Raw genomic sequence first — 57671 nt, forward strand, 5'->3', positions numbered from 1 at the left:
ACTTGCATGTGTTAAGCACGCCGCCAGCGTTCATCCTGAGCCAGGATCGAACTCTCATGTTCTGATCTCTTGGTCTTTAGATAAGCTCTAGCTTTTTCTTTATCCCATTTACTTTCTGTTTGCCCGATGCTCTCGCATCGGTTCTCTGAAACTTCTTTTTTAAAGAATTTTCAGGGGTTGGAATATACTGTTCAGTTATCAAGGTCCTGTGTCTCGCTGCGTTAGCGACAACTTCTATAGGATATCATAGCCGCCGCTTCCTGTCAACCATTTTTTTCTTTTTCTTCCATCGCTTTTTCGCGGTGGAATTTAAATATACCATATACGCCTATTTTTGTCAATATTTTTCATAAAAAATGACAAAAAAATAATGGCACTGGTTAATGGAAACGGAGCGGAGAAAGAGGGATTTGAACCCTCGCGCCGGTTGCCCGACCTACACCCTTAGCAGGGGCGCCTCTTCGGCCTCTTGAGTATTTCTCCGAACTTATTATTTCCATATGACACGCCATATGACGCATAGCTTAGTATACTAGAGAACCACTTTCTTGTCAATCATTTTTTATAATCTTTTACCGCAGTTTCATACAAATTCTGACCTGTTGAATCAATTACAACTATTGCAGGAAGATTCTTTACAGTAAGCTTCCGGATGGCCTCTGTTCCCAGATCCTCATATGCCAGTATTTCAGAATCGGTTATACATTTGGACAGAAGTGCTCCTGCCCCGCCAACTGCTGCAAAATATACGGCGCCGTTCCTTACTATAGCCTCTTGTACTTCTTTAGATCTCTTTCCTTTTCCGATCATCCCTTTTAATCCCATATCCAGAAGAGTAGGAGTATATTTATCCATACGGCTGGCTGTGGTGGGTCCTGCTGAACCTATGGGAGATCCTGCTTTGGCCGGAGACGGCCCCATATAATAGATTACATTATCTTTCATGGAAAGAGGCAGTTCTTTTCCCTCCAATATGGTCTCATACATTCTTTTGTGAGCAGCATCTCTCGCCGTATAAATTGTACCGGAAATGTAAACATAATCTCCTGATCTCAGTCCTTTTATTTCCTCATTTTTTAAAGGAACACTTATATATCTGTCCATATTTTATTCCTCTCCATTTACATCTTTATTTTATCCCTGCCGATTTATCCGATGATTCTCGTCACATGGCGGTTTACATGACAGCAGATATTAACTGCCACCGGAAGACCGGCAATATGAGTCGCGTAAGTTTCAATATTTACAGCAAGTGCCGTGACTCTTCCTCCAAGCCCGCCCGGCCCTATTCCCAGATTATTTATCTTGTCCAGCAGTTCTTCTTCCATCTCTCTGACATACGGGACAGAAGAATGTTCCAATACGTTTCTTGTAAGAGCTTTTTTTGCCATATACGCACATTTTTCAAAGGTTCCCCCAATGCCGACCCCTACTACCATAGGAGGACAAGCATTCGGGCCAGCCTCTTCTACTGCAGATAATACAGCTGCCTTTACTCCCTCTATGCCGTCTGCCGGCTTCAGCATAAAAATCCGGCTCATATTTTCACTTCCAAATCCTTTTGGTGCTACAGTCATTTCTATTTTATCTCCCGGTATTATTTCATAATGAATAACAGCAGGTGTATTATCCCTTGTGTTCTCTCTTATCAATGGATCCCCCACCACTGATTTTCGAAGAAATCCCTCCACATATCCACGACGTACGCCTTCGTTCACCGCTTCATCCACAGAGATTCCTTCTATATGCACATTTTGTCCTATCTTCATAAATACTACTGCCATTCCCGTATCCTGGCAAATAGGTATTTCTTCTTTTTCCGCAATCTCCAAATTTTCTTTTAACTGTCCCAATACTCTTTTTCCTACAGGAGATTCCTCTTTTTCAGTCAACCTGTCAAAAGTCTCTTTCATATCAGGAGATAACCGCAGGTTTGCTTCAATACACATTTCTTTCAGATTACTTATGATTTCATCTGTATGAATGATCTTCATTTCTATTTCCTCCGCATAACTTAACTTTCCTGTCAAATAAAACAGGCCGCCGCAATTCATCCATGCGGATATCACCACGTCAGCCCTGTTTTATAATTTTATTTATTCTGTTTCTTTTTTCTCTTCCTGCTGCTCAAGAGACATCTGTATTTCCTCTTCTTTGTTTTCATCATCCATATTGTTCGGGTCTTCTCTGACTTTAGCAATGCTGGCCACAGAAATTTCCTCATCATCAATGTTGATAAGTTTTACTCCGGAAGTGATTCTTCCCAATGTGGAGATATCTTCCACATTAATACGTATGATTATTCCTTCTGTGGTAATGATCATAATTTCCTGATCTGCTTTTACCACCTTTGCTCCCACAATGGATCCTGTCTTATTATTGATCTTGTAGCATTTAACGCCTTTCCCGCCACGCAGCTGAGGAGTAAATTCTTCCAAAAGCGTTCGTTTGCCCATTCCGTTTTCAGACACGATCAGAAGAGCCTCTCCCTGGGTATCCATCTGCATACCGATCACTTGATCGTTTTTGCTTAATTTCATGCCTATAACACCCATGGAAGTTCGTCCTGTAGGCCTTACATCCGTTTCATGGAATCTAATACACTGACCTTCTTTAGTCACCAGTATAATGTCTTTTTTATTATTGGTGGACTTTACTTCTATAAGTTCGTCATCTTCCCGCAGATTAATTGCCTGAAGGCCTGACTTTCTGATGTTCTGGTATTCCGTAATAGAAGTCTTTTTGACCATTCCGTTTTTCGTCGCCATGAACAGATAACGGCCCTCTTCATATTCCCTGATGGGAATGATCGCCGTCACTCTTTCTCCAGGAAGCAGCTGAAGCAGGTTTACAATGGCTGTCCCTCTCGCCGTCCTGCTCGCTTCCGGAATTTCATAGGTCTTCAGTCTATATACTTTACCTTTATTCGTAAAGAACATGATATAATGATGGGTCGTGGTCATCATGAGGTCTTCAATATAATCTTCCTCAATGGTCTGCATCCCCTTGATGCCTTTTCCGCCCCTGTGCTGTGCCTTGAAATTGTTCTCTGACATTCTCTTGATATAGCCCAGGTTCGTCATCGCTATTACTGTATTTTCATCAGCGATCAGATCCTCCATGGACATATCAAATTCATCAAAACCAATGGATGTTTTTCTGTCATCTCCATATTTAGCAGAAATAATGAGTATTTCTTCCCTGATAACAGCCAAAAGCTTATTTTCATCCGCCAGGATAGCTTTTAATTCTGCTATACGAATCTCCAGCTCTTTATATTCATTTTCAATCTTCTCCCGTTCCAGTCCTGTCAGCGCGCGCAGACGCATGTCCACGATTGCCTGAGACTGAGCGTCGCTTAAACCAAAGCGTTCAATCAAATTACTTTTTGCTTCCTGTGTATTTTTAGAAGCACGGATTATTTTTATGACCTCATCAATATTATCCAGCGCAATAAGCAGGCCTTCCAGTATATGGGCCCTTTCTTCTGCCTTGTTTAAATCATACTTTGTCCTTCTTGTTACAACCTCTTCCTGATGCATCAAATAAAATCTCAGCATCTCTAAAAGATTCATGACCTTTGGCTCATTGTTCACAAGAGCCAGCATGATCACACCAAAGCTGTCCTGCAGCTGCGTGTGCTTAAATAACTGATTCAGGATGATATTGGGATTTACATCTCTCCGAAGCTCAATGCAGATCCGCATTCCTGTCCTGTCCGACTCATCCCTCAAATCGGTTATCCCATCAATTTTTTTGTCCCGTACAAGCTCCGCAATTTTTTCAATCAGCCGAGCTTTATTCACCATATAGGGAAGCTCTGTCACAATGATGCGGTGCTTTCCATTCTGCATCGGCTCAATATCTGTGACAGCACGTACGCGTATCTTTCCTCGTCCTGTCCTGTACGCGTCTTCAATTCCGGTCCTTCCAAGAATTTGGGCTCCCGTAGGGAAATCAGGTCCTTTTACGATTTCCAGAATCTCTTCCATTCCGGTCTCTCTGTTTTCCAGGATCCGATTATCAATGATCTTTACAACCGCTCCAATAATTTCCCTTAGGTTATGGGGAGGAATATTGGTGGCCATGCCTACTGCTATTCCAGATGTACCGTTTACAAGAAGATTCGGAAATCTGGACGGAAGTACAGCCGGTTCTTTTTCTGTATCATCAAAGTTGGGAATAAAATTAACGGTATCTTTTCCAATATCCGCAAGCATTTCCATGGATATTTTACTGAGCCTTGCTTCCGTATAACGCATAGCGGCTGCTCCGTCGCCGTCAACGGAACCAAAGTTTCCGTGCCCGTCCACAAGCGGATATCTGGTAGACCATTCCTGAGCCATATTCACCAGAGCTCCATAGATGGAGCTGTCTCCATGGGGATGATATTTACCCATGGTATCACCGACAATACGTGCACATTTTCTGTGAGGCTTGTCAGGACCGTTGTTAAGCTCGATCATAGCATAAAGGACTCGCCGCTGTACCGGCTTGAGTCCGTCTCTTACATCAGGAAGGGCACGGGCGGCTATAACGCTCATGGCATAATCGATGTAAGATTTTTCCATGGTCTTCTGCAGGTCGACGTCATGGATTTTATCGAAAATCGTGCTGTCCATTTATTGTTCCTCCATCTCTTTTACACATCAAGTTCTCCATATCTGGCATTCAATTCTATGAATTCACGCCGGGGTTCAACTTTATCTCCCATCAAAGTAGTAAAGGTCAGATCAATTTCGGATGACGCTTCCTCATCCATTGTGACACGAAGTAGAATTCTTCTCTCCGGATCCATGGTGGTCTCCCACAGCTGCTCAGGATCCATCTCTCCTAACCCCTTATAACGCTGAATCTTATTGTTGTTGTCACGTCCAACTTCTTTCAGAATATTATTTAGCTCGTTGTCATCGTAGGCATACCATACCTTTTTGTTTTTTTCCACCTTATAGAGGGGCGGCTGAGCCAAATACACATATCCCTGCTTAATGAGCTCCGGCATAAAACGATATAAAAATGTTAGCAGCAATGTACTGATATGAGCGCCGTCCACATCAGCATCTGTCATAATGATTATCTTGTGATAGCGAAGCTTTGAAATATCAAAATCATCATGGATTCCTGTTCCAAAGGCCGTTATCATAGCCTTTATTTCCGCATTGGCATAAATTTTATCAAGACGTGCTTTTTCCACATTGAGTATTTTTCCTCTAAGAGGAAGGATTGCCTGTGTATTTCTGGAGCGTGCAGTCTTTGCAGATCCTCCTGCAGAGTCTCCTTCTACAATGTATATCTCACAATTTTCCGGATTTTTATCGGAACAGTCCGCCAGCTTTCCAGGCAGAGTAGTACTTTCAAGAGCCGTTTTTCTTCTTGTCAGATCTCTTGCTTTTCTTGCGGCAGCTCTGGCCCTTTGAGCTAAAATAGACTTTTCACAGATTATCTTCGCAATCTGTGGATTCTGCTCCAAATAATAAGTAAGCTGCTCGCTCACTACGCTGTCGACAGCACTCCTGGCTTCACTGTTCCCCAGCTTCTGCTTTGTCTGTCCTTCAAATTGAGGATCTTCCAGTTTCACACTGATGATAGCTGTCATACCCTCTCTTATATCATCACCCGTCAGATTTGCTTCTTTTTCTTTTAATAGGTTATTCTTTCTGGCATAATCATTAAAGGTTTTCGTAAGAGCGTTTCGAAAACCCGCCATATGAGTTCCGCCCTCCGGCGTATTTATGTTATTTACAAAACTATAGGCACTCTCTGTATAAGAATCATTATGCTGAATCGCCACTTCCACGGCTACTCCGTCGATTTTTCCCTCACAGTAGATAATCGTAGGATACAATGCCTCCTTGCTTCTGTTCAAATACTGAACGAATTCTCGGATTCCTCCTTCATAATGAAATTCTCTGTCCTGCTTGCTCTCCTCTCTCTCATCCTTTAAAATGATCTTAAGTCCTTTTGTAAGGAAAGCCATTTCTCTGAGACGCTGTTTCAATATGTCAAAGTCATAGACTGTTTCTTCAAAAATAGAACTGTCCGGCTTAAATGTGACCATGGAACCATGCTTTGATTTTTTGCAGGTGCCAATAATCTCCAGTTTTTTTACCGTTTTGCCTTTCTCATATCTTTGTCTGTAAATATTTCCGTCCCGGTATATAGTAACCTCGAGCCAGTCAGAAAGCGCGTTTACAACGGAAGCGCCTACGCCATGAAGGCCGCCGGACACTTTATACGCTCCTCCGCCAAATTTTCCTCCCGCATGAAGCTGAGTAAAAATGACTTCTACAGCCGGAACTTTCATTTTAGGATGTTCGTCAACAGGCATACCACGTCCGTTATCAATTACTGTAATGGAATCATCCTGATTGATCGTCACTTCAATGGTATCACAAAATCCCGCCAAAGCTTCATCTACAGAATTATCCACAATCTCATATACCAGGTGATGAAGACCCCTGGAAGACGTACTGCCTATATACATTCCCGGCCTTTTTCTTACGGCTTCCAATCCCTCTAAAACCTGGATTTGATCTGCACTATAATCGGAACTCATAAGTATCCTCCTGTCATTGTTTTTCACTGATTACATTGCCATTTACAACTTGATAGATTTGATTCATCGAAAAATGATTATTTACAAAATCATCGAGACCTGTACAAGTGATGATTGTCTGTATATCCTGAATACTCTCCAGAAGATGATTCTGTCTTCTGCTGTCCAGCTCAGAAAGTACATCATCCAAAAGTAAAATAGGTGATTCTCCAGTAGTCTTTTTTATCATCTCTATTTCAGACAGCTTTAAAGACAATGCGGCGCTTCTTTGCTGTCCCTGAGATCCATATTTACGGATATCAATTCCGTTAATAATAAATAATATATCGTCTCTGTGAGGACCACGCATTGTCAATCTATTTTTTAAATCTTTTTCTCTGGATAAAGACAAACTCTCTTCAAAATGCTCCGGTTCTATATCAGGTTCATAGGAAATCCATATTTCTTCTCTGCCGCCCGTCAAGCTTTTATGGATACCGGAAATAAGTCTGTTCAGTTCTTCTACAAATAGATTTCTTCGTTTCATGACCTCGCAGCCAAATTTTACAAGCTGCATGTCCCATATCTGAAGAGTATCCACATAATCCGGATGAAAAGGAACATCTTTCAGCAGCTTATTTCTTTGATTTAAGGCTTTATTATAGCTGACCAGTCCCGATGTATATATTTTATCCAGCTGGCAGAGCTCCATATCAAGGAAACGCCGTCTTTCCGAAGGACCATTTTTTATGATGTTCAGATCCTCCGGTGAAAAAAAGACCACATTAATATTTCCAAAAAGCTCACTCGCTTTCCTTATGGGAATCCCGCCTATTGCAATCCCTTTTGTTTTATTTTTTTTCAGGTGCATATCGATGCGGGTCTCTACTCCCTTTTTATCTACAAAAAGTTTTATATGGGATTCCTCATCGTTGAAATGAATGATTTCCTTGTCCTTGCTTCCACGATGAGATTTAGATGTGGCACATACATATATGGATTCCAGGATATTTGTCTTCCCTTGTGCGTTGTCCCCATAAAGAACATTCGTACCGGAATCAAAATCTATATGCAGTTTTTCATAATTCCGATAGTTCCTGAGCTCCAAGGATTTAACAAACATTCCTGCACCACTTATTTTTCTATTTTGATGGATTTCCCCTCAAATTCCACGACATCACCGTCATAAAGCTTTTTTCCCCGCTGAAGGCATGCTTCTCCGTTTACTTTAACGGCTCCGTCTAAAATGACCATTTTTGCTTCCACGCCGGAGGCCGCAAAATGAACGGCTTTCAAAGCCTGCCCCAACTTGATATATTCTTCCTTCAGTTTTACTTTTTCCATAAATCCCCCTTATATATTTACAGGTAGTATCAAATAAATATATCTTCCTTCTCCATCCCGGATGAAGCAGGGAGCTTTTGAATTTACCATATAGATATCTACTGTTTCATCATCTATGACCCGGAGAGCATCAATCAAAAATTTAGGATTAAATCCTATGGTGATATCCTTGCCTTCCTTATGGATCATGATTTCTTCCTGCAGAGAACCTATGGCAGAACGAATCGCCACTTCCATTCCATTATCGGAAATAGTGATGATGATCGGCTTCTTATCACTTTCTCGTATGAGGAGTACTGCTCTTTCAATGGAATCCAAAAATTCCTGCTTATTTAAAGAGAGCTTTGTTTCATAATCATTGGACAGCATCTGATTTACATTAAAATACTGCCCTTCTATAAGCCGGGAAACCACCATAGTATCATCAAATTCAAAAAGAATATGATTGCTGGTAAAATAAATGAGAACTTCTTTTTCAGTTTCACCTGATAATATTTTGCTTATTTCTGTCAGAGTCTTGCCAGGTACAATCACCTTTTCATCTTCATAATGGTCTTTTAACTGGACATTGCGGATGGAAATTCTATGTCCGTCTAGAGACACTACCTTAAGAAAGTCATCCTTTACTTCAAAAAGCTCACCTGTCATTAGTTTGTTGTTTTCATTGGCCGCAATAGAAAAGATTGTCTGTCGGATAATTTCTTTTAAGGTGAATTGAGAAATACTTATATAGTGATCTCTCTCAATATAAGGCAGATAGGAGAATTCATCTCCCGGCTTTCCGGCAATCTTGAAATTGGATTTTTCACATTTAATAATAACGTTCAGTGATTCATCTGTTTCGATCCATACCTGGCTGTCGGGAAGCTTTCTCACGATTTCAGAAAAAAGCTTGGCATCAATAGCTATTTTACCTTGTTCCAGAATATTGCCTGCCACTTTTGTTTCAATGCCAAGTTCCATATCATTGGCGGTAAGCTTGATTTCATCTTCAGAAGCATCCATAAGAATACACTCCAGGATGGGCATGGTGGTACGTGAAGGGACTGCCTTCATAACAATACTGATAGCACTCAGGAGAGCGGATTTTTCAAAGGAAAGTTTCATAATTGTGTATAACTCCTTTCACATAAAAATACAGATATATAATAAATGATTTAGTAGTAGTAATAGTAGAGGCTGTGGATTTGTTTATAAGTATCCTCAAGGCCCATGAGAAAAGGGTTTAAGACCTTGATAACTATGTGGATAAAGCTGATATTATGTGTGGATAAAAGGTGAGTTTTCCACATGAAGGATATAGTAAAAAATTATCCACAACTTATACACATGATATAAACAATATTATCCACAGAATAAAATCACAAAATGTAGTGTTTCTTCTATATTAATAGTGTACATATAGTCATGCAGACGTATCTTAGGTTGGATTGATCTTTTTTTTCAGCACGTCTATGGTAGTTTTCATGTTTTCATCAGTATCAAGCTGCTTTGTAATCTTTTTAATGCCGTTGATAATCGTGGTATGATCCTTTCCTCCCAGATATTTTCCTATCATTTGAAGGGGGCAGTCTGTCATAGAACGGCATAAGTACATGACTATCTGTCGTGGTATCACGATTTCCTTATTACGTTTAGAGGAAATAAGGTCGGCGGGAGTACATTTATAATGATCTGCAACCACGTTGATGATCGTATCTGGCGTGATTTCCGTATCTTGATTGGGAGAAATAAAATCTTTTAAAGCTTCTTCGGCCAGATCCAGATTTATTTCTTTATTATCCAGCTTTGAGAGGGCGATTACTTTTGTCAGAGCGCCTTCCAGTTCTCGGATATTGGATTTGATATTGTTGGCTATATATTTGATGACTTCATTGTCTATGTTATAGCCATCCATTTCTTCTTTTTTGCGAAGAATAGCCATCCTGGTCTCATAGTCAGGCGATTGGATGTCAACTGTCAGGCCCCACTCAAAACGGGAAACAAGTCTGTCTTCCAATGTTTCAAATTCTTTTGGAGGCCGGTCACTGGATATGATAATCTGTTTCTTTGCCTCGTGCAGTGTATTGAAAGTATGGAATATTTCTTCCTGTGTACTTTCTTTACCTATGATAAACTGTATATCATCTACCAGAAGGACATCATTGTTTCTGTATTTTTCACGAAACTGAGCTGCTGTGGTGAAATTCTTATTCCGGATGGAATCAATAAGCTCATTTGTGAACTTTTCGGAAGTCACGTACATGATCTTCTTAGAAGGATCGTTTTTTAAAATGAAGTTTGCGATAGAATGCATCAAATGAGTCTTCCCCAGTCCAACGCCCCCATATATAAAAAGAGGATTATAAATTTCAGCGGGGGATTCTGCTACGGCCAATGCCGCTGCATGGGCCATTTTATTGTTGGAGCCTACCACAAAAGTATCAAATGTATATTTAGGATTCAGATTCGCGTTCTGCATGATCGTCATCAGAGAAGAATCTTTTACTTCAGGAAGTTCCGGTTCTTTTATGGTATCCGCCTGTCCTTTGGAATAGAAATGGACGGTACATTTAAAACCTGTCACTTCTTCTATCGATATTTGGAGGACGAAGGAATATTTCTTTTTGATAAAATTAAGGCCTATGGTCTCAATTTTTGAGTCCATGATAACGATGTTGACAATATGGTTGTCCTCATCAACAGACTCCACCTGCAGTGGTCTCAGCCATGTTTCATAGCCAACAGGAGAAATATCATATTCATCTCTCATAAGTTGTAAAATTTTATCCCAGTTTTCCCGTATTTTCTGAAGCATGGCAATATCTCCTGAAGTGCAGAATGGTTTGTGGATATTGTGGATTCCGTTGAGAGAGCACAATAACCCATATACTTTTTCTATTCTATAACAATTCTGTAAATATTTCAATCAGAATATTGTGGATAACTTCTATACACAGGAGAAAATCTTATAAAATGGAGATATTTAAGAGTTTTACACATAGAAATAACAAGAAAACCACAGAGTTATCCACATGTTATCCACATATTGTGGATATGTGTGGATAACCTTGTGGATATTATGTGAATTATATGTAGATAAGTATACCTAGGAATATCTTTCAAACAAACTTATCTTTGCAGATCAGAGGGGACAGGAGGCAGTCCACCGCGGCCCGCAGGGCGCCGGCAGAAGGATTCCGGGCCGCTTAAAGGAGAGTGCTGCATCGCCAGCGAACTGAAATTGTGAAGGTCCGGAACTACTGTAGGTGCTTAACTGGAGCTTAATCGGAATTAGCTAAAAATGATTCTTAAAGGTATCGAATTTACAAATACTTCAAATTTAACTTGACGTAATATCCATCATTGCCTATAATGGAAATGATGTTTTATTATCTCTAAATATAAGTAAAGGAGGTGTTTGAATCATGAAAATGACATTTCAGCCTAAAAAGAGATCCCGTGCAAAAGTTCATGGTTTCCGTGCAAGAATGAGTACTAAAGGTGGAAGAAGAGTATTAGCAGCCAGAAGAGCAAAGGGAAGAAAGCAATTATCAGCGTAGGCCGCAGATTTGTGGCCTTTTGTTTTCTCTTCAGATAATTAGGTAAAAATATGGGTAAATTTCATTCGTTGAAAAGGAATCAGGATTTTCAGGCTGTTTATCGGAATGGAAGATCCTTTGCGAATTCATGTCTTGTAATGTATGCAAAGAAAAGAAATGACGAAGAGGAAAACAGAGTCGGTATATCGGTCAGTAAAAAAGTCGGAAACAGTGTAGTGAGACATCGTTTAAAGCGTCTCATCCGCGAAGCTTACCGAATAAACTGCGGACAGGCAGTGCGCGGATATGATTTAGTGGTCATTGCCAGGGAAAAAAGTAAAGAAAAAACATATAAAGAAATAACAGGAGCCCTTTTAAGTCTTTTAAGAAGCCATCGTTTGCTATAGGTGAAAAACCATGGTAAAAAAACTGTTAATCAGATTAATTCGTTTTTACCGGAAATATTTGTCTGGCCTTAAAACAAGGTCCCATTGCATTTATATTCCGACCTGTTCCCAGTATGCCATAGAGGCACTGGAGAAATATGGCGCCTTAAAGGGCTCATTTCTGGCAATTAAAAGGATTTTAAGATGCAATCCTTTTGCGAAGGGCGGGTATGACCCTGTTCCTTAATTTGGAGGTTAGAACATTGGATTTTCTATTGTTGACGAAAAGTACTACGTTTATTATAGGGCCTATTGCCACCGTATTAGGCTATATTATGGAAGGAATCTATAATCTGGGCGTTCATAATATTGCTGCCTGTATTATACTGTTTACGATAATTGTAAACTTGATTTTGCTTCCTCTTACCATAAAACAGCAGAAATTTATGAAATTGAATGCTGTTATGCAGCCTGAGATAGCAGCTATACAGAAAAAGTATAAGGGAAAACAGCAGGATCAGGCTGCTATGCAGAAGCAGAATATGGAAGTGCAGGCAGTTTATCAGAAATATGGGACAACTCCTACTGGCGGATGCCTTCAGACAGTTCTGCAGCTTCCGATCATGTTTGCTTTATATCAGGTAATCTATAGGATACCTGCTTATGTTTCAGGAATCAAGGAAGTATTGATGAATGTTGTAACACCTGTTATGCAGCAGCCTGGTTATATAGATAAGATTGCGGAGCTTGCTACCAGCAATAAGCTGCCGATTGAGAAAATCGATTACAGTGTAGCAGATAAAATGGTGGATTTGTTCGGCAAATTCAATGCGGCTGCATGGAACCAGCTGAAAGAAATTTTTCCCAGCCTGCAGAATGTAATTTCTGAGAATTCGGATAAATTCCTTCATATGAATTCATTGTTCGGCGGGATGAACTTAACAGAAGCGCCAGGCTTTAAGATATCAGTTGCGCTTATCATTCCTATTTTGGCAGGACTTACCCAATGGCTCAGTGTTAAGACTATGAATACTACGCCTACGGATCCGGATGCACCTGGTGCTGGAGCCATGAAGTCCATGAATACTGTAATGCCGATCATGTCCGTGATTTTTTGTATTTCTTTCCCCATTGGTATTGGTATCTACTGGGTGGCCAGCAGTACAGTCCGTATGGTGATGCAGCTTGGTATCAATCAGTATATGAAGAAGATCAATGTTGATGATATGATAAAAACCAACATTGAGAAGAAAAATAAAAAGCGTCAGAAGAAGGGTCTTCCTCCTATAAACGCCAATGCGACCATAAAGAGCGCCAATAAGGCTTCTGAAGTTGCGGCGAAGAAAAAGGAGATGGAAGAAGAGCGTGCAAAGAAAGCCGCTGTAAATTCTACTGACTATTATAAGAATAAAAATGAAAATCTCGGAATAATCGCTTCCAGGGCCCGTATGGTCCAAAATTACAATGAGAAGAAGGGGAAAAAATAAAGGAGGTTGCTGTCATGAGCGAGTATATCGAAATATCAGCCAAAACAGTGGATGATGCGGTCACGAAAGCTTTGATTCAGTTGGAAACGACCAGTGATAAGCTGGAATATGTCGTAGTTGAAAAAGGCAGTACGGGAATCCTCGGAATCTTTAACAGCAAACCTGCTATCATAAAAGCGAGGAAGGTTTTGACCATATCTGATGTTGCTGAAGAATTTCTGCACAAGGTATTTGCATCCATGAATATGGAAGTGAATATCACATCCTCCATGGATGAGGAAGAAAAGTGTCTGAACATTGATCTGAGCGGAGAAGATATGGGGGTCCTCATAGGGAAAAGGGGACAGACGCTCGATTCTCTTCAATATTTGGTAAGTCTGATCATCAATAAGAACAGTGATGAATACCTTCGGGTAAAGCTGGATACAGAGAATTACCGGGAAAGAAGAAAGGCCACATTGGAAAGCCTGGCTAAAAATATAGCAGCCAAGGTAAAAAGGACAAAGCGTTCTGTATCTTTGGAGCCGATGAATCCTTATGAAAGAAGGATTATTCATTCCGCCCTTCAGAATGATAAATATGTGATTACAAGAAGTGATGGCGAAGAACCTTATCGTCATGTCATTGTTTCATTAAAGAGGGATAACCGGAAAGATCGTTATGAAAAATACGACCGTCAGGACAGAGGCCGCCAGGATAGAGAATATCAGGAGAGGCATGTATAAAAACCGGAAATAGATAAAAAGGGGTTGCCGCAATCATTTGTGTCAGCTCCTTTTTTGAAAGAAAGTTTAAAGCAGAGGAATCTAAGTAGATGAACACAGCAAATACCATAGCAGCCATAGCCACGGCCATGAGCAGTTCCGGTATAGGAATTGTGCGGATCAGCGGAGAAGAAGCGCTGGAGATTCTGTCCAGAATATTTTATCCTGCGAAAAAAGATTACAATGTAATGGAACTGAAAAGTCACACTGTGGTATATGGACATATTTATGACGGCGATACTTTGATAGATGAAGTGCTTGTGCTGTATATGAAGAGACCTCACAGTTATACAGCGGAAGACACTGTTGAAATAGACTGCCACGGCGGTGTTTTTGTGGTTAAAAAAGTATTGGAGGCTGTCCTGAAAAATGGTGCAAGGCCGGCGGAAGCCGGAGAATTTACCAAAAGAGCATTTTTAAATGGAAGGATCGATTTGTCTCAGGCAGAAGCAGTCATGGAGTTGATTGATTCTAAAAATGAATATGCTATGAAAAGTTCTCTTAAACAACTTAAGGGCTCTGTATCAGAAAAGATAAGTTCTTTAAGAGAAAGGATTTTATATGAGATAGCGTTTATTGAATCGGCGCTGGATGATCCGGAGAATATCCCATTGGAGGGATATGGAGAACGTCTGAAAGAAGCTGTAGAGGCGATGGAAAAAGAAGTGGACAATCTGATTCAGTCGGCGGACAATGGAAGAATGGTGTCAGAGGGAATCAAAACTGTCATACTGGGAAAACCAAATGCCGGCAAATCTTCTGTACTGAATCTTCTGATTGGAGAAGACAGAGCAATTGTAACAGAAATAGCGGGAACAACCAGAGATACTCTTGAGGAACATATGATGTTGAATGGTATCAGCCTGAATATCATGGATACGGCCGGTATACGCAATACGGAAGATATAGTGGAAAAGATTGGAGTAAAACGTGCCATGGATAATGCAGAGGATGCGGATCTTATTCTATTCGTGGTAGATTCTTCTGAGAACCTGACAGAGGATGATGAACGGATCATGCAGATCATCCAGGATAAACATGCTATTGTACTGCTGAACAAGTCAGATCTGGATCCAATTATATCCAAGGAAGAAATGGAAAGAAAAACAGGAAAACAGGTGATTTCTTTTTCTGCAAAACAGGAGGAGGGACTTGATGAACTTTCTGAAGCGATAACAGATTTATTTTTTTCAGGAAATCTGGATTTTAATGATGAGATTTATATTACCAGCGCCAGACAGAAGAATGCTCTTGTGAAAGCGTCTGAAAGCCTTAAGCAGGTGAATGACAGCATAAAGAATCATATGTCGGAGGATTTTTATTCGATAGATTTAATGGACGCATATGAAGCTCTGGGTACGATTATCGGTGAAGCAGTAGAAGACGATCTGGTCAATGAGATATTCAGTAAATTCTGTATGGGAAAATAGAGATACAGGTAAGAAAAGAATGACAGGATAAAGTTGGCAGAGAGGTTTGGAGGCAGTCATGTCAGGAAAGAATAACGTGCTGAAAGAAGAATATGATGTGATAGTAATAGGAGCAGGACATGCAGGATGTGAAGCAGCGCTGGCTGCCGCCAGGCTTGGTCTTGAAACGATCATGTTCACCGTAAGTGTGGACAGTATTGCTCTGATGCCCTGTAATCCCAATATAGGCGGAAGTTCAAAAGGCCATCTGGTCAGGGAACTGGATGCCTTAGGCGGGGAGATGGGAGTCAATATCGATAAGACTTTCATTCAGTCAAAGATGCTGAATAGATCAAAAGGGCCTGCTGTCCATTCTCTGCGCGCACAGGCGGATAAGCAGGAATATACCAGGCAGATGAGGATAACACTGGAGAATACGGATCATTTGACAATTCGTCAGGCAGAAGTCTCAGAGCTGATCGTGGAAAATAGAGTCCTTAAAGGAGTAAAGACGGTTTCCGGGGCGGAATATTATGGAAAAGCGGCGGTACTGGCGACCGGCGTTTATCTTCGGGCGCGCTGTATCTATGGAAATGTGAGCAATCCAACGGGGCCGAATGGTCTTCAGGCGGCGACTCACCTGACAGATTCTCTTATAAAAAATGGAATTAAGATGTATCGTTTTAAGACGGGGACTCCTGCCAGGGTGGATAAGAGAAGCATCGATTTTTCAAAAATGGAAGAGCAGTTTGGAGATGAAAAGATAATACCTTTTTCTTTTATGACGGATCCAAAATCCATACAAAGGGAGCAGGTTTCCTGCTGGCTCACCTATACAAATGAAGAGACCCATAAAATCATACGTGATAATCTGGACCGTTCTCCTCTTTTCTCGGGATTTATAGAGGGGACAGGTCCGCGCTATTGTCCGTCCATAGAGGATAAGGTAGTAAAATTCCCGGATAAAAACAGGCATCAGGTCTTCATAGAACCGGAGGGTGAATATACAAATGAAATGTATTTAGGCGGGATGTCCAGTTCTCTTCCGGAAGATGTCCAGTATGACATGTACCGGACCGTGCCTGGACTGGAAAAGGTAAATATTGTCAGGAATGCTTATGCCATTGAATATGACTGTATTGATGCTAGACAATTATATCCTACTTTGGAGTTTCGGGAAATAGAGGGTCTTTACAGCGGCGGCCAGTTCAACGGCAGTTCCGGTTATGAAGAAGCGGCGGCTCAGGGGCTGATGGCTGGAATCAATGCGGCGAGAAAGGTTAAAGGGCTTGAAGGTATCGTTTTGGACCGGTCGCAGGCGTATATAGGCGTTTTGATCGATGATCTGGTGACAAAAGAGAGCCATGAGCCGTATCGTATGATGACGTCGAGAGCAGAATACCGTTTGCTGCTTCGTCAGGATAATGCGGATTTGAGGCTGACAGAGATAGGTAACAAAATCGGATTAGTTGGGGAAGAACAATACAAATCTGTACTTAAGAAAAAAGAGGAAATAGAAAAAGAAATATACCGTTTGGAGCATACAACTGTAGGGGGGACGGAAAAAGTCCAGGCATTTTTAGAAAAGCAAAACAGTAGTTTACTAAAAAATGGAATTACAATGGCGGAGCTGATCAAACGGCCGGAGCTCTCTTATGAGATACTTAAAGAGATCGATCCCGGACGTCCGGTATTATCCGACGCGGTAAAAGAACAGGTGGACATCAACCTTAAATATGAAGGATATATCAAACGTCAAAGAAGTCAGGTCAGACAATTCAAAAAACTGGAAGGTAAAAAGCTGCCTTCTGATATGGATTATTATGATATAAAAGGGCTGAGGAAAGAGGCGATGCAGAAGCTTGACCAATTAAAACCTGTCAACATTGGACAGGCATCCCGTATATCAGGTGTATCGCCGGCGGATATTTCTGTATTGCTCGTATATTTGGAACAAATGAGAGAAATCAGGCGTTCTTAAGCCAGAAGGGATGTCATGATGAATAAAGAGAAATTCATAAAAGAACGGTTTGATCAAGAAGGAATAAATCTTACAGATGATCAGGCTTATCAATTTGCAGTTTATTATGAGCTTTTAACAGAGACAAATAAAGTAATGAACCTGACGGCCATAACTCAGTTTGAGGAGGCAGTAGAGAAACATTTTTTAGACAGTGTGATGATTATTAAACATCATGATTTTTCGTCCATTAAAAGTCTTATTGATGTGGGTACAGGCGCAGGGTTCCCAGGCATACCGATTAAGATAATTTATCCACAGATTTACATGACGCTGTTGGATTCTTTGAACAAAAGAATGATTTTTTTACAGAAAATTGTGGATAACTTAAAATTTAACCGTATGAATCTGATACATGGAAGAGCAGAGGATTATGGAAGAGATACATTGTTCCGGGAAAAGTACGACCTATGTGTGTCCAGAGCTGTTGCTAATTTATCCACATTATCGGAATACTGTACCCCATTTGTAAAAGTAGGTGGGTTTTTTGTTTCTTATAAGTCTGGTAATATAGAAGAAGAATTGGAAAGAGCAAAACCTGGTATTAAGCTCTTGGGATGTAGGACAAAAAGGGTTGAAATATTTACGTTAAATTCTCTTGAAACAATGAAAAAAGTGGATGACGGATATAAGAGGAGTCTTATTTTTATAGAACGAGTGAATAATTTAGATAGTAGATATCCGAGGAAGGCAGGTATACCGGCTAAAATGCCATTGGCTTAAACAGGCGGTAAAGTACAAAGGAGGCTGTACATATGAATAAGATGAAAACAGAGACATGGTTTAAAGTGATGATTGGAGTGATGATTCTTGCAGTTTGCTTGGTTCTGATCAATGTGATTTTTTCTATTATATCTGGTCTGATTATTAGAATAGCCGGAGTTGTCATGATGGTGGGAATCGTTGTGATTGTTTATCAGACGGTAAAAAGGGCATTGAAGAGATAGAAGCAATAAAAAGAGCGCCATATTATGTCTTATAAATAGGACATAATATGGCGCTCTTTTTATTTACGTTTATTATTGCAAGTAATAGTAAATTTAAAAATTATTTTTAAATAGTACAAATTATTGTACATCAAGATAATCACAAATAATGGAAGCAGTTGCTTCAGGACGTTCCATTTGGGGAAGATGTGCAGTTTCGTTTATAATCTCATATTCAATAGCCGGATTAACCAAACAGTAGTCTTCGATTGTTTCCTGAATCTGCATTTCCCGTTCTCCGCCTATTATAAAGATACTGTTATTTATATTCTTTAATGAGTGGTTAATACTGAGACATGTATAATTGCTTTTGATACTGGCATATAAAGCTTTTGCAGAAGAATCTCCCAAATGAGCCGATTCATGATAGATGGAAATCGTCTCGGGTTCAATATTGTTTGAATCTGAATAATTGACTGTACTAAATTTGTCCGTTATACTTCTCCTGCTGTTGGCAATATTATAAATTAAAGTACCGATGACAGGCAGATCAATCAAAAATTTATATCCTTTACCATACTTGTTAGGGGTCTGGCCACATCTTAAAACAGTATCAGGATTTATTAAAACGATCTTATCAAATAACTCTGAGTTATTATTGCAGGCAGTAATAACAAAAGCACAAGAGGAACCGGTGGCAATCACATCTGCCCGATGTCCTATTACGGACTTTATAAAATCAGTAAGCAATTGAACATATAAAAAATTTGTATAAGTTAGATTTGGTTTATGGGAACGGCCACAGCCCAGAAGATCAACAGCATATACAGTGTGAGATTTGGAAAGATACTTTAACACTTTATTCCATTCGTAACCAGAAGAAGCAGTTTTAAGATCATGAATCAAAAGAAGTGGTTTCCCATGACCGATTTTTGTATAGAAAATGTCTCCAAAACGCCAGGAATAAATATTACTTTTTTCTTTCTCCAGTAAATTTTTTGCGGTAGATTTTATGAAAATAAATTTATTAATAGCAGCAATAATCCCAGCCGTCGCTGCTGCCAGGAGAACACCTTTTGCAAATTTACTTTTTTTACTCATATTAAGAATTCCTTTTCTAAAAATTAAGGGAAAGTACCAATAGTAAAATTTAATAATACATATTATATGAACAAATAAAGGCTATTATCATTATAATACAATTTAAAAGTATATACAAGAAAAGATTATCTTAAGTTATAAGAATTGAATTATAATAAGAAATAGAGGTTATAAAAACATAATTTAATTCTTTCTATGTTTCACGTGAAACATTTTATAATTGGTTTCTTGATTTATATATAATGGATGCATATAGGCCAACATAATTGATAGAGCTATGTTTCACGTGAAACAAAATTATGAAATTATTAAGAATTAACAGTGGTAATGAATTGTAGATAATGCTATAATAATTCTTGTATAGAAAGGACAGCACAAATGGGAAGAATTATAGCAATTGCAAATCAAAAAGGCGGTGTAGGAAAAACAACTACAGCCATTAATCTTTCTGCATGCCTGGCTGAAGCTGGAAAGAAAATATTGACTATAGACTTGGATCCTCAGGGAAATACGACGAGCGGTCTAGGGGTAAATAAAAATGAGAAGGAGCATACGACTTATGAGCTTCTCATTGGACAATCCACTGTGGAAGAGTGTCTGTTACAAGAAGTTCTTCCTTTATTGGATGTACTGCCCTCTAATGTTAATTTATCTGGTGCGGAGATTGAACTAATCGGCATAAGCAAAAAAGAATTTGTCCTGAAGAGAGAAATCGACAAAATTCGTGATAATTATGACTTTATCATTATAGACTGTCCTCCTTCTTTAAATATGTTGACAGTGAATGCTATGACAACCGCTGATACTGTGCTTGTACCCATTCAATGTGAATACTATGCATTGGAAGGACTGTCACAGCTGATACATACGATAAATCTTGTCAAACAGCGGTTAAATCCTTCTCTTGAACTGGAGGGAGTTGTTTTTACAATGTATGATGCAAGGACAAATCTATCCCTGCAGGTTGTGGAAAATGTAAAAAACAGTCTTAAGAATACCGTTTATAAAACAATTATTCCGCGTAATGTTCGTCTGGCAGAAGCCCCCAGTCATGGAATGCCGATCACATTGTATGATACAAGATCTGCCGGAGCAGAAAGCTATCGATTATTGGCAGAAGAAGTGATACAAAAAAATGAGACAGAAGAATAATAGATTGCGATATGTTTTATATGAAAGACGATATATTATCAGATAATTACTTAATATTATAGAAAAAATGCAAGATAAGTAAATGTTTATATTATTTAAAATTTATCCTAGAAAGGAATAATGACATGGCACGAGCAAAAAGAAGCGGCCTTGGAAAGGGTCTGGATTCTTTAATTCCAATGGGAATGGAGCTGGAGGATATCCAACGTCCAGCCCAGAAGAAGAATGTGCAGATGAGCGCAGGAAGCGAATCAGAGATTTCTACTGATTCCAAAAATGAGAGACCGCAGACTTTTTTAAAGGTCAGTCAGATAGAACCAAACCGTGAACAGCCGAGAAAGCAGTTTGATGAAGAATCTCTGGCAGAGCTGGCAGAGTCCATAAAGCAATATGGTGTTCTTCAGCCCCTTCTTGTACAGAAGAGAGAGGACTATTATGAAATAATAGCAGGGGAACGGCGCTGGCGGGCTGCCAAACTTGCTAAGGTAAAAGAAGTCCCGGTGATCATAAAAGAGTATACCCCCCAGGAAATCATGGAGATTTCACTGATCGAGAATATACAGAGAGAAGATTTAAACCCTATAGAGGAAGCGTCAGCGTACCAAAGGCTGATAGATGAATTTCATCTAAAACATGAAGAGATTGCCGTTCGGGTTTCCAAGAGCAGGACGGCGATAACCAATTCCATGCGTCTTTTGAAGCTGGATAAGAGAGTGCAGCTCATGTTAGTTGAGGGGGAAATATCCGGCGGTCATGCGAGGGCATTACTTTCGTTGGAAGACAAGGAGATACAATATAAAGTAGCGGAGAGAATCATTGAACACAAGCTGAGTGTGAGGGAGACTGAGAAATTAGTAAAATCCCTTCTGAATCCGAAAAACCCTAAAAAAACGGAGGAGACAGATTCCGGACAGGATTTCATTTACAAAGATATAGAGAGTAAGATAAGGGAAATTCTGGGAACGAAGGTAAACATTAATAGAAAAGACGCAAATAGAGGAAGAATAGAGATAGAGTATTATTCCATGGAAGAGCTGGAACGGCTCATGGATTTATTTGGAAATATGAAATAATCAGAATCCATTAGGATTAAAAATTATGGACGCGGCAGAAGCAGGAGGAAAGACGGATGGAAAACAGCATACTGAATGATTTAGGCTTTGACCCGATTATTTTAATTGTCGGGTTGGTGGTCCTGGTTGCAGTTCTGGCGGTTTTGGTGGTGGCGCAGATTGTAAAGACATCAAAGCTGGCTAAAAAATATGACAGATTTATGCGGGGACGGGATGCAGAATCTCTGGAGGAAATATTTGCCCAGGCTTTTGACGATCTTCGCATGCTGCAGGCTGAAGACAGAGCGAACAAGGATGCTTTAAAGGTAATCAATAAAGTGTTGGTCAAATCATTTCATAAAACGGGACTGGTGAAATATGACGCGTTTCCCGGAATGGGAGGAAAATCCAGCTTTGCTCTGGCTCTTATGTCTCAAAATAAAAGCGGCTATATTCTGAATGCGGTACACAGCAGGGATTCATGCTATGTGTATGTGAAGGAAATCATAAAAGGTGAGACGGATGCTCCTCTTGGAAGAGAAGAAGAAAAAGCGGTCAGAATTGCATTGGGATTGGAAAGGCCGGAGAATTGACCGAAGGAAAGAGAATAAGCGAAATATTAATAAAACAGCAAATAGAGATAATAAAGTAGAGGAACGCGTCTCCGCGTTCCTCTTTGCCTGTTCTCCCGGGCCGCAATCAAGCAAGGCAGGATACCGGCAGAAAGATTCCAAGAAATATATCATATCTTATTGTACAATATACATAAAAATTCCATATTAAAAGTTCAAATTTTGTACAGATAAAGAGAATATAAATCTTCGTATATGGATTGACAAAACATTAACGAAGAGATATAATAATAACAGATTGTTAAGAACTTATCAAAAATAAAAGATAAGACAGGAACAGAAAATGGAACTCTCAAAAGGATTATCAGGAGGTAGGAAGGGAATGGCAAAGACAGAGAAAGTAAAGCAGGATGCAGTGATCGACAATGTGGAAAAGCTTCTTGCAAAAATGGAAGAAATGAGAGAAGCTCAGAGGAAATTTGCTGCATTTACCCAGGAGCAGGTGGACAAAATCTTTTATGAAGCCGCGATGGCCGCAAACCATCAGAGACTCCCTCTTGCGAAAATGGCGGTGGAAGAGACCGGCATGGGTGTGGTAGAGGATAAGGTAATAAAGAACCATTATGCGGCGGAGTATATCTACAACAAATATAAAAATGAAAAGACCTGCGGCGTTATTGAAGAAGATACGGCATTTGGATATAAGAGGATTGCAGAACCGATCGGATTGATCGCGGCGGTAATTCCGACTACGAATCCTACCTCCACGGCAATCTTTAAGACATTGATCGCATTGAAGACCAGAAATGCCATTATCATTTCTCCTCATCCCCGTGCAAAGGCATGTACAATTGCCGCCGCAAAAGTGGTTCTGGAAGCAGCAGTGAAGGCCGGAGCGCCGGAAGGAATCATATCCTGGGTAGACGTTCCCTCACTGGAGCTGACCAACGAGGTTATGAAGGGGGCAGATATCATATTGGCGACGGGAGGCCCCGGCATGGTGAAAGCGGCATATTCCTCCGGAAAGCCAGCGCTCGGTGTCGGCCCCGGCAACACACCGGCTATCATCGATGATACAGCGGATATACGAATGGCGGTGAATTCTGTTATCCATTCCAAGACCTTTGACAACGGCATGATCTGTGCTTCGGAGCAGTCTGTGATCGTTCTGGAGAAAATATACAGAGAAGTAAAGGCAGAATTTAAAAAGAGAAAATGCTATTTCCTGAATAAAGAGGAATTGGATAAGCTGCGCGGAATCATACTCACGGAGGCCGGGACAGTGAACGCCAAGATTGTAGGCCAGCCGGCGCCGGTAATCGCACAGCTCGCCGGGATCGAAGTGCCTGCAGATTCTAAGATCCTCATTGGCGAGGTGGAGTCTGTGGATATTGCGGAACCCTTTGCCCATGAAAAGCTGTCGCCTGTTCTGGCAATGTATAAAGCGTCTGGCTTTGACGATGCCGTAGCCAAGGCAGAAAGGCTGGTAGCGGACGGGGGCTATGGCCATACGTCGGTCCTCTATGTAAATACGGCTACAGAAGACGGAAAGGAAAAGATAGCGAAACATCAGGCGGCCATGAAGACCTGCCGTATCCTGATAAATACTCCTTCATCCCAGGGAGGCATCGGTGATCTTTACAATTTCAGGCTGGCTCCTTCCTTGACCTTGGGATGCGGTTCCTGGGGCGGCAATTCCGTATCGGAAAACGTAGGAGTAAAGCACTTGATCAATATTAAGACCGTTGCCGAGAGGAGAGAGAATATGCTTTGGCTGAGGACACCAGAAAAGATTTATTTCAAGAAGGGCTGCATGCCGGTCGCATTGGATGAACTCGGTACTGTCATGAATAAGAAGCGTGCGTTTATCGTGACCGATACTTTCCTCTATAAAAACGGTTATACGAAGCCGATCACCGATAAGCTGGACGAAATGGGTATTGTGTACACATGCTTCTATGATGTGGAACCTGATCCTAAGTTAAAGTGCGCGAAAGCCGGAGCTGAGATGATGAGGAGCTTCGAACCGGATACCATTATTGCTCTGGGCGGCGGCTCTGCCATGGACGCGGCTAAGATTATGTGGGTAATGTATGAACATCCGGAAGTGGATTTCATGGATATGGCCATGGATTTCATGGATATCCGGAAGAGAGTATATACCTTTCCTAAAATGGGAGAGAAAGCATATTTTGTGGCGATACCCACATCAGCGGGAACAGGTTCCGAGGTGACGCCGTTTGCGATCATTACCGATGAAAAAACGGGAAAGAAATGGCCGCTGGCAGATTATGAGCTGCTTCCCAACATGTCCATTGTGGATGTGGATAATATGATGAATATGCCAAAGGGGCTGACCAGTTCTTCTGGTATTGATGTCATGACCCATGCTCTGGAGGCTTACGTATCGGTAATGGCCTCTGACTATACCGACGGTCTGGCTTTAAAGGCCATAAAGAATGTATTCAATTATCTGCCCCGTGCGTATGAACTTGGCGCAGCGGATGTGGAAGCCAGAGAGAAGATGGCGGATGCGTCCTGTATGGCGGGATTGGCCTTTGCCAATGCCTTCCTGGGTGTGAACCATTCGCTGGCCCACAAGCTGGGGGCATTTCATCATATTCCTCACGGCATAGCCAATGCCCTGGTGCTGACATATGTGATCCGATTCAATGCGGAGGAGGCGCCTGTTAAGATGGGTACATTCCCTCAGTATAAGTATCCGCACGCATTTGACAGATACGTGGAAGCGGCCAGATTCGCGGGGATCACAGGGAAAGATGATCATGAAGTGTTTGAGAATTTCATAAAGGCCCTGGAGGACCTTAAGGAAAAGATCGGGATTAAAAAGAGTATTGCTGAATACGGCATTTCAGAAAAAGACTTCATGGAGACCTTGGATGTGATGGTAGAACAGGCCTTTGATGACCAGTGTACCGGAGCGAATCCCAGATATCCTCTCATGAGCGAATTAAAAGAAATCTATCTGGACGCTTACTATGGAAGATAAAAAAGCCCCCTGCTGCAATGCAGCTTTCGTGGCCAGATAAATTGAACAATAAAGGAACCGGCAGTCTGTGCAAAAGCAAGACAGCCGGTTCCTTTTTCCATGGTTTTATATCAATGCCTGCAGATTTTTTTAAGCAATATCAGGAAATCTTTTTTTCGTGGAGCCTTGTCTGTTTTTTTTTGACATCCTCATAATCCGGTTCACCTAAATCCAGCTCATCTTTAAACGGAGAACAATTTTTTCTGATGAATTTATCAGCTCCACCGGTGGCGAGATATCCGACGACAAATACGAACAAAAACATTAAAATAACCGCGATAACTTGCATAGAGCCACCCCCTTGTTTATTTGAAAATAACATATTTAACATAAAGGTGGTATTATGGCTTGAAAAATCATGTAAAGATTATATTAAGATTTATCGGCCTTAATACAATCTTAATACTGCCGGAATTTATTTAATTCTTTCTTAAGCGCTCTGCTTGTAGAATAGGCGGTAGACGATGGAAAGGGGCTTAACGATGGAAAAGGTGTGGAAGCGGGTTCACCGAGCATCGCCGATGAAAATAATCATTGCGGGTTACTTTTTTATTATACTTTTAGGAGCCGGCCTTCTTTGCCTTCCGATATCCATAAAGGCAGGAGAAAGTCTTACCTCCTTCTCCGACGCGTTGTTTACTGCCACTTCGGCCACCTGTGTGACCGGACTGGTGAGATTTGATACATATACCCACTGGTCCTTTTTTGGGCAGCTTGTCATCCTTCTATTGATACAAGTAGGGGGAATCGGTTTTATGACCTTTGCCATATACGCCGTTTCCATGACAAAGAAAAAGATAGGACTTACTACCAGAGTTATCATGCAGAATGCCATATCCGCGCCGCAGGTCGGCGGAATCGTTCGGATGACCCGTTTTATCCTGTTTGGAACCTTTTTGATAGAAGGAACGGGGGCTGTGCTTCTGAGCCTGTATTTCTGCCCGAGGCTGGGGTTTTTCGAAGGCATATGGTATGGTATTTTTCACAGTATATCCGCCTTCTGCAATGCCGGATTTGACCTGATGGGCAAAAGAGAGCCGTTTTCTTCTTTGACGACGATTGGAGGAAATTGGTATGTGAACGGAATCATAATGCTTCTTATCATCATTGGCGGACTTGGTTTCTTTGTATGGAGGGATCTGGCGAACAACCGTTTTTCTCTGAAGAAGCTCCGGCTTCACAGTAAGCTTGTGCTCGTGGTCACTGCCGGACTGATTGTTTTTGGAGCTTTGCTGCTGTTCGTCTTTGAACAGGGCAATGCGGATTTTGTGCAGATGCCATTTTCCCAAAAGGGTCTTTCTGCCATATTCCAATCCGTGACAGCGAGAACGGCGGGATTCAACAGCATGGATCTGGCTAAAATGACGCAGTCCAGTCAGTTTCTGCTCATCTGCCTGATGCTGATCGGGGGATCCACCGGATCCACGGCAGGCGGCGTTAAAACCACTACACTGGCCGTATTTATGGTAAGCATTGTTTCTACCATGCGTCAAAAGAAAAATATGGAAGTATTCGGAAGGCGTCTGGATGATGGAGTCATCCGTTTGGCGACCTGCATTTTCAGTATGTATCTGATTCTTTCTTTGACGGTGGCAATGGCCCTGTCTTCTATAGAAGGAATACCGCTTTTGACGGCTTTGTTTGAGAGTGCTTCTGCCGTGGGTACGGTAGGGCTGACATTGGGAGTGACAACTGGGCTTGGTATGGTGTCCAAATGCCTGATCATGTTTTTGATGTTTGTAGGCAGAGTAGGGTCCGTCACGATCCTCGTGGCGCTGGCATCAGAGAAAAACCGTACGGTATCAAAGCTGCCTCTGGAAAAAATACAGGTTGGATAGATAAATAGGGGGATTTTTCATGAAAACAGTATTGGTAATTGGTTTGGGAAGGTTTGGCCGCCATATGGCACAGAAGCTTCTGGAGGAAGGAAATGATGTGCTGGCTGTGGAAAAAGATGAGGACAGGGCTGACAAAGCGGCGAGCATCCTGCGGGATATCCAGATAGGGGACGCGACGGATGAGCAGTTTATCTCATCCATAGGCATCAATCATTTTGATATGTGTGTGGTAGCAGTCGGGGATAATTTTCAGAGCGCCCTGGAGATCACAGTCCTTCTAAAGGATATGGGGGCGAAATTTATCTTAGCCCGCGCCAGCCGGGACGTGCACAGAAAACTGCTTTTGCGGAACGGTGCGGACCATGTGGTATACGCTGAGCGGGAAATGGCAGAACGCCTGGCCATTAAATACGGGGCAAAAAATATCTTTGATTACATAGAACTTACGGAAGAAATCGGTATATTTGAGATAGCCGTCCCGGTTTCCTGGTATGGTAAGAGCATTATAGAAAAATCGGTGCGCACCCGTTATCATATAAGCATCCTGGCGACAAAGAAAAATGGGAAGATATATCCTCTGCCGCCTTCGGACCATCGTTTTTCTGGGGATGAGACCTTAATGGTGATGGGTTCTGAAAATGATTTGAGAGCTCTTATGAGATAAGGGCGGAATAAAAACATAGGAGAATTGGAACTGGAAAGCATAAAGATTCCTTAATGGGATTTTTATGCTTTCTTTATTTATTAAAAAAAATTCCTAATCCTATTTTTATTTTGTTTGCGGTATGCTGTTTGCTGTAAAGCCGGATTTGCAAAAGCAGACAGACATTAGGAGAGGTGAAAGAGATGATGCAGTTAATGTTGCAGTATGGATTTTATCTGATTGTTCTGGTAGCGCTGGCCATTCCCCTTGGCAGCTATATCGGAAAAGTCATGAATGGAGAACACGTTTGGCTGTCCCGTATCCTGTCTCCCTGCGAGAGAGCGGTATATCGGGTAATGCGTGTTAGAGCAGATGAGGAAATGAACTGGAAGAAATATGCCGTATGTGCGTTTCTTTTCAGCGGAATCGGATTCCTGTTTGTGTTTCTGATTCAGATGCTTCAAGGTGTATTGCCGGGAAATCCCCAGGGAATCCCCGGAATGTCATGGCATCTGTCTTTTAATACAGCCGTCAGTTTTGTGACAAATACCAACTGGCAGGCCTACAGCGGTGAAGCACAGGCCAGCTATCTGATTCAGGCACTGGGATTGGCCGTACAGAACTTTGTGTCGGCGGCGACCGGAATCGCCGTATTATTTGCCCTGATCCGCGGGTTCATAAGGGTAAAGACGAATGGGCTGGGAAGCTTTTGGGTGGATATGACGAGAACGGTCTTATATATTCTGATCCCTCTTAATCTTGTGATCTCCGTATTTCTGGTGAGTCAGGGTGTGGTTCAAAGTTTGAAGCCAGCTGAAACAGTAGAGCTTCTGGAGCCGGTAGCCGTGGACGCAGAAGGGAATTTTTTGGAAAACGCGGAAATCGATCTGGAGAATGGCGTGGTCACCGTGGATGGGACGATAGTCCCGGACGCGGATATCATTACAGAGCAGATTGTTCCGCTGGGGCCTGCAGCCAGTCAGATTGCCATTAAGCAGACGGGGACGAACGGCGGCGGTTACTATGGCGTGAATTCGGCCCATCCGCTGGAAAACCCCACATGGCTGTCCAATCTCGTCGAAATGATATCCATTTTGCTGATACCGGCGGCCCTCTGCTTTACTTTTGGGCGAAATGTGAAGAGTAAAAAACAGGGAAAAGCGATATTTGCTGCGATGTTCATCATGCTTGTCATCGCGCTTGCCTGTGTGGCAGTCAGTGAACAGTCGGCCACACCAGGGCTGGCTCAGGAAGAGGCCGTGGATATCTCCATGAACGATCAGGCCGGAGGAAATATGGAAGGTAAAGAATCCAGGTTCGGTATCGCAGCATCCTCCACTTGGGCGGCATACACGACTGCGGCATCCAATGGTTCCGTAAACTCCATGCACGACAGTTATACTCCGCTGGGCGGCATGGTGCCGATGATCTTGATGCAGCTTGGCGAGGTCATATTTGGAGGCGTCGGATGCGGTCTGTATACCATGCTCGCCTTTGCGATATTGACCGTATTCATAGCCGGCTTGATGGTGGGAAGGACCCCGGAGTATCTGTGCAAGAAAATAGAGCCATATGAAATGAAATGGGCGGCAGTGGCCTGTCTGGCTACGCCGGTCGCGATTTTGATCGGAAGCGGTATCGCGGTCCTTGTGCCTAGCGTATCCGATTCTCTCAATAACAGCGGAGCTCATGGATTTTCCGAAGTGTTATATGCGTTTACCTCTGCTGGAGGCAACAATGGATCGGCCTTTGCGGGGCTTAATGCCAATACGGTATTTTTAAATGTGAGCCTTGCCGTCTGCATGCTGGCGGCCAGATTTGCACCTATGGCGGCGATGCTTGCCATCGCGGGAAGCCTGGCGAAAAAAAAGAAGATTGCCGTGACGGCAGGGACTTTGTCTACCAGCAATGGAATGTTTGTATTTCTTCTGATCTTTATCGTACTGCTGGTAGGAGCGCTGAGCTTCTTCCCGGCACTGGCACTGGGACCGCTTGCGGAATTCTTCGCTTCATAAGGCACTATGTCCTATGATTTGTATGGCATAAGGAGGTATATAAGAAATGTCTGGTAAAAAGAAAAGCGCTCTGGCCGATAAGAAAATGGTGGCCCGGGCCATAAAGGATTCATTTATAAAATTAAAGCCCGGGACACAGGTGAAAAATCCGGTCATGTTTTTGGTGTATCTGTCAGCCATATTGACAACGATACTCTGGATCGTCTCACTGTTTGGAATAAAAGACGCTCCGTCGGGGTTCACCTTGGCCATCGCGGTCATCCTGTGGTTTACGGTATTGTTTGCAAATTTTGCCGAAGCGATTGCGGAAGGGCGGGGAAAGGCCCAGGCAGATGCCCTGCGGTCAGCAAAAAAGGATGTAGAGGCACACAAGATTTTGTCTGCCGATAAAAAAGAAGCGATTAGCAAGGTTTCTTCTGCAGCTTTGAAGAAAGGAGATCTTGTCATTGTAAAGGCAGGAGAACAGATCCCTGCCGACGGAGAAGTCATAGAAGGAGCGGCTTCCGTGGATGAGAGCGCGATCACAGGAGAATCCGCTCCTGTCATCCGGGAAAGCGGCGGCGACAGGAGCGCAGTGACCGGCGGCACAACAGTCCTTTCCGACTGGCTGGTAATCCAGGTCACCAGTGAAGCCGGAGAAAGCTTTCTGGATAAAATGATTGCCATGGTGGAAGGCGCATCCAGAAAGAAAACACCGAATGAGATTGCACTTCAGATTTTCCTGATCGCGCTTACGGTCATATTTATTCTGGTGACGATTTCACTCTATACTTATTCCGTTTTTTCCGCTGACCAGGCGGGAATTCCGAATCCAACCTCTGTTACTACGTTAGCCGCACTTTTAGTCTGCCTTGCGCCGACCACGATCGGAGCACTGCTTTCTGCCATCGGGATTGCCGGCATGAGCCGTCTTAATCAGGCAAATGTGCTGGCCATGAGCGGTCGTGCCATTGAGGCCGCCGGCGATGTGGATATTCTTATGCTGGATAAGACGGGGACAATAACATTGGGAAACAGGCAGGCATCTGAATTGATCCCCGTTGACGGAACACTTCCGGAGGAGCTGGCCGACGCGGCCCAGCTGTCCTCCCTGGCTGATGAGACGCCGGAGGGAAGGAGCGTTGTGGTCCTGGCGAAGGAACAGTTCGGAATCCGGGGCAGAAGCCTGGAAGATAAAAATATGGAATTTATTCCGTTCAGTGCGAAGACCAGGATGAGCGGTGTGAATTATGATGGAAATGAGATCAGGAAAGGTGCTGCCGATACAGTGAAGCAGTATGTGCTGGATAATGGAGGGAGCTATAGCAGGGAATGTGATGAAGCAGTAAAGAAAATATCCAAGCAGGGTGGCACACCTCTTGTTGTGGCAAAGAATCACAAGATCCTGGGAGTCATTCACCTGAAAGATATCATCAAGCAGGGGGTTAAGGAAAAATTTGCGGATCTCAGAAAAATGGGTATCAAAACCATTATGATCACCGGGGATAATCCGCTGACGGCGGCAGCCATAGCCGCTGAAGCCGGCGTCGATGATTTCCTGGCAGAAGCGACGCCGGAGGGGAAGCTCCAGATGATAAGAGATTTCCAGGCAAAAGGGCATCTGGTGGCTATGACGGGAGACGGGACGAACGATGCTCCGGCCCTGGCCCAGGCAGACGTGGCGGTGGCCATGAACTCCGGAACCCAGGCAGCAAAGGAAGCAGGCAACATGGTGGACCTGGATTCCTCACCCACAAAGCTGATCGAGATCGTCCGGATAGGAAAACAGCTGCTGATGACCAGAGGAAGCTTGACTACCTTCAGTATAGCAAATGATGTGGCAAAATACTTTGCTATTATACCGGCCCTCTTCATGGGACTTTACCCGGGTCTTTCTGCTCTGAATATAATGGGTCTTCACAGCCCATACAGTGCTGTCTTGTCCGCGATAATCTATAATGCACTGATAATCATTGCGTTGATACCCTTGGCCTTAAAGGGTGTGAGATATCGGGAGGTTTCCGCGGGAAAGCTTCTCTCCCGGAACCTGGTGGTGTACGGTATTGGAGGCGTCATAGCGCCGTTTATCTTCATTAAGCTGATTGATATGCTGCTAGTAGCGGCGGCACTGGTTTAAGAAAGGCAGGTAATTAAGATGAAAGCAATAAAGACGATTTTACCTAAGGCGGCCCTTTTGTTCCTGCTTTTTACGGTTATATGCGGAATTTTATATCCCGGCGCCGTGACCGCGGCGGCCCAGATGGTATTTCCGGATAAGGCAAACGGGAGTATCATTGAGGTAAACGGCAAAAAGTATGGAAGTGCGCTTCTTGGGCAGCAGTATACAGACGAGACCCATATGTGGGGAAGGATCATGAATCTGAATACGGGTACTTACAAGGATGAAGACGGGAATGCTGTGATGTACGCCTCTCCTTCCAATCTGAGTCCGGCCGGTAGAGAATATAAGGAGCTGGTGTCGCAGAGAGTGGAAAAAATCAGGTCTGCCCATCCGGAAAAAGGAGATACGCCGATACCGGTAGATTTGGTAACCTGCTCAGGGAGCGGGCTGGACCCGGATATCTCCGCGGCGGCCGCGGATTATCAGGCAGAACGCCTGGCGAGGGAGAATGGCAGATCTGTGGAGGAAATCGAAGATATCATTGAGAAATGTACAACACATAAGATCCTTGGGATCTTTGGAGAAGAGACGGTTAATGTACTGAAGGTGAATCTGATGCTGGACGGTATTTTGGAATAGGGAGGTTTGGAGATGTATAAAATGAAGACTGTGCGAAGGGAAGAGTTCAGGATAAAGGAAAAGATTTCTGGCGTCTGCGAAGAGGCGGGATTAAGTTCTCTGGTCTATGGGATCAGTACCGAGCTGTCTCTGAATCCGGATATTTACGAAAGAGAAGACGGAAGTATTTGGATTTATTATGAACATTCGGAATTTCCGTGCAGCCTTCTCCTTGAAGAATATGGTACGCTCATGGCGGCGCTCCATGAGAAATACTCCATTGTTATATACGGAAGTGCTGGTGGCAGAGAAGCTGCCCAGCTGCAGGTGGAGAAGGGAGAACCAGAAGGTAGCTGGTGTTATGAAAAGAGCAATATATCAGGAACGGATTTTGAAGAACTGGAGAGTCTCTGTATCGTAGTCGGTACGGAAGGAGGAGAAAAAGAAAAGGAGTTGGCGGAATTGCTCCGCGGTGTCCGCTGGGAGCATGAAGCGCTGGCTGTGAGACGGAGCTGGTATATGGAAAAGGCGCTGTCAGGCCTGGAGGAAATGTGTCCGGGCACCTATTTCCGGTATCTGCCTCTTACGGAAGACGCGGAAAAGGCCGTTTGGATGGAATCGCTCACCGTAACACAGATTGCGGAGCTCTGGAGTCTTCTTTTAGAGAACGGAGTCGGGGCGGCAGAATTTGAATATGCGCTGGAAGCGCTGGAATATAAAAATCTGGATTCGGTCTACTCCTGGGAGCTGTCCCTGAGAATGGCTCTTAATGACAGTGGGGTCACGGTACAGTACGAGGATCATGGATTCCGGATGGAACGGGCGGACGGAAGAAGGATGGTGTATGATTACAGGACCGGCACGGCGGCTGAAAAGATGCTCCTTAAGATTTTGTTTCCCGTTTCTCTTACATGAAGCTCTTAATATAATCTTTATGGAAAATGGGAATTATCTCATAGGATTCTTATAAAATTTGTGTTAAGATGATAAAAAATACGGAGGTGAGAACAGGAATGGAGCGGGCAAAGCCGGATGAGATCCTGAGGCAGATGGAGAAAGAAGAGCAGAAGGAAAGCAGAGGCCATTTGAAAATATTTTTTGGATACGCTGCCGGAGTGGGAAAGACCTATGCGATGCTGAAAGCCGCACATGCCGCAAAAAGAAGAGGGATAGACGTGGTGGCCGGCTATATCGAGCCTCATACCAGACCCCGCACGATGCAGCTTTTAAATGGCTTGGAGACAATTCCTCCGCTGGTCTTGTCTTATAAAGGGATCACCGTAAAGGAATTTGATCTGGATGCCGCGATCGCCCGGCATCCAAAGCTGATTCTGGTAGATGAACTGGCCCATACTAACGCCCAGGGGAGCAGGCATGCGAAGCGGTACCAGGATATCGAGGAGATTCTGAATGCCGGGATAGATGTTTACACCACCGTGAATGTTCAGCATATAGAGAGCCTCAACGATATTGTGGCTTCCATAACCGGGATTATGGTGCAGGAGAGGATTCCGGATAAAATATTTGATGATGCCAGTCAGGTCGAGCTGGTAGATATCGAACCGGAAGATTTGATTAACCGTCTGGAGGAAGGGGAGGTCTATAAGCCCACACAGGCAAAAAAGGCGCTACACCATTTTTTCACAATTGAAAATCTGACAGCGCTCAGGGAGATTGCCCTTCGCCGGAGCGCTGACCGGGTGAATAAGCTCTCAGAACTGGCGAAACAGTCGGGCGGAGGAGATTATTATACCGATGAACATATCCTGGTCTGTCTCTCCGCGTCTCCGTCCAATACGAAGATCATCCGGACTGCTGCCAGGATGGCCAGGGCATTCAAGGGAAGCTTGACAGCCATCTTCGTGGAAACTCCCAGATTTCGGGGCGCTTCCCCGGAGGATAAGAAAAGGCTCCGAGAGCATATCCATCTGGCGGAACAGCTGGGGGGAAAGGTAGAGACTGTATACGGGGAAGACGTGGCTCTTCAGATAGCGGAATACGCGAAGCTGTCCGGCGCATCCAAGATCGTGCTGGGACGGAGTAATACACAGAAAAGATTCCTGATATCCAGGCAATCCTTTACGGAGAGACTGACAGAACTTGCGCCAAATCTGGATATCTATATCATTCCCGACAAGGCGATGCCCAGATACCGGAAACTGGCGGTGAAAAAAACAAGGAACCGTTTTTCCCTGGCAGACGTTACAAAGACGATCGTCATACTTGTGCTGTCTTCCCTGGTGGGCATGGTCTTCCATCAAATAGGTTTTAATGATTCCAATATCATTATGGTATATATTTTGGGAGTGCTGTTTGCGGCGATCGTGACCACGGGACGCATATACAGTATTGCCCTGTCTCTGGTCAGCGTGCTGGTGTTTAACTTCCTGTTCACCACGCCTAAATTTACCTTTCAGGCATATGGCCCGGAATATCCCGTGACCTTTCTGGTGATGTTTCTCACGGCTTTTGTGACCAGTTCCCTGACGACGAAGATAAAGAGGCAGGCGGTCCAGTCGGCGGGCATGGCCTACCGGACACAGATTCTTCTGGATACGAATCAGCTGCTTCAGCAGCAGAAGAATACAGACGGCATCATAGAGGTAACGGCCAGTCAGCTAACAAAGCTGCTTCATCGGGACATCGTCTTTTATCCGTCTGAGGAGGGCGATCTAAAGCAGCCGGTCTGGTATCCAAAGGATCCCGGCGTCACCGCACAGGAAGCGGAAGTCGCGCCCAAAAAGGAATATCTTCTGGAGAATGAGCAGGCGGTCGCCGCGTGGGTGTTTAAAAACAATAAACGGGCAGGAGCCGGCACCGATACGCTGGGAAATGCCCGGTATATGTATCTGGCGGTCCGAAGTGCCAATGATGTGTACGGCGTGGTGGGCATCGATATGTATGGGGATCCGCTCAGCTCCTTTGAAAACAGTCTGCTGCTTTCTATACTGGGGGAGTGTGCCCTGGCCCTTGAGAAGGACTTATACGGGAGAAAACGGGAAGAGGCGGCGGCTCAGGCCAAAAATGAGCAGCTGCGCGCCAATCTTCTCCGTTCCATTTCCCACGATCTGCGGACGCCGCTGACCAGCATATCCGGAAATGCCGGCGTCCTGCTGGGAAACGGCGGCAGACTGGATGAAAGTAAGAAAAACCAGCTGTATACTGATATTTATGATGATTCCATGTGGCTGATCAATCTAGTGGAGAACCTGCTGTCCGTGACCAGGATTGAAGACGGCACCATGCACCTTAACCTGGAGACAGAGCTTTTGGAGGAGGTCATTACAGAGGCCAGGCGCCATGTCAACAGAAAGAGTGTGGAGCATGAGATCAAAGTGGTACAGAAGGACGAATTCATCCTGGCCAAAATGGATGCCCGCCTGATCGTGCAGGTAGTGATCAACCTGATCGACAATGCCATTAAGTATACACCGCCCGGTTCGAGGATTGTCATCACGGTGGCGAAGGCCGGAAGGATGGCAGTCGTGGAGGTGGCGGACAACGGACCGGGAATCGACGATGATATGAAGGATAAGATATTTGAAATGTTTTATACGGCCAATAATGGGATTGCGGACAGCAGAAGGAGTCTGGGGCTTGGCCTGGCTCTGTGCAAATCCATTATTACGGCCCACGGAGGGACCATAACCGTAAGGGACAATGAACCCCGCGGCACCATATTCCAATTCACCCTGCCATCAGAGGAGGCTATGTTGCATGAATAAGCCATTGATATTAATTGTAGAAGACGATACGGCGGTAAAGAATCTGATATCTACCACGCTGGAGATGCAGAATTATAAATTTCATACGGCGGAGACGGGACAGCAGGCCGTGATGGCGGCGGCTTCCCAGAATCCGGATGTGATGCTCCTGGATCTTGGGCTCCCGGATATGGACGGAGTGGAGATTATCAAGAAGGTAAGAAGCTGGTCCAATATGCCGATCATAGTCATCAGCGCCCGGAGCGAAGACAGGGATAAGATTGACGCGCTGGATGCCGGGGCAGATGACTATCTGACAAAGCCGTTTTCTGTGGAGGAGCTTCTGGCCAGACTTCGGGTGACGCTCCGCCGCCTGAGTTATATGCAGTCCTCAAAGGCCGCCGACGAGGTGATATTTGTCAATGGGGATCTGAGAATCGACTATTCCGCCGGCTGCGCCTACATGGAGGAGAAGGAGCTGCATCTGACGCCCATTGAATATAAACTCCTGTGCCTGCTTGCGAAAAATGTGGGCAAGGTCCTGACTCATACGTATATAACCAGAGAGGTATGGGGAAGCGCCTGGGAGAATGACGTGGCGTCTCTGAGAGTGTTCATGGCCACACTGCGTAAAAAGATCGAGACAGACCCGGCCCAGCCGAAATATATCCAAACCCATGTTGGCGTAGGTTATCGGATGCTGAGAATAGAATAGAGAAATAAAACGGGCAGCCATATGGCTGCCTGTTTTATATAATAGGGGGTGTAATACAATACCCGGTTATGGGTATTATAAGCAAAATAGAAGAGGTACTGTTATACAATACCCTGCGAATGCATGGCGTCAGCAATCTTCTTAAAAGCAGCGATGTTGGCGCCGATCACATAATTGTCCTCGTAGCCGTAATCTTTTGCCGCGCCGCTGATCTGAGCATATATATTTACCATGATCTCTTTCAGTCTGGAATCTGTCTTTTCAAAAGACCAGTAAAGACGTTCGCTGTTCTGGGTCATCTCCAGGGCGGAGGTGGTGACGCCTCCCGCGTTGGACGCTTTGCCCGGCAGGAAAAACATATCGCTTTCCAATACGTAATCAGTGGCTTCCTGGGTGACAGGCATATTAGCGCCTTCACAGATGGCAAAACAGCCGTTTTCTTTCAGAGTTTTAGCGTCTGAAAGGGTCAGCTCATTCTGTGTCGCGCAGGGAAGAGCAATATCACATGGAACGTTCCAGATTCCCCTGCCCTCGGTATACTTTGCGGAAGGGACCTCATCCACGTATTCTTTAATCCGTCCTCTGCGCTTTTCCTTGATATCTTTAACGATATCGATGCGGATGCCCCTGGGATCATAAACAAAGCCGCTGGAATCGCTCAGTGCGACCACCTTCGCTCCAAAATGCTGAGCGCGCTCGGTCGCGTAAATGGCCACGTTGCCAGAGCCGGATACAATGACGGTTTTTCCGCTCATGGTCATTTCATGATTCCGCAGCATCTCCTCGGTAATATACACGAGGCCGTAGCCTGTGGATTCTTTCCGGACCAGAGAACCGCCGAAGGTCAGCCCCTTTCCTGTGAGAACGCCTTCATAACGCCCTGTAAGGCGCTTATACTGACCATACAAGTAGCCGACTTCTCTGCCTCCCACGCCGATATCTCCGGCAGGGACGTCCGTATTGGCTCCGATATGACGGTAAAGCTCATTCATGAAGCTCTGGCAGAAAGCCATCACCTCACGGTCAGATTTGCCCTTGGGGTCAAAGTCGGCCCCGCCTTTGCCGCCGCCGATCGGAAGGTCGGTGAGTGCGTTTTTAAAGATTTGTTCAAAACCCAGGAATTTTACAATACCCTGGTTCACGGAAGGATGAAAACGGAGTCCTCCTTTGTAAGGACCGATGGCACTGGAGAACTGGACGCGATAGCCGCGGTTCACCTGTACCTGTCCCTTGTCGTCTACCCAGGGGACACGGAATGACACAACACGTTCCGGTTCAATAAGCCGCTCCAGAATAGCGTCTTTCCGGTACATTGCCTCGTCCTCATCGATTACCGGGCGAAGAGAATCGAGTACCTCGCGTACCGCCTGGTGGAATTCCGGTTCACCAGGGTTTTTGTCGATTGCACGGGCAATCATTTCATCTACATATGACATATTTCTCCTCCAGGACATAAAATAGTACGAAAAAGGAGCCAAAACAAACAAGCAACCGCCTGCTGTTATGACTCCATTGTCCTTTTTTTAATATAACACTCCCAACTGTATAAGTCAATTGGAATGGCACCGGCAAATCAATTTTCGGCAAATTCGCCAAAAAAATCCTGGTTGAAGAGTTCTTTTATTTTATTTAAATCAGTAGTTTGCCCTAATATCCACATCAACTTGGCAAACGCAGCTTCGGTAGTCATGGTGCCGGCGGAGAGCACACCCGCTTTGGATGCTTCTACACCCACGTCATATACGGTCAGATCACAGCCGTCGTGGATGCACTGGGTGGTAACAGCCACTGGGATTTCCCTTTTGATCAGGGCTTTAATGGGCGGAAGCAGATTTCTGCGTGTGTTCGGTATCCCTCCCAGTCCAAAGGCTTCCAGCACCACGGCCCGGTATCCCAGCTGCGGTATGGCCTCCAGCAGTTCCGGCTTCATGCCGGGGACCAGCTTCAGAAGCAGGACATTGGGGTTGAAGTTATCGTTAAGTGTCAGGGATTTCCTGGAGGGGAGGGCCGGCTCTCTGTTTAAGATCACCTTTCCGTCTTTGATGGCTCCTTCCGGCTCCCGGTTTATACTTTCAAAAGCGTGAAGCCCAAGGGAACTGGTCTTCCGGGCATGGCAGCCGTGGATGATGATTCCGTCAAAGACAAGGTACACTCCGGCAAGCCGTCCATCTGCGGCTGCGCGGAAAGCATCGAGGATATTGCGCTTGCCGTCTGTGTTCGGCTCTCCGATGGGTATCTGGGAGCCAGTAAGGATTACCGGCTTGTTGAGATTCTGCAGCATAAAGGAGAGCGCAGCGGCAGTGTATGCCATGGTATCGGTGCCGTGGGTAATGACTACGCCGTCAAAGATGGAAAGGCCTGCAAAGACGGCCTGTGCGATGGAAGCCCACTCTTCCGGCTGGATGTTGGTGCTGTCCAGACTAAGAAGTTCTTTATAGTGGATCTCACAAAGACCGTTCAGTTCCGGAATCAGACGTACCATGGATGCGCCGTCTATCTGAGGAGAGAGACCGTTTTCCGTTGGGGAAGAGGCGATGGTGCCGCCTGTGGAGAGGAGTAAGACCTTCTTCATGAAAACCCTTCTTTCTATTCATATTGAGAAAAGTATAACATAAATCAGCCGGCTTTGACAGGGGCGCATATTTATTTCATGGTTTGTTCATAAGAATTTTATAATAGAAGTAAAATTCTTACTGACAGACGGTGAATACGGAAAGAAACCCTTGAAAAAATAAAACTCCTGGTATATAATAAGGGGCAACGATGAAATAAGAATAGAAAAACGCGGTGAGGAAAGCTAAGGCATGTGACGTCCTTTCAGAGAGCTGGTGGTTGGTGTGAACCGGCAGGGCAGCAGGCCCGTCCACTTTCGGAGCGGTTGGCGATGAGTCAAAAGGCCGGTGGCCTTTATACCACCAATGAGAGGCTGGCCGCGGAAGGCCGGCAAAATGGGTGGCAGCGCGGAAACCTTTCGTCCCTGATATGGGATGGGAGGTTATTTTTATTCTATAGGAAATAAAAAAGGAGGGATTATTATGATAGACATTAAATTTTTAAGGGAAAATCCGGAAGCAGTAAAGGAAAACATCAAAAAGAAATTCCAGGACAGGAAGCTGGCGCTGGTGGATGAAGTGATTGCTTTAGATAAGGAAAACAGAGAAATCAAGCAGGAGGTTGAAAGCCTCCGTGCCAGCCGGAACCGCTTTTCCAAAGAGATCGGTGCGCTGATGAAGCAGGGTAAGAAGGAAGAGGCAGAAAAGATCAAGGCTCAGGTAAATGCCAATGCCGCCCGGGTTGAGGAGCTGTCGGCGCGGGAGCGTGATGTCGAGGAGGCCATTCAGAAGAATATGATGACCATCCCCAATATCATTGACCCGTCCGTACCCATCGGAAAAGATGATACGGAGAATGTGGAAGTGACCAAGTACGGTGAGCCGGTCGTGCCTGATTTTGAGATTCCCTACCATACAAAGATCATGGAGAGCTTTGGAGGGATTGACCTGGAAAGCGCAGGACGGGTGGCCGGAAATGGTTTCTATTATTTGATGGGCGATATCGCAAGGCTCCATTCTTCCATTTTGGCCTACGCGAGGGACTTCATGATCGCCAGAGGATTTACGTACTGCATACCGCCGTTCATGATCAGGAGCAATGTGGTGGCCGGCGTAATGAGCTTTGATGAGATGGATGCGATGATGTATAAGATTGAAGGAGAAGATCTGTATCTGATAGGCACCAGCGAACATTCCATGATCGGAAAGTTCATCGACACGGTATCTCCGGAAGAGAAGCTCCCTTATACGCTGACCAGCTATTCTCCCTGCTTCCGCAAGGAGAAGGGCGCCCACGGAATCGAAGAAAGAGGCGTGTACCGTATCCATCAGTTTGAAAAACAGGAGATGATCGTTGTATGCAGGCCGGAGGAAAGTCCCATGTGGTTCGAAAAGCTGTGGCAGAATACAGTGGACCTGTTCCGTTCCATGGATATTCCTGTCCGCACCCTGGAATGCTGTTCCGGCGATCTGGCAGATCTGAAAGTGAAATCCTATGATGTGGAGGCATGGTCTCCCAGGCAGCAGAAATATTTTGAAGTGGGGAGCTGCTCTAACCTGGGCGATGCGCAGGCGCGCCGCCTGAAAATCCGCGTAAACGGAAAAGACGGGAAATATTTTGCCCATACTTTGAATAATACAGTAGTAGCACCGCCTCGTATGCTGATTGCGTTTTTGGAGAATAATCTGAATGAGGACGGTACCGTGGATATTCCCGCGGTTATTCAGCCGTACATGGGCGGACAGACGAAGCTGGTGCCGAAGGAAGAGGGATGAAAATGTCTTGCCCGGAAGCGCCAGTGCCAATAAAAAGGAGATATCATGCATAAATATCTGCGGGCGATAGGGTTCAGTGAGTATACAAAAAAGCAGGATATTGAAAAGCTTTTGGAGCAGACTGTCCAGTGCCCCGGGGAGGCTCAGCTGGTTCAGCTGGATGATGGCGGGACAAGGGAACAGATTTATGCGGAAGTGGGAAACGGCATAGGCATCTCCGTCTGCGGAGAAATGAACGACCGGGATGTATTGGAAAGGGAATACTATTTTCCTTATCTGCGAAGCACCTGTATCACCACACAGGCGCCCTGTCAGGTTCAGCGCCATGCGGAAAAGGAATCCTATGCCGGTATCTGTGAGGAATACCGGCTGGGTGTATCTTTGATTTTTTATCTTCAGAATGGAATGGAATATGTGAAGAGGCGTCAGGATAAGTTCCACAGCTCACAGATATCGTCAGTTATGCTGTCGGCGCTTTCCATCCATGGAAGGATTTTGCTGCCGGTCCAGAAGACCGAAAAGCAGAAGGAGAAGATCAAGGTAGCATCTGAAAACAGGAGCAGCCTGCTGGAAGCGGCGAGGAAAGGTGATTCGGAGGCCATGGATTCCCTGGCTCTGGAGGATATCGATCTGTATGCCGCCATCTCAGGCCGGGTCCGCAATGAGGATGTCTATTCCATAGTGGACTCCTGTTTCATGCCCTTTGGCGTGGAATGTGACCAATATTCGATTCTGGGAGAAATTTTAGAGGTGGAAATCGTCACAAATAGGTGGACAAATGAGGAAATTTATGTTTTAATGGTAGAGTGCAACGACATTATGTTCCAGGTGGGCATCAATAAGCAGGACCTGCTTGGCGAGCCGGTGGTGGGACGTAGGTTTAAGGGGCCTGTATGGCTTCAGGGCCAGGTGAATTTTCTGGATTAAACTGTGTGTCACTGGTTGCACCGTTTTATTGCTAAGTCTCCGTAGCTCAGCAGGATAGAGCGACCGCCTCCTAAGCGGTAGGCCGGAGGTTCAAATCCTCTCGGGGACGCCAGAAATTCCGCCGAAAACTTTGTGGATCAAAGTTTTCGGCGTTTTTTGATGAAGGATGGCGGACTGAATCGTCGAATAATCGGAGTGATAAAATATGCTGAAGGTTGTGATCTGCGATGACAACATAAAAGATCTAGTGAGTAAGGAAAAAAGCTGATTAGGTTTCAAGCGCTTTATCAGCAGGAGCGGATCTTCTCTCTGCCCCATTCTAAAATAATGTACGTAGAAAATAAAGTCAGGGCGCTTCATATACACCTGACGGACGGCAGAGTCATGAAAAGCCTGTACATCAGGACGTGGTTTGCCGATGAGATCGGTGACCTTGCGGCGTATTTTTTTTGTTCATAGCGCTGAAATATACGAAAAAGAAGTCTTTGGCCATATGCGCAGCTGCGGCAGGCGGCAGGTATCATAATGGTATTCAGAATAAAATGGAATAAGGGCTGAAAATGTGTCCCTTATGGCCGGCTGGTGTAAAATCCAGCCGGCTGTTTTGTATTGTCATATTTATTAAGATATATGTAGCATATAATTGACATAATGGAAAATATATTGTAATATATTTTCAGTAGCATATCATTTTACGATTAAGGGATTTTATATGTATTTCTAAATGACTGGGGGTATGAACATGGCAAGAAATATTGCGATAAAGGTTGCCAGGGCTGAGAAGGATATGACCCAGACCGCACTGGCCGCGGCGGTCGGAATATCGCGCCAGACGATGAATGCCATCGAGCAGGGAGAATATAATCCGACCATAAGGCTTTGCCGCGCGATCTGTAAAGTGCTGGGAAAAACTTTGGATGAACTGTTTGGGGAGGATGACAGGTATGAACAATAAGTATGATGAAAAACAGCAGATGGACCGTGGAAAAGGTTTTCAATATGGTTTTATAGCAGCCATAGCCGTAGACGCGCTGATTTATTTGGCAGAGGATGCCATGGGAATAAAGATAAGCGGTTTTGCGTCCTTTCTGATTCAGGTCTGGACTCCGCTGACAGTATGCATGCTGACTTTTATCATCAAAGATGCCATGAATGGCATCCGGGAACAGACAGGCAGGATATTAGCTGTTAGTTACGGAGCTTGCGGATTTTTTATGCTGTGCCTGGCTGCAGCGCATATCATCAGCGGAAAAGAGGCCCTTCTCAGCAACGGAGTCATAACAGAAGAAGTGGGACATTTATATATTGCAGTCTGCATGATTGCCGCCAGTATCACATATTGGGTCAGGCAGAGGCTGAACCAAAAGAAATATGACGAAGAATGATAAACCACAAAGACCGCTGAGAAGTCTAGTCTGCGAGGAGTGATTCTATTTCTGCTTTAATTTTTTGTATAGGAGTGGTAGGTTCGAACCGCGACTGGATTTCGCCGTCCCTGCCAATCAGAAACTTTGTAAAGTTCCATTTTATATCGCCATTTTCCTTGTAATCAGGCGCTTCTTTTTCCAGAATCTCATCCAGACGTCCGGCGAGGGGATGGCTTGGGTCAAATCCTTTGAATTCCGTATGAGTGGTCAGATAATGATAGAGTGGTGAGGCATTCGGGCCGTTCACATCGATTTTTGCCATGACCGGAAATGTAACTCCATAGGTAAGGCTGCAGAAGGACTGTATGCTGTCATCAGAGCCAGGCTCCTGACCATGAAATTGATTGCAGGGGAATGCCAGTATCTGAACCCCATGGTCTTTATAGGACTGGTATAACTTTTCCAGTTCTTCGTATTGCGGGGTGAAGCCGCATTTGCTGGCTGTATTCACGATGAGCAGGATTTGCCCTTCATAGCAGGAAAGAGGGACAGTTTTTCTGTCAGCAGCTTTTACAGTGAAATCATAAATGTTCATGGTATCATCCTTTCAAAACAAAGAGAATAAACAAGATTCATTTTAGTATTAGAAAAAACGGAGAAATTATGCGAATAGCATGAGAACAAAAAAAGAAAAGAATCCTTCCGGAGCCCTTTTAAACGAGTGATGGAAATGGAAAATAAACGGCATGACACTTTATAGGCTGCATGCCTCCAGCCTTTGGACCAGCAACTGCCTGATTTCTTCCGGGGAGGACAGAGGACAATCTTTTCCCGTCAGATAAATAAACGCATCCCGCCATTCCTCGGCACTGTACGTGTTTACCTCATAAGATTCTAATAAATGAATCAGCTTCTGCGTCTGAGTATAGATTATTTTATTCAGATCCGATATGTACATGCAGTTCATGTTTGCTGCCAGTGATTCCAACAGGCCTAATTTATTTTCTTTTTCCATCTGCAGTCAACCCCTATAATTTATAAAGTATTTCTAAGTACACCTTCGTATACGTGAAAGTACACCACAAAACACTTGTGATTCTATAAGAAAAAAGGTATAATTTATATTAATTTCCACCATATAATGACAAATAATGATAGTCTTTATAAGTGTAATTTTACAAACTTTTATAAAATATTGCAAGTCAGAGTTTCAAAACCTTGATATATTTAAAAAAGCTGCTTCTGCTGATATGTAAATGTGCCAGAGCTTCCGCTTCTGTCAGCTCTTTCCGTTTCCATTTTCGGACAGTCTGTGTGAAGTCGTCCGGCAGCGCCAGGGGGAGTTTTCCGAACCGGACGCCGCGGGCTTTAGCCGCACGGATTCCTTCCATCTGTCTTTGATGGATGTTCTCACGTTCCGAATGGGCGCAGAAACTGAGCACCTGAAGTACCAGGTCTGCGATAAAGGTGCCCAGGATATCTTTACTCCGGGTAGTATCCAGCAGCGGCATATCGATAATCTTGATGTCGGTTCCCTTTTCTTTTGTTATCAGATGCCATTGTTCGATGATTTCATCATAATTGCGCCCCAGACGGTCTATGGATTTAATGATCAGCAGATCGTCTTTTTTTATGCGCCTTAGTAGTTTTTTGTACGCCGGACGGTTGAAATCCTTGCCGCTTTGTTTGTCAATGTAAAGATTTCGCTTTGGAATTTGATACTCGGATAAGGCGATCAGCTGCCGGTCCGTATGCTGATCCTTGGTAGACACACGTACATAGCCATATGTATTCATGCAGAATTCTCCTGTATCTGAAATTGCCGAACAGAAGGCCGCAGAAAAACGGCGCTGGAAGCCTGCACGCCGCTTTCGGACATTTTTTCCATTCTATCATAAAACCTCACATATATTAGTTGGAAAATATTGGTAATTTTTGTAAGCTGGTTAATATGGATTAGAAAGCCTATGTCGTTTTATCGGAGGCATGGTATAATGAGAAGAGAATGAAGAGACTAAGACCGGATAAGCTGCAGAAGGAGTGATCATATGGGAGAATTATCGAAGCTTCCCAATATTGGAAGGATAGTAGAGGAACAATTGGAGGAGGTGGGAATCACCACCTGTGAACAGCTTAAAGAAACAGGGAGCAAGGAAGCATGGCTGAAGATCAGGGCCATTGATAGCTCTGCCTGCATAAACCGGCTGCTCGGCCTGGAGGGTGCCATTCGTGGAATCAAAAAAAACCAGCTTCCGGAAGACGTGAAGCTGGAATTGAAAGAATTTTACCGGAAGATCAATGATTAGATACAGAGATGTCTTCATAGACACAGACGGCGTTCTTTTGATTCTTGGCCTTATATAAGGCTGCATCCGCGTTTTTGATCAACTGGGTGGAGGCTGTCCCCGGTATGCAGTGGGTGAGACCGAAGCTGACAGTCAGCGGCGGAATATCCGCAACGTTTTTTGCAGAAGTCAGACGGTCCTGAATCTTGGAGCAGACATTGATGGCGGCTTCCATGGTATGATCTTTGAACAAAAGGCTGAATTCATCCCCGCCGTACCGAAAGGCGGTCACATCGGGAGGGCATTGGTCCAGGATGGCTCCGATAAACTTAAGGCATTTGTCCCCCATAACGTGCCCCATGGTATCATTGACGGCCTTAAAGTCATCCAGGTCTGCCATTGCAAAAATATAGATACTGCCTGAAGTATCACTGAGTGCGGTACAGAGTGCGGTCTGAAGCGCAGAACGGTTGTACAGGCCGGTCATATGGTCACGGAGAAGCTTTTGCTGCAGATGGAACCGCTCCAGCTCTTTATTGATGCTGACGGTGTTCTTTTCCCTCAGAAACCGGATGATGATCAGGGAGACAAGGTAAAAGCACAGCAGCACGTACAGAGAAAGAATAAAATTGGCCAGCAAAAGCTCGTCATGAAAAATGGATATTTTGTCGGGATCCCATGAAATAAAGCATTCCGAAATTATTTCTGCACCCAGAGAAAAAGCCGCAGTGACAGAGGTCAGCCGGTAGCTGGCATAGATCAAGGTCAATAAAATGGGAATGGCGAAGATTAGATAAAGGGATGTAAAAATATTATGTATGGAAAAAACAATAAAGCAGTTTACCACAAAGGTAAGTGACAGTACATATTGTCTGGAAGAGACAGACAGCCGGCGCAGGCGGAGGGCTGTAAATCCGGAGATGATACAAAGAACGTTCAGCGTCACAGGAATCAGAATATATTTCAGCACATAAACGGATACGCTGACACTGATTTGTTCCATAGAACTTAAAATATAGAACATGATGATTTCCATGACGACGGAAAAGGACGCCAGTCCTACAATGATCTTGAAATGCAGATGAAGCCATTTTTCATTTATCTTCCGGTATTCTTCTCGTATAGCTTGAATGTTGCTGTCAACGGACATGCCGGAACTCTCCTTTAATGTGAAAAACTTTTATGTTTTACAGTATACTACAAGGAAGCGGAATAAGCAAAGAAAAAAGACAGGAAGCAGGATTGCTTCGGCCATGGCAAAAAGTATACAGGAACCCGGCGGGGGGCTTGTGACAGTTTCTGATCTATGATAGAATGAATCGTAATGCTGGAAGATGAACAGAGATAGGAGGGAAGTGCGGTGGAGGAAATGCATACGCATACCCATATTCATATAGGGGAAGACGGACAAGTCATTGAGCATGCTCATGGAGAGGGAGAGCGCGGTCATCATAATCATGGGCATACCCATACAAACACGAAGGCGGTACTTAATCGCCTGAGCCGTGCCATCGGCCATTTGGAATCCATAAAACGGATGGTGGAGGAAGGAAGAGACTGCAGTGAGGTGCTGATACAGCTGTCAGCGGTTAAATCAGCGATCAATAATACCGGAAAAGTAATCCTGCAGGATCATATCGAGCATTGTATTGTAGATGCAGTGGAATCAGGGGACCATGAAGCCCTGGAAGAACTCAGCAAAGCCATTGACCGTTTTGTGAAATAAATCGGAAGACCGTTGGAAAAGCCCGGTTGGGTGCCTCGTGACAGGCGTCCATCCGGGCTTTTTGCAGTTGGCAAGAATAAAAATAGAAATTTACTTCTTATATAATAGAACGGACTTCCAGTTTTTTTCGGAAAAAACGCACTGTAAAAAATCCTGTGCGGACAACCCAATCGACTATCATGGCCAGCCATACTCCGGCTACGCCCATTTTCAAAAAGCCTGCCATGAAATAGGAAAGAAAGATCCGGCACACCCACATGGAGGTAATGGAGACGATCATGGTATATTTCACGTCGTTGGAAGCACGCAGGGCGTTGGGCAGAGCAAAGGAAGACGGCCAGAACAGGATGGCGAAGCCATTGTGAATATAAGTCAGTGTGACGGCAAGCTTGGCCGTTTCTTCAGAAAGGTGGTAGATACCCACCAAAGGGCCGACAAACAGCAGGATTCCGCCGCAGACCAGGGCGATGGCGCCATATGTAATGCCTATCAGGATCCTGGTATTTTTTCGGGCCTCTTCATAACGGCCGGCGCCGATGCATTGGCCCACAACAGTTACGAGAGCCAGCCCCATGGCGGAGCCTGGGAGTGTGCCAAGAGTAGCCAGAGTATTTGCCGCCGCGTTTGCGGCTATGGATGCTGTTCCGAAACTGACGATCAGACTCTGCAAAAGAATTTTTCCAACCTGGAAGATACTGTTCTCCAGGCCGCTGGGAATACCGATGTACATGATCCTGCCTACCATGTCCCGCTGAAAGTGCCTGGTAAAATGGGGAAGGTGGAGCTCATATTTCGGATTCTGAATCAGTTTGAGGAGCAGGATGGCAGAGGCAATTCGCGATAAAAGGGAAGCAGTTCCCACACCTGCCGCACCCATATGAAATACAAAGACGAAAAGAGCGTTTCCCGGAATATTGATGAGGTTCATAAGAAGAGCGGACAGCATGGAAATACTGGACTTTCCCTGAACACGGAATAAAGCCGCACAGGCATTGGAAACCCCGAGAAACGGATAGGAGACGGCGCAGAGGTAAAAATAAGTACGGGCATTGGCCATTACACTCTCTTCCGCACGTCCGCACAGCAAATTCAGAATAGCGTGATTTCCCACCAGAATGACGACCATGATGATCAGAGATATGACAAATGTGGACAGTATCAGCTGTCCGGCTGTTTCCCTAGCCAGGTCTGGCTTCTTTTTGCCTAAATATTGAGCACAGACAACGGCTCCGCCCGTTGCAATGGCCATCAGGAAATTGATCAGCAGAAGACTGATATTGTCGACCAGAGAAACTCCGGATACAGCCGCTTCACCGGCAGAAGCTACCATGATGATATCTGCCATGCCGACGGTGGTGGCAAGGAACTGCTCTGCGAACAGCGGCAGGATTAATCGGGTCAGATCCTTTCTGGAAAACATGAAAACTCCTCCTGTAAAAAAGTCAGAATATTAAGAACGGAGCCTATCATAAACCTTATGGACAGTGAAGTCAAGAGTCATGGAGAAAATATAAAAATTGCGTAAGCTCAGGGGATATGATAGAATGAGATGAGTGATCAGCCGGCTGCGGCATGAGGCCCGGAGGTTTAAGAGATAAGGTATGGAAAGGCGGTGAAACGGTTTGCATTATATTGTTCTCGACCTGGAATGGAATCAGAGTCCAAGGGGGAAAGCGGGAAAACGGACAGGGATGCCCTTTGAGATCATTGAAATAGGAGCGGTGAAACTGGACGGAGAAATGCGTACCGTAGAGGTGTTTAACGAAGTGATCAAGCCGGCCGTATACCGTCAGCTTCACTATAAAACAAAGGAAATCCTCCATATGGACATACAGGAATTGGAAAAAGCCAGAAAATTCCAGGATGTCATCGGAGATTTTTTTAAATGGTGCGGAGATGACTATATCATGTGCACCTGGGGTTCCATGGATCTGACAGAGCTTCAGAGGAATCTTGCGTTTTTTAAGGTGGAAAATCCAATGGGGAAACCGCTTCTTTATTACGATGTGCAGAAGCTGTTCAGTCTTCTGTACGAAGACGGAAAGAGCCGCCGTTCCTTGAAGGACGCGGTGGAGTATCTGGAAATCGAGGAAGATATCCCCTTTCATCGTGCCTTTGATGATACGCTGTATACGGTCAAGATCATGCAGAGGATGGATCTGGATGCCGTGCGAAAATATGTGTCTGTGGATTATTTCAGACTTCCGGATAAAAAGGAAGAGGAGATTTATATCGTATTTGACCGATATGCAAAATATGTTTCCAGGGTATTTGCGGCCAGGGAGAAGGCGATGGCCGATAAGGGGGCTGTTTCCACAAAGTGTTATCGCTGCGGCAGAGCTCTGAGGAAACGGATCCGATGGTTCCCTGTCAACGGAAAGACGTATCTTTGCCTGGCGTTTTGCCCTGAGCACGGCTATATGAAAGGAAAGCTCAGGCTTAAGAAAGCAGAATCCGGAGGAGTCTTTGTGGTAAAGACGTTGAAGCTGATTTCAGAATCAGACGCCGAAGCCATTCAGATGAAAAGGCTGGAAATGTTAAAAAAGAGGAAAGAGAGCAAAGCGGGCAAGCCTGTTTCAGACTCCATGTCCCCTCAAGCTTTGAGAGCTTCTTCAGCTTTGCGCTCCGATGCGCAGCCGCGGAGCAGCCTTCCTTTAAAATAAAAAACAAGCCGTGTGGTCTACACGGCTTGCCGTATTTTCAGAATCTTTAACGGCGGTCCAGGTCCTTGTTTCTGCTGCGAAGGACATTCTGCCGTCTCCGGTGTCTACGCATGGAAGTTCTCCTGGAGTTCCGGACCTTGATCACGCTCCGATTCATTGCCCTCTTCCTCCGTATGAATAGGACCAGGAAATAAATTATGGCTCCGCATAGGATGACGGCCAGCAGAATCCAGACATTGATGAACAGCGTGCTGTTCTGGGAGGGCTTTTCCTTGGCGGAAGAAGGGCTCTGGGCTGTTTCGTGCTCTTTAAAATCGAAATGCTTGTCGGCGCTGTCGATGAGCAGAAGTGAACCGGATCCGAGACGGACGCCCTGATAAGAATAGGTAACATTTGCCAGTACATTGGAGGCAGAGGCGGTGCTGAGAGTCAGACTGCTCTCCACGTCGTTCAGGCTCATATTATTGGGCAGGATGATCCAGCTGTCGCCGCTCAGCTCCAGGGATGCGGAGGAAGTGTCGAAAACTCCTTGGGATGAGGAGAGAAAATCGCTGCCTGTGTTTTCTTTCGCTTCAGCCATATTATATGCCGTAAAGTTATTAAAGCCAAACTCAAACATGGCTATGGTATCATCGTAATGTGTCCAGTTGGTCTTCATGGAGACGGCGATCAGTTCCATATCTCCGCGGACGGCATAGGTGACGAGGGTATTGCCGGCTTCTGGGGTATAGCCGGTTTTTCCGGCTACAGTTCCTTCATAGGTATACTCGGAATCATAGAGCATTTTATGCTTCTGCACCAGATACCGGGAGTCGGGCTGTTTATTTGTCGGCTCGATCGTGTATTTGCCGGCCGCGCAGATTCGGATAAAAGTATCGTTGTGCACGAGAGCTTTCATAATGAGCGCCATGTCATGACAGGTGGTATAATGGTTTTCGTTGTGAAGACCATGGGCGTTCACAAAATGCGTGTTGGTGCAGCCCAGCTGAGCAGCCCGGTTGTTCATCATTTCCGCAAAGGCGTCCATACCTCCGGCCACATGCTCAGCCAGGCCGTTGGCCACTTCGTTGGCGGATTGGAGCAGGAGTGCGTACATACACTGTTCTACGGTCAGCTGTTCCCCTTCCGTGACGGCGATGTTGCTGGAGTCGGCTTCAATGCTGAATACGGCTTCTCTGGAAAAGGTGACGACTTCGGACAGAGAGGCGTTTTCCAGTGTCAAAAGTGCAGTCATGAGTTTTGTGATGCTGGCGGGATAAAGCGCCTCGTCAGCATTTTTGGCGAAGAGCACCGTTCCGGTGCGGGCATCTATGAGAACGCCGGCTTCTCCGAGAAGCTCCGGACCCTGAGGCCAGGTAGAAATGGTGCTGGGATCAGCTCCCTGTGTATCGGCGGCTTCCACGGAGACTTCTCCGGAAGCTTCATAGGTTTCCTCCTGGGAAGCGTCTGCTGCCAGGCTTGTCCTTTCCGTATAAAAGAAGCATAGGAAGAAAGCAGCGAGAATCAGGCATAATGCCCGGTACGATTTTTTCATTTATAGACGACTCCTTATAAAAATGTTAATATATAGTTAATAATTATAGAATAAATCAAAGCCGGTGGCAAGAGAATCCCGTGATATTCCGGGAATTATCCCCAAAAGTGGGAAAGGATATTAAAAAATCGTTGCGAAATGTGAGGAAAATGGCATATGAGACTGAGAAATGTAAAAGGCGCAAGAGACGTGCTGGCAGAAAATCCGTATGTGGTAAATGATCCGGAGCGATATAAGGGAAGCTGGGGAGCAGTCTTCGGGAATCAGAATCCAATCTATATAGAAATCGGTATGGGGAAGGGCAGGTTTCTTTTAAAGCAGGCGGAGCTTAATCCCGAAATAAATTTTATCGGCATAGAGATGTATGCCAGTGTATTGGTGCGGGCTGTCCAAAAAGCAGAAGGGAGCAGTCTGGAGGACGGAGTGTCAGCAGTGACACGCAGAAGCCTGCCTGAGAAGGCGCAGAACGCCGGCATAGGCCCTGGGGGAAGAATTGCGAATCTTCGATTTTTAAATGTACAGGCAGAGTATCTGGAAAACTTATTTTCTCCCGGAGAAGTATCCCGTATCTATCTCAACTTCTCGGATCCCTGGCCGAAGGCGCGTCACGCGAAACGAAGGCTGACTTCTTCCGCGTTTTTGTCCAGATATGAAAAGATATTGAAAGAAAACGGCTGCGTGGAATTTAAAACCGATAACCGGAAATTATTTGAATTCTCGTTGGAATCGGTGGAGGAATCCGGCTGGAGACTTTTGTCAAGTACCTTTGATCTACATAAAGACGCGAAAATGTCCTCTGGAAATGTGATGACAGAATATGAGCAGAAGTTCTCAGAAAAGGGACATCCTATTTGTAAGCTGGTTGCACAGCGGAAATGTTCGTGATAAAATAAAAGCGAACCGGCTGCATAGGCCAGGCAGTTCAATCATATAATAGTAGGAAAAGAACAGTAGGAGGAAAACGCCTTGAAACGGAGGCTGAGTTTCCAGGAAAAGCTGTCCAGGGCATTCTGTGATAAACAGGATCTGAACAGAAAGGCGCTTAAGATTAAAAGATCCCTAGGGGAAATCAATGAACTTCTGGGGAAGATGTCAAAATAAAGCGCCTGTACAGTATACAGGAGGGAAAAATATGGCAAGAATTTTTCAGCAGGACAATTTTGAAGAAGAGGTATTGAAATCTGATATTCCAGTATTGGTGGATTTCTATGCGGAGTGGTGCGGTCCCTGCAAGATGCTTGGCCCGGTGATCGAGGATCTGGCAGTGGAGTATGAAGGCAAGGTGAAGATTGGCAAGGTCAATATAGATCTGGCAGAAGAACTAGCCATGCGTTATCAGGTACAGTCTGTTCCTACTTTGATACTTTTTAAGAATGGACAGGTTGTCAAGAGGCTGTCCGGCGCCCTTCCGAAAGCCCGGCTGATCTCGGAGTTTTCCTTAGCATAACAGTATTGGAAAACAATGAAAAAAATCGAAATAATTTGAAAAAAGTACTTGCATTTATAAAAACATTGAGATATAATAATGTCCGTGCCCCTGAGACAAGCTCATGGGGCACGGATTAGTAAGCGCTTCTAGCTCAGTTGGTAGAGCACCTGACTCTTAATCAGGGTGTCCAGGGTTCGAGCCCCTGGAGGCGCACTCAAAGCACTGTTTTCGATGACGAAAGAGCACCGGGGACGGTGTTTTTTTTGTTTGAAACTTTCAGGGTTGTTTTTCATGGAGACATTCTGTATAATGAGGATGCTGTGCCGTGGACTTTTGTACGTCAAAGAAAGACGCACTACAAATCGGTGTATAAACAAATAGAGAAATGGGGAAAACAACATGAAAAAACGCAAGCTGGGACTTTTGGTAAAGCTCCTGCTGGGTATTCTTGCGGGTACTCTGCTGGGCTCGCTGGGGCATCTCTTAAACATCCAGGATTCCATGGTATTTGAAGGTTTCGTCAGTTTGTATGTGACCTTTACGTCATTATTCAGTACCTTTTTAAGCTTTATCATTCCTCTTCTGATCGTATCGTTTGTGGCGGCAGGCCTGGCAGACCTTGGGAAAAAAGCCAATAAGCTGTTTGGCGTCACCCTGCTCTTAGCCTATGCATCCACTGTCACCGCGGGATTCGCTTCTTTTTTGGCGGGCAAAGCCCTCCTCCCTTCTCTCATAAGAGAAATCACCGGGGCAGAAGCAGCTTCAAAGACCTTTGAAGCCTTATTTACCATTGAAGCCGAACCAGTATTTGGCGTTATGACCGCGCTGATCCTCGCTTTTCTCCTGGGGCTGGGTATGGCGAACAGTAAAGGAACGACACTATTGAAGGTCATAAAAGACCTGCAGGAAATCATAAGCAAGACCTTAAATAAAGTGATCATACCACTGATTCCCGTATATGTGGCCGGCCTGTTCTGCAAGATTGCTGCAGAAGGAAAACTGATTCAGACGATACAGATGTTTGTAAAACTGTTTATCATGATCCTGATATTCCAGTGGCTGTATATCGGGCTTCAGTTTCTGATATCCTCTCTGGTCTGTAAAGAAAATAAATTTAAGAATTTGAAAAATGCGGCGCCAGCTTATTTTACGGCGCTGGGGACTCAGTCCTCTGCTTCAACGATTCCGGTGAACCTGGAGAGTGCCAAGAAAAATGGCGTAGCCGGCGATATTGCGGATTTTGTCATTCCCCTTTGCGCGACGATTCATCTTGCAGGGGATACGATCTGTCTGGTTCTCGGTGCCATGGGCATTATGATCGCCAATGGGATGAATCCTACCCTCAGCATGTTTGCGCCCTTTATATTGATGCTGGGGATCACTATGGTGGCGGCTCCCGGAGTCCCCGGAGGCGGGGTGATGGCGGCTCTCGGCCTTATTACCTCCATGCTCGGTTTTACGGAGCCTATGTCTCAGTTGATCATATCCCTGCATTTTTCTCAGGACAGCTTCGGGACTGCCTGTAATATCACGGGAGATCAGGCCATCGCCTTCATAGTGGATAAGGTGGACAGGAAAAGCAATTCGCAGATGCCGGAAAACAAAGCGTAGATAAAATGGCTGCATCCGTTTATATTTGCATACTATCCGTATTTTCTATATAATGATTGAAAAGGAACAGCATTTTACCCGCAGTAGGGATCAAAGGAGAGAACTATGAAAATGAAAGAGCTGATGAAACGGGCGGCCGCCTTTGGGCTGGCGGCTGCCCTCGTTGTATCGGGACCAGTTATGAGCGTATCAGCGGCGCCGGGAGAGGGTACTGGGGGAAAAGCCCTTGTGGGTCCGGCAGAGCTGCTGGAAGTGGATCAAAGCAATGCTTCCGGAGGGATTACCCCTACCGTTTTTCATGGTTCTTATAGAAGTGCGGAGAGCGGACAGATACGCGGCAGAAGTGCCCTTCCTGTTTCATATAATCTGAGCGCGTTAGGCAAATCCACGACTGTTAAGAACCAGAATCCTTGGGGATCCTGCTGGGCCTTTGGGGCGCTGTCTTCATTGGAGAGCAGTCGGCTTAATGGGAATTCAGGCAGCTCGGAAGCGCCATCCCCTGACTATTCCGAGCGCCAGCTTGCATGGTTTGCCTACGAGACTCAGACCGCGGACAGCGTTAAGGTCAGTGCGGCGGATTCTGATCAGGCGGGAGAAGGAATTACCTATTCCGAGTCGGGACGTCTGGACAAAGGCGGCAACATGCCTCAGGCAGTTTCCCTTTTAGCTACCTGGCAGGGAGCGGCAAAAGAAGATGATGCACCGTATCAGAATGAAGCGGGAGACACTAGTAAGACAGGCATATGGAGTGTGGCGGCAGACAAAAGAAACCTCTCTGCCGTACATCTTCAAAACGCGGATTTTCTTGGAAGCCCTGCGGTCTTTGATAAATATGATGATACCGGACTTCCGGCGGCCGATGCAGCTTACATCTATAATTCAGCCGCTACAGCAGATATTAAGACGGCCCTGATGAATTCTGGAGCGGTGGCTATTGCCTATTACGCAGATCAGTCAGCCCCCGGAGGTGATAAGAACGGAGATTATTTTAATTATTCGAATTATTGTCAGTATGTTGATGTACTGAACGCTTCTACGGTCCAGAACCATGGCGTCAGCATTGTGGGATGGGACGACGACTATGCAAGTACGAACTTCAAAGCGGGCAAACAGCCGGAGGGAAACGGCGCTTGGCTGGTGAAAAACAGCTGGGGAAGCGGCTGGGGACTTGACGGATATTTCTGGCTTTCTTACTACGACAGAACCATCGATCAGGTGACGAGCTGCCATGGAGAGGGAACGGATAATTATGACAATAATTATCAGTATGATTATCTGGGCCTTGCAAGTGCTATGCAGTTCCAGCCCCATGACCAGGAGATGGGAATTGCCAATGTTTTTACTGCAAAAGGAGACGAGGAGATTCAAGCGGTGTCCGCGGTCACGCTGGTACCAGGTTCTGTGGTTTCCATAAAGATCTATAAAGTTCCGGCAGGCATGGAAGGACCGGTGCCCTCCGGAACTCAACCGATAGCGGAAAAGACGGAAATGATTACATACAGCGGCTACCATACCATAAAACTGGACGCTCCGGCTGCAATAGGAGCAGGTGAAAAGTTTTCTGTAGTAGAGGTGATAAAGGGCAGCGACGGAAAATGGTATACTCCCGTGGAAATCGGCGCGGATTCATTGAATCAGACGGCGGTGTGCAATGAGGGAGAGAGCTTTCTGGTCTCTGGTAGTGAATTTATAGATATGACAGAACAAGCACAGACTGGAATAACCTTCGGAAACGTCATGATCAAGGCCTTTACCAATGACGCAGCGCTTGAATCAGCGGCGCCGGATCTTTTGACCTTTGACTGTCAGGCCTTTGACAAGACGGATTTGAGTATTAAAGCGGATACAATAACGGTAAACGGAACAGGAATGATTATAGATCTTCCGGCGGGGACTTCTTATATTAAGATTACCAATCCGGCGCTTTCTGACGGTGCGGACGTGACAGCACAGATGTCAGTGAAGGTAAATGGCAGTGATTATACGCTGGGTGACCGGATCGCGAGAGCAGACCTTATTAAAGAAAATGGTGGAACGTCCGTGGTCATGACCACTAAGTCCGCTCCGGCCGGAAGCAATACAAAGGAGTATGAGTTCAGCTATACTGTTGCTCCACTGGAGCTGAAGGCCGACAATGACCGGGTCACAGTAACAGATAACAATGGTTATCTCCCGGCCAATGCGGCTTTGTCAGCAGCCAGGATTGGTTCCGGAGCCGTATATGATGCGGTCCGGACAGCCCTGGAGCCCATGGGCGGAGCAGAGAATTTTTACCTATATGCATTGGAGATATCACCGGAACTCAAAGACGGAGAATCTGTAGACCTTGGAATTTTCATGGATGATGGATATCCACGTTCTGACAAGACGGTGCTTTATTATTTTGATGAAAGCACCGGCAGCCTTTCCGAAACAGCGAATGACAGTGCTGGTACAGGAGTCCTCCGCGCAGACGTCGGCAGGATGGGGTATTATGTGGTGTCACAGGTGAAAGAGAAACCGCCAGTGCCGGAATTGGAGGCCATTATCTACAGTCCCGTAAAGACATTGGCTGATGTGACGCTCCCCAATGTGGACGGAGGGACCTGGAACTGGGACGATAGCGGAATCGTCCCAGATGTGAAGACAAGGGCTTATAAAGCGACTTTTACAGCGGATGCCGGAAGTCTATATTACACATATAAAGCGGACATCTCCCTGACCGTGAACAAAGCGGACCCGGTACAAAGCGGCAGAGGCAGTGGCTCCCAGATCATTTATGGTCAGTCGTTGGGGGACTCTCTTATAAAGGAAACTTTCGAATTAGACGGTATGGCGGTAAATGGAACCATCCAATGGAAGCAAAGCAG

At 45.0% G+C, this 57671-nt stretch carries 51 protein-coding genes, 3 tRNA genes and 1 rRNA gene (1 of these 55 running past the window's edge); 35 read left to right on the plus strand and 20 right to left on the minus strand.

The genetic code is table 11. The features are described 5' to 3' along the window. The 10 genes from LQE92_RS11585 to dnaA form a co-directional block, all read right to left on the minus strand. Positions 1-62: ribosomal RNA gene (locus LQE92_RS11585) — 16S ribosomal RNA — on the minus strand; the annotation flags it as partial. 333 nt (positions 63-395) lie between these two features. After that, positions 396-483 (minus strand) — tRNA-Ser (locus tag LQE92_RS11590). Between the two features lie 72 nt (positions 484-555). Further along, the gene (locus LQE92_RS11595) at positions 556-1104 is read right to left on the minus strand and encodes a Fe-S-containing hydro-lyase (protein WP_231063122.1); all 549 of its coding nucleotides are present in this window, start codon (positions 1102-1104) and stop codon (positions 556-558) included. Between the two features lie 44 nt (positions 1105-1148). Further along, positions 1149-1994: a fumarate hydratase gene (locus LQE92_RS11600; RefSeq protein ID WP_231063123.1), complete on the minus strand. Its 846-nt coding sequence runs from the start codon at positions 1992-1994 to the stop codon at positions 1149-1151. A 102-nt stretch (positions 1995-2096) separates the two neighbouring features. Beyond that, positions 2097-4622, minus strand: a complete 2526-nt coding sequence (gyrA, locus tag LQE92_RS11605; protein ID WP_231063124.1) for a DNA gyrase subunit A — start codon at positions 4620-4622, stop codon at positions 2097-2099. 20 nt (positions 4623-4642) lie between these two features. Next, on the minus strand, positions 4643-6556 hold the full coding sequence (gene gyrB, locus LQE92_RS11610; protein WP_231063125.1) for a DNA topoisomerase (ATP-hydrolyzing) subunit B: 1914 nt from the start codon (positions 6554-6556) through the stop codon (positions 4643-4645). Positions 6557-6569: 13 nt separating this feature from the next. After that, a complete protein-coding gene (recF, locus tag LQE92_RS11615) occupies positions 6570-7658 on the minus strand; it encodes a DNA replication/repair protein RecF (RefSeq protein ID WP_231063126.1) in 1089 nt (362 codons plus the stop codon). Between the two features lie 11 nt (positions 7659-7669). Next, positions 7670-7879: an RNA-binding S4 domain-containing protein gene (locus tag LQE92_RS11620; RefSeq protein ID WP_231063127.1), complete on the minus strand. Its 210-nt coding sequence runs from the start codon at positions 7877-7879 to the stop codon at positions 7670-7672. A gap of 9 nt (positions 7880-7888) precedes the next feature. Beyond that, positions 7889-8986: a DNA polymerase III subunit beta gene (dnaN, locus tag LQE92_RS11625; protein ID WP_231063128.1), complete on the minus strand. Its 1098-nt coding sequence runs from the start codon at positions 8984-8986 to the stop codon at positions 7889-7891. Positions 8987-9299: 313 nt separating this feature from the next. Next, positions 9300-10676, minus strand: a complete 1377-nt coding sequence (gene dnaA / locus LQE92_RS11630; RefSeq protein WP_231063129.1) for a chromosomal replication initiator protein DnaA — start codon at positions 10674-10676, stop codon at positions 9300-9302. A gap of 610 nt (positions 10677-11286) precedes the next feature. Between dnaA and rpmH the strand changes: the two genes are divergently transcribed. The 9 genes from rpmH (at position 11287) to LQE92_RS11675 (ending at position 18413) form a co-directional block, all read left to right on the plus strand. Then, positions 11287-11421 (plus strand): 50S ribosomal protein L34, encoded by a 135-nt coding sequence (rpmH, locus tag LQE92_RS11635; protein ID WP_147597494.1) that lies wholly within the window; start codon positions 11287-11289, stop codon positions 11419-11421. Between the two features lie 50 nt (positions 11422-11471). Next, entirely contained in the window at positions 11472-11807 is a 336-nt protein-coding gene (gene rnpA / locus LQE92_RS11640) for a ribonuclease P protein component (RefSeq protein ID WP_231063130.1), read from the plus strand. A gap of 10 nt (positions 11808-11817) precedes the next feature. Next, positions 11818-12033, plus strand: a complete 216-nt coding sequence (gene yidD, locus LQE92_RS11645; protein ID WP_147597496.1) for a membrane protein insertion efficiency factor YidD — start codon at positions 11818-11820, stop codon at positions 12031-12033. Positions 12034-12049: 16 nt separating this feature from the next. Further along, positions 12050-13273 carry a YidC/Oxa1 family membrane protein insertase gene (locus tag LQE92_RS11650; protein WP_231063131.1) on the plus strand — a complete coding sequence of 408 codons (1224 nt, stop codon included), beginning with the start codon at positions 12050-12052 and terminating at the stop codon, positions 13271-13273. Between the two features lie 14 nt (positions 13274-13287). Continuing rightward, positions 13288-13998, plus strand: coding sequence for an RNA-binding cell elongation regulator Jag/EloR (jag, locus tag LQE92_RS11655; RefSeq protein WP_231063132.1), 711 nt, complete (start codon positions 13288-13290; stop codon positions 13996-13998). A gap of 89 nt (positions 13999-14087) precedes the next feature. Beyond that, on the plus strand, positions 14088-15467 hold the full coding sequence (mnmE, locus tag LQE92_RS11660; RefSeq protein WP_231063133.1) for a tRNA uridine-5-carboxymethylaminomethyl(34) synthesis GTPase MnmE: 1380 nt from the start codon (positions 14088-14090) through the stop codon (positions 15465-15467). 58 nt (positions 15468-15525) lie between these two features. Further along, positions 15526-17427: a tRNA uridine-5-carboxymethylaminomethyl(34) synthesis enzyme MnmG gene (gene mnmG / locus LQE92_RS11665; protein WP_231063134.1), complete on the plus strand. Its 1902-nt coding sequence runs from the start codon at positions 15526-15528 to the stop codon at positions 17425-17427. An 18-nt stretch (positions 17428-17445) separates the two neighbouring features. Beyond that, positions 17446-18189: a 16S rRNA (guanine(527)-N(7))-methyltransferase RsmG gene (rsmG, locus tag LQE92_RS11670; protein ID WP_231063224.1), complete on the plus strand. Its 744-nt coding sequence runs from the start codon at positions 17446-17448 to the stop codon at positions 18187-18189. A 32-nt stretch (positions 18190-18221) separates the two neighbouring features. Continuing rightward, on the plus strand, positions 18222-18413 hold the full coding sequence (locus LQE92_RS11675) for a hypothetical protein (protein ID WP_231063135.1): 192 nt from the start codon (positions 18222-18224) through the stop codon (positions 18411-18413). 120 nt (positions 18414-18533) lie between these two features. Here the strand turns inward: LQE92_RS11675 and LQE92_RS11680 are convergent, their stop codons facing one another. Continuing rightward, positions 18534-19493 (minus strand): alpha/beta fold hydrolase, encoded by a 960-nt coding sequence (locus tag LQE92_RS11680; RefSeq protein WP_231063136.1) that lies wholly within the window; start codon positions 19491-19493, stop codon positions 18534-18536. Positions 19494-19871: 378 nt separating this feature from the next. Here LQE92_RS11680 and LQE92_RS11685 point away from each other — a divergent pair, with 378 nt between their 5' ends. From LQE92_RS11685 to adhE, 4 genes are all read left to right on the plus strand, one after another. After that, positions 19872-20645, plus strand: coding sequence for a ParA family protein (locus tag LQE92_RS11685; RefSeq protein WP_231063137.1), 774 nt, complete (start codon positions 19872-19874; stop codon positions 20643-20645). 125 nt (positions 20646-20770) lie between these two features. Next, entirely contained in the window at positions 20771-21718 is a 948-nt protein-coding gene (locus LQE92_RS11690) for a ParB/RepB/Spo0J family partition protein (RefSeq protein WP_231063138.1), read from the plus strand. A gap of 56 nt (positions 21719-21774) precedes the next feature. Further along, positions 21775-22290 (plus strand): DUF4446 family protein, encoded by a 516-nt coding sequence (locus tag LQE92_RS11695; protein ID WP_231063139.1) that lies wholly within the window; start codon positions 21775-21777, stop codon positions 22288-22290. 361 nt (positions 22291-22651) lie between these two features. Next, positions 22652-25279 (plus strand): bifunctional acetaldehyde-CoA/alcohol dehydrogenase, encoded by a 2628-nt coding sequence (adhE, locus tag LQE92_RS11700; RefSeq protein WP_231063140.1) that lies wholly within the window; start codon positions 22652-22654, stop codon positions 25277-25279. A gap of 139 nt (positions 25280-25418) precedes the next feature. On the opposite strand, the gene LQE92_RS11705 is transcribed toward adhE, so the two are convergent. Then, positions 25419-25607 carry a hypothetical protein gene (locus LQE92_RS11705; protein ID WP_231063141.1) on the minus strand — a complete coding sequence of 63 codons (189 nt, stop codon included), beginning with the start codon at positions 25605-25607 and terminating at the stop codon, positions 25419-25421. A gap of 175 nt (positions 25608-25782) precedes the next feature. On the opposite strand from LQE92_RS11705, the gene LQE92_RS11710 reads away from it, so the two are divergent. The 8 genes from LQE92_RS11710 to LQE92_RS11745 all read left to right on the plus strand — a co-directional run bounded on the left by LQE92_RS11710 (position 25783) and on the right by LQE92_RS11745 (position 36952). Next, positions 25783-27156: a TrkH family potassium uptake protein gene (locus tag LQE92_RS11710; RefSeq protein ID WP_231063142.1), complete on the plus strand. Its 1374-nt coding sequence runs from the start codon at positions 25783-25785 to the stop codon at positions 27154-27156. Between the two features lie 19 nt (positions 27157-27175). Further along, positions 27176-27820, plus strand: coding sequence for a potassium channel family protein (locus LQE92_RS11715; protein WP_231063143.1), 645 nt, complete (start codon positions 27176-27178; stop codon positions 27818-27820). Positions 27821-28002: 182 nt separating this feature from the next. Next, on the plus strand, positions 28003-29814 hold the full coding sequence (gene kdpA / locus LQE92_RS11720; RefSeq protein ID WP_331001295.1) for a potassium-transporting ATPase subunit KdpA: 1812 nt from the start codon (positions 28003-28005) through the stop codon (positions 29812-29814). 46 nt (positions 29815-29860) lie between these two features. Then, entirely contained in the window at positions 29861-31930 is a 2070-nt protein-coding gene (kdpB, locus tag LQE92_RS11725; protein ID WP_231063144.1) for a potassium-transporting ATPase subunit KdpB, read from the plus strand. An 18-nt stretch (positions 31931-31948) separates the two neighbouring features. Beyond that, positions 31949-32554 (plus strand): K(+)-transporting ATPase subunit C, encoded by a 606-nt coding sequence (gene kdpC / locus LQE92_RS11730; RefSeq protein ID WP_231063145.1) that lies wholly within the window; start codon positions 31949-31951, stop codon positions 32552-32554. A 12-nt stretch (positions 32555-32566) separates the two neighbouring features. Next, complete coding sequence (locus LQE92_RS11735; RefSeq protein WP_231063146.1) at positions 32567-33448, plus strand: hypothetical protein; 882 nt, start codon at positions 32567-32569, stop codon at positions 33446-33448. 98 nt (positions 33449-33546) lie between these two features. Continuing rightward, positions 33547-36258 carry a sensor histidine kinase gene (locus LQE92_RS11740; RefSeq protein WP_231063147.1) on the plus strand — a complete coding sequence of 904 codons (2712 nt, stop codon included), beginning with the start codon at positions 33547-33549 and terminating at the stop codon, positions 36256-36258. Beyond that, on the plus strand, positions 36251-36952 hold the full coding sequence (locus LQE92_RS11745; protein ID WP_231063148.1) for a response regulator: 702 nt from the start codon (positions 36251-36253) through the stop codon (positions 36950-36952). Before LQE92_RS11740 ends, LQE92_RS11745 begins: the two co-directional genes overlap by 8 nt. Before the next feature lie 101 nt (positions 36953-37053). Here the strand turns inward: LQE92_RS11745 and gdhA are convergent, their stop codons facing one another. Together gdhA and LQE92_RS11755 are read right to left on the minus strand one after the other, a co-directional pair. After that, positions 37054-38388 carry an NADP-specific glutamate dehydrogenase gene (gdhA, locus tag LQE92_RS11750; RefSeq protein ID WP_231063149.1) on the minus strand — a complete coding sequence of 445 codons (1335 nt, stop codon included), beginning with the start codon at positions 38386-38388 and terminating at the stop codon, positions 37054-37056. A 137-nt stretch (positions 38389-38525) separates the two neighbouring features. After that, positions 38526-39524, minus strand: a complete 999-nt coding sequence (locus LQE92_RS11755; RefSeq protein WP_231063150.1) for an asparaginase — start codon at positions 39522-39524, stop codon at positions 38526-38528. Between the two features lie 463 nt (positions 39525-39987). Here LQE92_RS11755 and serS point away from each other — a divergent pair, with 463 nt between their 5' ends. The 5 genes from serS (at position 39988) to LQE92_RS11780 (ending at position 43592) form a co-directional block, all read left to right on the plus strand. After that, entirely contained in the window at positions 39988-41280 is a 1293-nt protein-coding gene (gene serS / locus LQE92_RS11760; protein WP_231063151.1) for a serine--tRNA ligase, read from the plus strand. A 45-nt stretch (positions 41281-41325) separates the two neighbouring features. Next, positions 41326-42207, plus strand: a complete 882-nt coding sequence (locus LQE92_RS11765; RefSeq protein ID WP_231063152.1) for a DUF3881 family protein — start codon at positions 41326-41328, stop codon at positions 42205-42207. 35 nt (positions 42208-42242) lie between these two features. Then, a tRNA-Arg gene (locus tag LQE92_RS11770) sits at positions 42243-42319 on the plus strand. A gap of 630 nt (positions 42320-42949) precedes the next feature. After that, positions 42950-43162: a helix-turn-helix transcriptional regulator gene (locus tag LQE92_RS11775; protein ID WP_147597546.1), complete on the plus strand. Its 213-nt coding sequence runs from the start codon at positions 42950-42952 to the stop codon at positions 43160-43162. Further along, complete coding sequence (locus LQE92_RS11780) at positions 43152-43592, plus strand: hypothetical protein (RefSeq protein ID WP_231063153.1); 441 nt, start codon at positions 43152-43154, stop codon at positions 43590-43592. Before LQE92_RS11775 ends, LQE92_RS11780 begins: the two co-directional genes overlap by 11 nt. A 25-nt stretch (positions 43593-43617) precedes the next feature. Here the strand turns inward: LQE92_RS11780 and LQE92_RS11785 are convergent, their stop codons facing one another. From LQE92_RS11785 to LQE92_RS11795, 3 genes are all read right to left on the minus strand, one after another. Next, positions 43618-44169: a glutathione peroxidase gene (locus LQE92_RS11785; RefSeq protein WP_231063154.1), complete on the minus strand. Its 552-nt coding sequence runs from the start codon at positions 44167-44169 to the stop codon at positions 43618-43620. Positions 44170-44328: 159 nt separating this feature from the next. Then, on the minus strand, positions 44329-44589 hold the full coding sequence (locus LQE92_RS11790) for a hypothetical protein (RefSeq protein WP_231063155.1): 261 nt from the start codon (positions 44587-44589) through the stop codon (positions 44329-44331). 187 nt (positions 44590-44776) lie between these two features. Beyond that, positions 44777-45370 (minus strand): recombinase family protein, encoded by a 594-nt coding sequence (locus LQE92_RS11795; protein ID WP_231063156.1) that lies wholly within the window; start codon positions 45368-45370, stop codon positions 44777-44779. Between the two features lie 252 nt (positions 45371-45622). Between LQE92_RS11795 and LQE92_RS11800 the strand changes: the two genes are divergently transcribed. After that, positions 45623-45880 (plus strand): TfoX/Sxy family protein, encoded by a 258-nt coding sequence (locus LQE92_RS11800; protein WP_231063157.1) that lies wholly within the window; start codon positions 45623-45625, stop codon positions 45878-45880. On the opposite strand, the gene LQE92_RS11805 is transcribed toward LQE92_RS11800, so the two are convergent. Continuing rightward, positions 45870-47009, minus strand: a complete 1140-nt coding sequence (locus tag LQE92_RS11805) for a GGDEF domain-containing protein (protein WP_231063158.1) — start codon at positions 47007-47009, stop codon at positions 45870-45872. The two genes, LQE92_RS11800 and LQE92_RS11805, sit on opposite strands and share 11 nt — an antisense overlap. 219 nt (positions 47010-47228) lie before the next feature. Between LQE92_RS11805 and LQE92_RS11810 the strand changes: the two genes are divergently transcribed. Then, a complete protein-coding gene (locus LQE92_RS11810; protein ID WP_231063226.1) occupies positions 47229-47585 on the plus strand; it encodes a metal-sensing transcriptional repressor in 357 nt (118 codons plus the stop codon). Positions 47586-47682: 97 nt separating this feature from the next. On the opposite strand, the gene LQE92_RS11815 is transcribed toward LQE92_RS11810, so the two are convergent. Further along, positions 47683-49005 carry an MATE family efflux transporter gene (locus tag LQE92_RS11815; RefSeq protein WP_231063159.1) on the minus strand — a complete coding sequence of 441 codons (1323 nt, stop codon included), beginning with the start codon at positions 49003-49005 and terminating at the stop codon, positions 47683-47685. 202 nt (positions 49006-49207) lie between these two features. Here LQE92_RS11815 and LQE92_RS11820 point away from each other — a divergent pair, with 202 nt between their 5' ends. Then, positions 49208-50248 (plus strand): 3'-5' exonuclease, encoded by a 1041-nt coding sequence (locus LQE92_RS11820; RefSeq protein WP_231063160.1) that lies wholly within the window; start codon positions 49208-49210, stop codon positions 50246-50248. Positions 50249-50294: 46 nt separating this feature from the next. Here LQE92_RS11820 and LQE92_RS11825 read toward each other — a convergent pair whose 3' ends face one another. Beyond that, on the minus strand, positions 50295-51782 hold the full coding sequence (locus tag LQE92_RS11825; protein WP_231063161.1) for a D-alanyl-D-alanine carboxypeptidase family protein: 1488 nt from the start codon (positions 51780-51782) through the stop codon (positions 50295-50297). Positions 51783-51938: 156 nt separating this feature from the next. Here LQE92_RS11825 and trmB point away from each other — a divergent pair, with 156 nt between their 5' ends. The 6 genes from trmB to LQE92_RS11850 all read left to right on the plus strand — a co-directional run. Then, positions 51939-52667 carry a tRNA (guanosine(46)-N7)-methyltransferase TrmB gene (gene trmB / locus LQE92_RS11830; protein WP_231063162.1) on the plus strand — a complete coding sequence of 243 codons (729 nt, stop codon included), beginning with the start codon at positions 51939-51941 and terminating at the stop codon, positions 52665-52667. A gap of 81 nt (positions 52668-52748) precedes the next feature. Next, entirely contained in the window at positions 52749-52883 is a 135-nt protein-coding gene (locus LQE92_RS14450; protein ID WP_269141943.1) for a hypothetical protein, read from the plus strand. A gap of 31 nt (positions 52884-52914) precedes the next feature. After that, complete coding sequence (gene trxA / locus LQE92_RS11835; protein WP_231063163.1) at positions 52915-53229, plus strand: thioredoxin; 315 nt, start codon at positions 52915-52917, stop codon at positions 53227-53229. A 122-nt stretch (positions 53230-53351) separates the two neighbouring features. After that, positions 53352-53424: transfer RNA gene (locus LQE92_RS11840), tRNA-Lys, on the plus strand. A 186-nt stretch (positions 53425-53610) separates the two neighbouring features. Next, on the plus strand, positions 53611-54822 hold the full coding sequence (locus LQE92_RS11845) for a dicarboxylate/amino acid:cation symporter (protein ID WP_231063164.1): 1212 nt from the start codon (positions 53611-53613) through the stop codon (positions 54820-54822). 105 nt (positions 54823-54927) lie between these two features. Then, positions 54928-57671 carry the 5' portion of a lectin like domain-containing protein gene (locus LQE92_RS11850; RefSeq protein WP_231063165.1) on the plus strand. 1279 nt of this gene lie beyond the right edge of the window, so 2744 of the gene's 4023 nt are visible here — the first part of the coding sequence; it begins with the start codon at positions 54928-54930; the stop codon falls past the right edge of the window.

It is taken from the genome of Lientehia hominis (assembly GCF_021044755.1).
Lineage (GTDB): Bacteria > Bacillota > Clostridia > Lachnospirales > Lachnospiraceae > Lientehia > Lientehia hominis.

Coding starts and splice junctions, on each gene's coding strand:
- recF (WP_231063126.1), bottom strand. CDS start 7,658: ATGTTTGTTAAATCCTTGGAGCTCAGGAACTATCGGAATTATGAAAAA.
- LQE92_RS11810 (WP_231063226.1), top strand. CDS start 47,229: ATGCATACGCATACCCATATTCATATAGGGGAAGACGGACAAGTCATT.
- LQE92_RS11805 (WP_231063158.1), bottom strand. CDS start 47,009: ATGTCCGTTGACAGCAACATTCAAGCTATACGAGAAGAATACCGGAAG.
- LQE92_RS11785 (WP_231063154.1), bottom strand. CDS start 44,169: ATGAACATTTATGATTTCACTGTAAAAGCTGCTGACAGAAAAACTGTC.
- rnpA (WP_231063130.1), top strand. CDS start 11,472: ATGGGTAAATTTCATTCGTTGAAAAGGAATCAGGATTTTCAGGCTGTT.
- trmB (WP_231063162.1), top strand. CDS start 51,939: ATGAGACTGAGAAATGTAAAAGGCGCAAGAGACGTGCTGGCAGAAAAT.
- mnmG (WP_231063134.1), top strand. CDS start 15,526: ATGTCAGGAAAGAATAACGTGCTGAAAGAAGAATATGATGTGATAGTA.
- dnaN (WP_231063128.1), bottom strand. CDS start 8,986: ATGAAACTTTCCTTTGAAAAATCCGCTCTCCTGAGTGCTATCAGTATT.
- LQE92_RS11690 (WP_231063138.1), top strand. CDS start 20,771: ATGGCACGAGCAAAAAGAAGCGGCCTTGGAAAGGGTCTGGATTCTTTA.
- LQE92_RS11740 (WP_231063147.1), top strand. CDS start 33,547: ATGGAGCGGGCAAAGCCGGATGAGATCCTGAGGCAGATGGAGAAAGAA.
- LQE92_RS11845 (WP_231063164.1), top strand. CDS start 53,611: ATGAAAAAACGCAAGCTGGGACTTTTGGTAAAGCTCCTGCTGGGTATT.
- LQE92_RS11800 (WP_231063157.1), top strand. CDS start 45,623: ATGGGAGAATTATCGAAGCTTCCCAATATTGGAAGGATAGTAGAGGAA.
- kdpB (WP_231063144.1), top strand. CDS start 29,861: ATGTCTGGTAAAAAGAAAAGCGCTCTGGCCGATAAGAAAATGGTGGCC.
- LQE92_RS11825 (WP_231063161.1), bottom strand. CDS start 51,782: ATGAAAAAATCGTACCGGGCATTATGCCTGATTCTCGCTGCTTTCTTC.
- LQE92_RS11795 (WP_231063156.1), bottom strand. CDS start 45,370: ATGAATACATATGGCTATGTACGTGTGTCTACCAAGGATCAGCATACG.
- LQE92_RS11680 (WP_231063136.1), bottom strand. CDS start 19,493: ATGAGTAAAAAAAGTAAATTTGCAAAAGGTGTTCTCCTGGCAGCAGCG.
- serS (WP_231063151.1), top strand. CDS start 39,988: ATGATAGACATTAAATTTTTAAGGGAAAATCCGGAAGCAGTAAAGGAA.
- LQE92_RS11765 (WP_231063152.1), top strand. CDS start 41,326: ATGCATAAATATCTGCGGGCGATAGGGTTCAGTGAGTATACAAAAAAG.
- LQE92_RS11745 (WP_231063148.1), top strand. CDS start 36,251: ATGAATAAGCCATTGATATTAATTGTAGAAGACGATACGGCGGTAAAG.
- LQE92_RS11755 (WP_231063150.1), bottom strand. CDS start 39,524: ATGAAGAAGGTCTTACTCCTCTCCACAGGCGGCACCATCGCCTCTTCC.
- LQE92_RS11710 (WP_231063142.1), top strand. CDS start 25,783: ATGGAAAGGGGCTTAACGATGGAAAAGGTGTGGAAGCGGGTTCACCGA.
- dnaA (WP_231063129.1), bottom strand. CDS start 10,676: ATGCTTCAGAAAATACGGGAAAACTGGGATAAAATTTTACAACTTATG.
- kdpA (WP_331001295.1), top strand. CDS start 28,003: ATGATGCAGTTAATGTTGCAGTATGGATTTTATCTGATTGTTCTGGTA.
- LQE92_RS11790 (WP_231063155.1), bottom strand. CDS start 44,589: ATGGAAAAAGAAAATAAATTAGGCCTGTTGGAATCACTGGCAGCAAAC.
- yidD (WP_147597496.1), top strand. CDS start 11,818: ATGGTAAAAAAACTGTTAATCAGATTAATTCGTTTTTACCGGAAATAT.
- jag (WP_231063132.1), top strand. CDS start 13,288: ATGAGCGAGTATATCGAAATATCAGCCAAAACAGTGGATGATGCGGTC.
- gyrA (WP_231063124.1), bottom strand. CDS start 4,622: ATGGACAGCACGATTTTCGATAAAATCCATGACGTCGACCTGCAGAAG.
- trxA (WP_231063163.1), top strand. CDS start 52,915: ATGGCAAGAATTTTTCAGCAGGACAATTTTGAAGAAGAGGTATTGAAA.
- LQE92_RS11675 (WP_231063135.1), top strand. CDS start 18,222: ATGAATAAGATGAAAACAGAGACATGGTTTAAAGTGATGATTGGAGTG.
- rsmG (WP_231063224.1), top strand. CDS start 17,446: ATGAATAAAGAGAAATTCATAAAAGAACGGTTTGATCAAGAAGGAATA.
- LQE92_RS11600 (WP_231063123.1), bottom strand. CDS start 1,994: ATGAAGATCATTCATACAGATGAAATCATAAGTAATCTGAAAGAAATG.
- LQE92_RS11695 (WP_231063139.1), top strand. CDS start 21,775: ATGGAAAACAGCATACTGAATGATTTAGGCTTTGACCCGATTATTTTA.
- kdpC (WP_231063145.1), top strand. CDS start 31,949: ATGAAAGCAATAAAGACGATTTTACCTAAGGCGGCCCTTTTGTTCCTG.
- LQE92_RS11735 (WP_231063146.1), top strand. CDS start 32,567: ATGTATAAAATGAAGACTGTGCGAAGGGAAGAGTTCAGGATAAAGGAA.
- LQE92_RS11595 (WP_231063122.1), bottom strand. CDS start 1,104: ATGGACAGATATATAAGTGTTCCTTTAAAAAATGAGGAAATAAAAGGA.
- LQE92_RS11620 (WP_231063127.1), bottom strand. CDS start 7,879: ATGGAAAAAGTAAAACTGAAGGAAGAATATATCAAGTTGGGGCAGGCT.
- rpmH (WP_147597494.1), top strand. CDS start 11,287: ATGAAAATGACATTTCAGCCTAAAAAGAGATCCCGTGCAAAAGTTCAT.
- LQE92_RS11780 (WP_231063153.1), top strand. CDS start 43,152: ATGAACAATAAGTATGATGAAAAACAGCAGATGGACCGTGGAAAAGGT.
- mnmE (WP_231063133.1), top strand. CDS start 14,088: ATGAACACAGCAAATACCATAGCAGCCATAGCCACGGCCATGAGCAGT.
- gdhA (WP_231063149.1), bottom strand. CDS start 38,388: ATGTCATATGTAGATGAAATGATTGCCCGTGCAATCGACAAAAACCCT.
- LQE92_RS11685 (WP_231063137.1), top strand. CDS start 19,872: ATGGGAAGAATTATAGCAATTGCAAATCAAAAAGGCGGTGTAGGAAAA.
- adhE (WP_231063140.1), top strand. CDS start 22,652: ATGGCAAAGACAGAGAAAGTAAAGCAGGATGCAGTGATCGACAATGTG.
- LQE92_RS11705 (WP_231063141.1), bottom strand. CDS start 25,607: ATGCAAGTTATCGCGGTTATTTTAATGTTTTTGTTCGTATTTGTCGTC.
- gyrB (WP_231063125.1), bottom strand. CDS start 6,556: ATGAGTTCCGATTATAGTGCAGATCAAATCCAGGTTTTAGAGGGATTG.
- LQE92_RS11815 (WP_231063159.1), bottom strand. CDS start 49,005: ATGTTTTCCAGAAAGGATCTGACCCGATTAATCCTGCCGCTGTTCGCA.
- LQE92_RS11775 (WP_147597546.1), top strand. CDS start 42,950: ATGGCAAGAAATATTGCGATAAAGGTTGCCAGGGCTGAGAAGGATATG.
- LQE92_RS11715 (WP_231063143.1), top strand. CDS start 27,176: ATGAAAACAGTATTGGTAATTGGTTTGGGAAGGTTTGGCCGCCATATG.